This window comes from Yaniella soli, assembly GCF_054782375.1.
Genome location: NZ_BAAGSP010000021.1, coordinates 1 through 57,671 on the forward strand (window position 1 = coordinate 1; position 57,671 = coordinate 57,671).

The 57,671-nt window shown below is 54.3% G+C and carries 50 protein-coding genes, 1 tRNA gene and 2 pseudogenes (1 of these 53 running past the window's edge); 12 read left to right on the plus strand and 41 right to left on the minus strand.

Annotation, left to right across the window (positions count from 1 at the left end; all coding sequences use genetic code 11):
* Positions 1-91 precede the first annotated feature (91 nt).
* From ACYVJT_RS10990 to ltrA, 3 genes and pseudogenes are all read right to left on the minus strand, one after another.
* Positions 92-373: pseudogene (locus ACYVJT_RS10990) on the minus strand (transposase); the annotation flags it as partial.
* 56 nt (positions 374-429) lie between these two features.
* Positions 430-1,347: pseudogene (gene istA, locus ACYVJT_RS10995) on the minus strand (IS21 family transposase); the annotation flags it as partial.
* Positions 1,348-1,452: 105 nt separating this feature from the next.
* Positions 1,453-2,775 (minus strand): group II intron reverse transcriptase/maturase, encoded by a 1,323-nt coding sequence (ltrA, locus tag ACYVJT_RS11000; RefSeq protein WP_343957770.1) that lies wholly within the window; start codon positions 2,773-2,775, stop codon positions 1,453-1,455.
* 1,034 nt (positions 2,776-3,809) lie between these two features.
* Here ltrA and ACYVJT_RS11005 point away from each other — a divergent pair.
* Positions 3,810-5,042: an IS110 family RNA-guided transposase gene (locus ACYVJT_RS11005; RefSeq protein WP_343957772.1), complete on the plus strand. Its 1,233-nt coding sequence runs from the start codon at positions 3,810-3,812 to the stop codon at positions 5,040-5,042.
* 108 nt (positions 5,043-5,150) lie between these two features.
* On the opposite strand, the gene ACYVJT_RS11010 is transcribed toward ACYVJT_RS11005, so the two are convergent.
* From ACYVJT_RS11010 to ACYVJT_RS11035, 6 genes are all read right to left on the minus strand, one after another.
* Entirely contained in the window at positions 5,151-5,438 is a 288-nt protein-coding gene (locus ACYVJT_RS11010) for a hypothetical protein (protein ID WP_343957774.1), read from the minus strand.
* Positions 5,435-5,701 carry a hypothetical protein gene (locus ACYVJT_RS11015; protein ID WP_343957776.1) on the minus strand — a complete coding sequence of 89 codons (267 nt, stop codon included), beginning with the start codon at positions 5,699-5,701 and terminating at the stop codon, positions 5,435-5,437. The genes ACYVJT_RS11010 and ACYVJT_RS11015 overlap by 4 nt, the downstream gene beginning before the upstream one ends.
* Positions 5,702-5,703: 2 nt before the next feature.
* On the minus strand, positions 5,704-5,928 hold the full coding sequence (locus ACYVJT_RS11020; protein WP_343957778.1) for a hypothetical protein: 225 nt from the start codon (positions 5,926-5,928) through the stop codon (positions 5,704-5,706).
* 122 nt (positions 5,929-6,050) lie between these two features.
* Entirely contained in the window at positions 6,051-6,527 is a 477-nt protein-coding gene (locus tag ACYVJT_RS11025; protein ID WP_343957780.1) for a hypothetical protein, read from the minus strand.
* A gap of 59 nt (positions 6,528-6,586) precedes the next feature.
* Complete coding sequence (locus ACYVJT_RS11030; RefSeq protein ID WP_343957782.1) at positions 6,587-6,754, minus strand: hypothetical protein; 168 nt, start codon at positions 6,752-6,754, stop codon at positions 6,587-6,589.
* Positions 6,755-6,911: 157 nt separating this feature from the next.
* Positions 6,912-7,244 carry a hypothetical protein gene (locus tag ACYVJT_RS11035; protein ID WP_343957784.1) on the minus strand — a complete coding sequence of 111 codons (333 nt, stop codon included), beginning with the start codon at positions 7,242-7,244 and terminating at the stop codon, positions 6,912-6,914.
* A gap of 1,139 nt (positions 7,245-8,383) precedes the next feature.
* Between ACYVJT_RS11035 and ACYVJT_RS11040 the strand changes: the two genes are divergently transcribed.
* The 3 genes from ACYVJT_RS11040 (at position 8,384) to ACYVJT_RS11050 (ending at position 11,564) form a co-directional block, all read left to right on the plus strand.
* On the plus strand, positions 8,384-10,240 hold the full coding sequence (locus tag ACYVJT_RS11040) for an alpha/beta fold hydrolase (RefSeq protein ID WP_343957786.1): 1,857 nt from the start codon (positions 8,384-8,386) through the stop codon (positions 10,238-10,240).
* A 401-nt stretch (positions 10,241-10,641) separates the two neighbouring features.
* Positions 10,642-10,776: a hypothetical protein gene (locus ACYVJT_RS11045; protein WP_343957788.1), complete on the plus strand. Its 135-nt coding sequence runs from the start codon at positions 10,642-10,644 to the stop codon at positions 10,774-10,776.
* The gene (locus ACYVJT_RS11050) at positions 10,773-11,564 is read left to right on the plus strand and encodes a class I SAM-dependent methyltransferase (RefSeq protein WP_343957790.1); all 792 of its coding nucleotides are present in this window, start codon (positions 10,773-10,775) and stop codon (positions 11,562-11,564) included. Before ACYVJT_RS11045 ends, ACYVJT_RS11050 begins: the two co-directional genes overlap by 4 nt.
* Positions 11,565-12,480: 916 nt before the next feature.
* On the opposite strand, the gene ACYVJT_RS11055 is transcribed toward ACYVJT_RS11050, so the two are convergent.
* From ACYVJT_RS11055 to ACYVJT_RS11075, 5 genes are all read right to left on the minus strand, one after another.
* On the minus strand, positions 12,481-13,395 hold the full coding sequence (locus tag ACYVJT_RS11055) for a hypothetical protein (RefSeq protein WP_343957792.1): 915 nt from the start codon (positions 13,393-13,395) through the stop codon (positions 12,481-12,483).
* A gap of 189 nt (positions 13,396-13,584) precedes the next feature.
* Entirely contained in the window at positions 13,585-14,901 is a 1,317-nt protein-coding gene (locus ACYVJT_RS11060; protein ID WP_343957794.1) for a 3'-5' exonuclease, read from the minus strand.
* A 26-nt stretch (positions 14,902-14,927) separates the two neighbouring features.
* Positions 14,928-15,617: an 8-oxoguanine DNA glycosylase OGG fold protein gene (locus ACYVJT_RS11065; RefSeq protein ID WP_343957796.1), complete on the minus strand. Its 690-nt coding sequence runs from the start codon at positions 15,615-15,617 to the stop codon at positions 14,928-14,930.
* Between the two features lie 132 nt (positions 15,618-15,749).
* Positions 15,750-16,910, minus strand: a complete 1,161-nt coding sequence (locus ACYVJT_RS11070) for a hypothetical protein (protein WP_343957798.1) — start codon at positions 16,908-16,910, stop codon at positions 15,750-15,752.
* A 39-nt stretch (positions 16,911-16,949) separates the two neighbouring features.
* The gene (locus ACYVJT_RS11075) at positions 16,950-17,975 is read right to left on the minus strand and encodes a YqaJ viral recombinase family nuclease (protein WP_343957800.1); all 1,026 of its coding nucleotides are present in this window, start codon (positions 17,973-17,975) and stop codon (positions 16,950-16,952) included.
* Positions 17,976-18,055: 80 nt separating this feature from the next.
* Here ACYVJT_RS11075 and ACYVJT_RS11080 point away from each other — a divergent pair, with 80 nt between their 5' ends.
* Positions 18,056-18,754: a hypothetical protein gene (locus tag ACYVJT_RS11080; RefSeq protein ID WP_343957802.1), complete on the plus strand. Its 699-nt coding sequence runs from the start codon at positions 18,056-18,058 to the stop codon at positions 18,752-18,754.
* A 70-nt stretch (positions 18,755-18,824) separates the two neighbouring features.
* On the opposite strand, the gene ACYVJT_RS11085 is transcribed toward ACYVJT_RS11080, so the two are convergent.
* The 19 genes from ACYVJT_RS11085 to ACYVJT_RS11175 all read right to left on the minus strand — a co-directional run bounded on the left by ACYVJT_RS11085 (position 18,825) and on the right by ACYVJT_RS11175 (position 40,902).
* Positions 18,825-19,820 (minus strand): hypothetical protein, encoded by a 996-nt coding sequence (locus ACYVJT_RS11085; protein WP_343957804.1) that lies wholly within the window; start codon positions 19,818-19,820, stop codon positions 18,825-18,827.
* Positions 19,821-19,843: 23 nt separating this feature from the next.
* Positions 19,844-20,968, minus strand: coding sequence for a hypothetical protein (locus ACYVJT_RS11090; protein WP_343957806.1), 1,125 nt, complete (start codon positions 20,966-20,968; stop codon positions 19,844-19,846).
* Between the two features lie 58 nt (positions 20,969-21,026).
* The gene (locus ACYVJT_RS11095; protein WP_343957808.1) at positions 21,027-21,635 is read right to left on the minus strand and encodes a M48 metallopeptidase family protein; all 609 of its coding nucleotides are present in this window, start codon (positions 21,633-21,635) and stop codon (positions 21,027-21,029) included.
* 31 nt (positions 21,636-21,666) lie between these two features.
* Entirely contained in the window at positions 21,667-21,921 is a 255-nt protein-coding gene (locus tag ACYVJT_RS11100) for a terminase gpP N-terminus-related DNA-binding protein (protein ID WP_343957810.1), read from the minus strand.
* A gap of 68 nt (positions 21,922-21,989) precedes the next feature.
* The gene (locus ACYVJT_RS11105) at positions 21,990-22,775 is read right to left on the minus strand and encodes a hypothetical protein (RefSeq protein WP_343957812.1); all 786 of its coding nucleotides are present in this window, start codon (positions 22,773-22,775) and stop codon (positions 21,990-21,992) included.
* Positions 22,776-22,798: 23 nt separating this feature from the next.
* Positions 22,799-23,665, minus strand: coding sequence for a hypothetical protein (locus ACYVJT_RS11110; protein WP_343957814.1), 867 nt, complete (start codon positions 23,663-23,665; stop codon positions 22,799-22,801).
* A gap of 88 nt (positions 23,666-23,753) precedes the next feature.
* A complete protein-coding gene (locus ACYVJT_RS11115; RefSeq protein ID WP_343957816.1) occupies positions 23,754-24,938 on the minus strand; it encodes a hypothetical protein in 1,185 nt (394 codons plus the stop codon).
* A gap of 40 nt (positions 24,939-24,978) precedes the next feature.
* Positions 24,979-25,680, minus strand: a complete 702-nt coding sequence (locus ACYVJT_RS11120) for a class F sortase (RefSeq protein WP_343957818.1) — start codon at positions 25,678-25,680, stop codon at positions 24,979-24,981.
* Positions 25,681-25,771: 91 nt separating this feature from the next.
* The gene (locus tag ACYVJT_RS11125; RefSeq protein ID WP_343957820.1) at positions 25,772-28,174 is read right to left on the minus strand and encodes a hypothetical protein; all 2,403 of its coding nucleotides are present in this window, start codon (positions 28,172-28,174) and stop codon (positions 25,772-25,774) included.
* A 34-nt stretch (positions 28,175-28,208) separates the two neighbouring features.
* Positions 28,209-28,979 (minus strand): hypothetical protein, encoded by a 771-nt coding sequence (locus ACYVJT_RS11130; RefSeq protein WP_343957822.1) that lies wholly within the window; start codon positions 28,977-28,979, stop codon positions 28,209-28,211.
* Between the two features lie 110 nt (positions 28,980-29,089).
* Positions 29,090-30,799: a cell division protein FtsK gene (locus ACYVJT_RS11135; protein ID WP_343957824.1), complete on the minus strand. Its 1,710-nt coding sequence runs from the start codon at positions 30,797-30,799 to the stop codon at positions 29,090-29,092.
* Between the two features lie 68 nt (positions 30,800-30,867).
* Positions 30,868-32,067 (minus strand): tyrosine-type recombinase/integrase, encoded by a 1,200-nt coding sequence (locus ACYVJT_RS11140; RefSeq protein ID WP_367618752.1) that lies wholly within the window; start codon positions 32,065-32,067, stop codon positions 30,868-30,870.
* A 369-nt stretch (positions 32,068-32,436) separates the two neighbouring features.
* Positions 32,437-33,420, minus strand: a complete 984-nt coding sequence (locus ACYVJT_RS11145) for an FKBP-type peptidyl-prolyl cis-trans isomerase (protein WP_343957828.1) — start codon at positions 33,418-33,420, stop codon at positions 32,437-32,439.
* Positions 33,421-33,477: 57 nt separating this feature from the next.
* Positions 33,478-34,875 (minus strand): Pup--protein ligase, encoded by a 1,398-nt coding sequence (gene pafA / locus ACYVJT_RS11150; protein WP_343957873.1) that lies wholly within the window; start codon positions 34,873-34,875, stop codon positions 33,478-33,480.
* A 51-nt stretch (positions 34,876-34,926) separates the two neighbouring features.
* The gene (locus ACYVJT_RS11155; protein WP_343957830.1) at positions 34,927-35,133 is read right to left on the minus strand and encodes a ubiquitin-like protein Pup; all 207 of its coding nucleotides are present in this window, start codon (positions 35,131-35,133) and stop codon (positions 34,927-34,929) included.
* A 21-nt stretch (positions 35,134-35,154) separates the two neighbouring features.
* Positions 35,155-36,822, minus strand: a complete 1,668-nt coding sequence (gene dop, locus ACYVJT_RS11160) for a depupylase/deamidase Dop (protein WP_343957832.1) — start codon at positions 36,820-36,822, stop codon at positions 35,155-35,157.
* A gap of 4 nt (positions 36,823-36,826) precedes the next feature.
* On the minus strand, positions 36,827-38,539 hold the full coding sequence (gene arc, locus ACYVJT_RS11165; RefSeq protein ID WP_343957834.1) for a proteasome ATPase: 1,713 nt from the start codon (positions 38,537-38,539) through the stop codon (positions 36,827-36,829).
* Positions 38,540-38,612: 73 nt separating this feature from the next.
* A complete protein-coding gene (locus ACYVJT_RS11170) occupies positions 38,613-39,692 on the minus strand; it encodes a tRNA (adenine-N1)-methyltransferase (protein WP_343957836.1) in 1,080 nt (359 codons plus the stop codon).
* Positions 39,693-39,735: 43 nt separating this feature from the next.
* Positions 39,736-40,902 (minus strand): site-2 protease family protein, encoded by a 1,167-nt coding sequence (locus ACYVJT_RS11175; protein ID WP_343957838.1) that lies wholly within the window; start codon positions 40,900-40,902, stop codon positions 39,736-39,738.
* A gap of 185 nt (positions 40,903-41,087) precedes the next feature.
* Here ACYVJT_RS11175 and ACYVJT_RS11180 point away from each other — a divergent pair, with 185 nt between their 5' ends.
* Complete coding sequence (locus tag ACYVJT_RS11180; RefSeq protein WP_343957840.1) at positions 41,088-42,032, plus strand: PAC2 family protein; 945 nt, start codon at positions 41,088-41,090, stop codon at positions 42,030-42,032.
* A gap of 13 nt (positions 42,033-42,045) precedes the next feature.
* Here the strand turns inward: ACYVJT_RS11180 and mshC are convergent, their stop codons facing one another.
* Genes mshC through ACYVJT_RS11195 form a run of 3 tightly spaced genes read right to left on the minus strand, consistent with a single transcriptional unit; the run spans position 42,046 to position 44,567 of the window.
* Complete coding sequence (gene mshC / locus ACYVJT_RS11185; protein ID WP_343957843.1) at positions 42,046-43,320, minus strand: cysteine--1-D-myo-inosityl 2-amino-2-deoxy-alpha-D-glucopyranoside ligase; 1,275 nt, start codon at positions 43,318-43,320, stop codon at positions 42,046-42,048.
* A gap of 57 nt (positions 43,321-43,377) precedes the next feature.
* Positions 43,378-44,211, minus strand: a complete 834-nt coding sequence (locus tag ACYVJT_RS11190) for an undecaprenyl-diphosphate phosphatase (protein WP_343957845.1) — start codon at positions 44,209-44,211, stop codon at positions 43,378-43,380.
* Between the two features lie 59 nt (positions 44,212-44,270).
* Positions 44,271-44,567 carry a hypothetical protein gene (locus tag ACYVJT_RS11195; protein WP_343957848.1) on the minus strand — a complete coding sequence of 99 codons (297 nt, stop codon included), beginning with the start codon at positions 44,565-44,567 and terminating at the stop codon, positions 44,271-44,273.
* Positions 44,568-44,729: 162 nt separating this feature from the next.
* On the opposite strand from ACYVJT_RS11195, the gene ACYVJT_RS11200 reads away from it, so the two are divergent.
* Complete coding sequence (locus ACYVJT_RS11200; RefSeq protein ID WP_343957850.1) at positions 44,730-44,969, plus strand: DUF5703 family protein; 240 nt, start codon at positions 44,730-44,732, stop codon at positions 44,967-44,969.
* A 10-nt stretch (positions 44,970-44,979) separates the two neighbouring features.
* Here the strand turns inward: ACYVJT_RS11200 and ACYVJT_RS11205 are convergent, their stop codons facing one another.
* Both ACYVJT_RS11205 and ACYVJT_RS11210 read right to left on the minus strand, forming a co-directional pair.
* Entirely contained in the window at positions 44,980-46,152 is a 1,173-nt protein-coding gene (locus ACYVJT_RS11205; RefSeq protein WP_343957852.1) for an acyl-CoA dehydrogenase family protein, read from the minus strand.
* Positions 46,153-46,172: 20 nt separating this feature from the next.
* Positions 46,173-47,507 carry a M20/M25/M40 family metallo-hydrolase gene (locus ACYVJT_RS11210; protein WP_343957855.1) on the minus strand — a complete coding sequence of 445 codons (1,335 nt, stop codon included), beginning with the start codon at positions 47,505-47,507 and terminating at the stop codon, positions 46,173-46,175.
* 109 nt (positions 47,508-47,616) lie between these two features.
* Here ACYVJT_RS11210 and ACYVJT_RS11215 point away from each other — a divergent pair.
* Both ACYVJT_RS11215 and ACYVJT_RS11220 read left to right on the plus strand, forming a co-directional pair.
* Positions 47,617-47,702 (plus strand) — tRNA-Leu (locus tag ACYVJT_RS11215).
* A 96-nt stretch (positions 47,703-47,798) separates the two neighbouring features.
* The gene (locus ACYVJT_RS11220; RefSeq protein ID WP_343957857.1) at positions 47,799-49,025 is read left to right on the plus strand and encodes a glycosyltransferase; all 1,227 of its coding nucleotides are present in this window, start codon (positions 47,799-47,801) and stop codon (positions 49,023-49,025) included.
* A 67-nt stretch (positions 49,026-49,092) separates the two neighbouring features.
* Here ACYVJT_RS11220 and ACYVJT_RS11225 read toward each other — a convergent pair whose 3' ends face one another.
* From ACYVJT_RS11225 to ACYVJT_RS11235, 3 genes are read right to left on the minus strand one after another with little or no spacing between them, the layout of a single operon-like run.
* The gene (locus tag ACYVJT_RS11225; RefSeq protein ID WP_343957859.1) at positions 49,093-50,010 is read right to left on the minus strand and encodes a MaoC/PaaZ C-terminal domain-containing protein; all 918 of its coding nucleotides are present in this window, start codon (positions 50,008-50,010) and stop codon (positions 49,093-49,095) included.
* On the minus strand, positions 50,010-51,374 hold the full coding sequence (locus tag ACYVJT_RS11230) for a 3-oxoacyl-ACP reductase (protein WP_343957861.1): 1,365 nt from the start codon (positions 51,372-51,374) through the stop codon (positions 50,010-50,012). Before ACYVJT_RS11230 ends, ACYVJT_RS11225 begins: the two co-directional genes overlap by 1 nt.
* Before the next feature lie 40 nt (positions 51,375-51,414).
* Positions 51,415-52,734: an acetyl-CoA C-acetyltransferase gene (locus ACYVJT_RS11235; protein ID WP_343957864.1), complete on the minus strand. Its 1,320-nt coding sequence runs from the start codon at positions 52,732-52,734 to the stop codon at positions 51,415-51,417.
* 83 nt (positions 52,735-52,817) lie between these two features.
* On the opposite strand from ACYVJT_RS11235, the gene ACYVJT_RS11240 reads away from it, so the two are divergent.
* The 3 genes from ACYVJT_RS11240 to pepN form a co-directional block, all read left to right on the plus strand.
* Entirely contained in the window at positions 52,818-53,462 is a 645-nt protein-coding gene (locus tag ACYVJT_RS11240; RefSeq protein ID WP_343957866.1) for a TetR/AcrR family transcriptional regulator, read from the plus strand.
* Complete coding sequence (locus ACYVJT_RS11245; RefSeq protein WP_343957868.1) at positions 53,462-55,495, plus strand: acyl-CoA dehydrogenase family protein; 2,034 nt, start codon at positions 53,462-53,464, stop codon at positions 55,493-55,495. Before ACYVJT_RS11240 ends, ACYVJT_RS11245 begins: the two co-directional genes overlap by 1 nt.
* Positions 55,496-55,644: 149 nt before the next feature.
* Positions 55,645-57,671: the 5' portion of an aminopeptidase N gene (gene pepN, locus ACYVJT_RS11250; protein ID WP_343957871.1), read on the plus strand. 622 nt of this gene lie beyond the right edge of the window; 2,027 of the gene's 2,649 nt are visible here — the first part of the coding sequence; its start codon is at positions 55,645-55,647; its stop codon lies beyond the right edge, outside the window.

Sequence of the window (57,671 nt, forward strand, 5' to 3'; positions counted from 1 at the left end):
CCATGAACTCAACACCCGACCCCGCAAAGGCCTAGGCTACCGAACCCCACTCGAAGCCGAAGCCCACGGTGTTGCCTTGACGATTTGAATCCAAGGCTGCTTTTCCCAAAAATTCGTTATCTTTTTTCAGCTCAAAATTTTCTTGACGCAACCGCTGGAGCTCCGCACGATCCTCCTCGCTCAACGGGCCTGTCGATGCAGCAGGACCACGCCGGGTTTTCTCAAGCTTCACCCACTTGCCTAGCGTCTGCTCACCGACCTTGATCTCCCGGGCCACCGCAGCGATCGATCGGCCAGTATCAATCACCAGCCCTGCGGCCTCACGCTTATACTCATCGGTAAACGACCGACGCTGTTTCTTCTGCTCATTCATCACTGAACATCCTTCCAGCAAGACCGAAATCCCGCTACCGAAGATGTCCACTTTTCAAGGCTAACCCCAGCTAGATCTTCGGCAAACAGTTGGCTAATCGGCACGTGCTGGCGGTAATGCTCCTTGGCAGCTAGCTCATCGCAGCGGGCCAGCAGCATGGCATTCAAGGCTTTCAATGACGTGACATCAGGTTCGGGCACCATCAGGTTGCGGCGTAAGAACCCCACCGCATTTTCCACGCTGCCCTTTTCATGTCCTGAGGCCGGATTGCAATAACGCGAATGTGCTCGATAATGCAGTCTGAAGGCCGAAAACAGCTTGGTTTCCAGCACTTTATCCTGGACGCGTCTGCCAATGCCGGTGGCATTATCGAACACCATCATCGGTGGCACCGCCCCGATATGTTCGAAAATCGTGCGCAATCCGTCGCAGACGCACTCAGCGGTTTCACCACGATAGGCCTGGGCGTAACGCATATTAGAAAACGGGAAGGTCACGATTAACACATGCACCACGGTCATCACCCCGGCAAGGAACACTTGGGCCTGACCGAAGTCGACTTGCACGGTGCCGGCGGGCCATTCCAACTCGCTGTAACCATCAGCAGGTTGGCGATGCTCAGCTCGCCATTGTTTCACATAGCGTTGCACTGGTGAATACGAGCCCGGATAGTCATGCTCAGCGACCAGCCGGTCAAACACGCGCCGAGCGGTGTGGCGTTGTTTGTGCCAGCGTTTCTGGTCGTCGACCAACCACTGATCAATGATCGGGGTAAACCTAGCCACCACAGATCCACCGGGACGTTGTGCTAACGGTTGTGGTTTTGGAGAGAAATCCTGCTGGCTAAGGTATTTGGCCACTGAATCGCGGCTGATCGATAAGCGCTTGGCTATTTCACGTTGAGAAACTCCCAATCGATCGAGTTTTCTGATATCTTCTTGTATCGGTAGAGTCGGCCTGAGGCGCGGTGCCACGATTGCTCGTGATCCGTTCCCCCAGGCCGCTCTCCGAACCGGACGTGCAGCTTTCACCGCATCCGGCTCTCCACGGTCGTTGTCACTGGGATGGTTTCAGCTCGTTCAAAACGGGGCGGGGATTTTGTTGCCTCGATAGCGGTACCGACGAATCGGGACCTCGGCGAGATTGTATAACGTAATCCCGTCCGCGCTGATGGGATGCCACCGACCGGTATGGTCGGTGAGCCATCGACGAACGTCTTGCCATTTCCAACGGTGTTGCACACGTTGCCATCGCACAATGCGCCACCACATGACATGCTGCACGTGGCGGAACGTGTGTTTAGCAACCGCATGTTGGAAATAGTTTGACCAGCCACGGGTGATTCGGTTGAGCCGAATCACCGTATCCTTGAGACTTTGCTGTGACGTGGCACGGGTCAGATCCCTGATTTTCTGTTTCACCGAGGCAATCGCCCGAGGGGCGATAAAGGTGTAAACATGCCAGGTATCTTGGGTCCCTTGTTTCTTGGCCCATTGGATATGGAACCCTAAGAACTCAAAGCCCGTACTCATGTGCACGATCTGGGTCTTCGCCTCAGACAAGACGAGTCCCATCGGTGATAGCACCTCATGAATCTCCTCGCGCAGCTCAACCAGGTGGTCTTTGGATCCATTCGTGAGCACGACAAAATCATCGGCATAACGAATAATCCGCCAATTAGGTAGACCCTTCCACCGTCGACGCGTCCGGCGCATATTGGTGGACATTTTCCCACCAGTCTGCCAGGGTGCATGGAAGTACTCATCAAGTACCGATAACGCAACGTTAGCTAAAACTGGCGATAAGATGCCACCCTGCGGGGTACCGGTATAGGTTTCTTGGTGATCACCAAGTTCACTGAGAATCCCGGCTTTCAAAAACCCTTTGACCAGCCGCAGTACGCGCTTATCTTTGATTCGATCCCGAACCCGCCCCATCAGGGCGGTATGATCGATCCGGTCAAAACACGCTTCGATATCAGCATCCAGGACCCAACGATACCCTTGGGACCCAAACATCTGAATCTCAGCGATCGCGTCGTGAGCCCGCCGCTTGGGCCGAAACCCATAAGAGACCGGCAAAAAGTCGGCCTCAAAGATTGGTTCCAGCACTATCTTCACGGCTGCCTGAACCACCCGGTCCGCGATCGTGGGAATCCCTAACCGACGCAGCTTACCGCTACCGCCAGGTTTAGGGATCTTGCGTTCACGCACCGGTTGAGCACGAAACGTGCCCGTTTTCAACTGCTCTCGCAGGTCGTTCAGGAACCAGGAGACACCAATGTCTTCAGCGATCATCGTGGCCGTGAGACCATCTGATCCTGCTGATCGTGCACCCTGGTTCGTGACAACCCGTTGCCACGCCACATGCAGCGTAGTCGGGTCGTGCACGAGGTTAAACACATCATCAAACCGACGACTGGGATCAGCCGTGGCCCAGTGGTGAAGTTTCGTCTGAATCTGCGATACTCACAGCTCCGGCGACTCCCGAATCTGTGGAGGACTGGTATTCACCGGTCCGTCTTTCGTTATGACAGTACTCATATTTTCCTTCTCACTTCCGCTGCCGTTCTTCCCCACGTGACCGGCTTTCCCGGCCTCAAAGTACTACAACGGCTCCGCCCCATCCTGATCCGATCGACTGATAACGAGCCCAGCCAACCCGTGATCACTGGTGGTGATCCAGGCGGCAAGGATCAGGGTGGTTCCCGTGTTCACTTGTGATCGTTTGATGAAGGAGGCACCCGTCTCTGCTCCTGTGACCTCGCTGTGACTACCCCGTAGCGTTTTCATCACAGCCTCCCGCCCTGACCCATACCCACAGGACAAGAGTCAACCACGATATCCGTGGTTGTGCGCCACCTCCGGCCAATCCACCAGGTTGCGGCCGGCGACAGTTTGAGAAGCGTAAAACGACGGTTCCTCTCGTATGCCTTTTCATCTTGCTTGCACGACCCGCCCTATCTGGCAGTCCTAGCACGTCCGTGCTTTGTCAGAGCCGCTTGCCACCTGAACCAGCGTCTCCTGGATCAGGCTGCTCTCAGCTACAACGACCCTGCTACGACAAGGCCTTTGGTGAAGGTTTCGCACCTCCACTCGATCAACAAGCGCCTCACGGCGCACGCATGGGCACCGTCATGGACTTTCTAGTTCCTTCCACGCGCTGCTGGTTGTGAAAAGGCTGCAGCGCTTCAGGAACTTATATAACCGGACAGACGGTGCCCATCGCCGTATCTAACACGACACAACACACCACCCGTCACAAGGGTGATCAACATTTCTCCGCACCGTGAGACCACGGTGCTCAAGTGGCCGGATTCTTATCGCTGTTTTGGCAGGAAACCAGCCGCTGAACTGGCCGGATTTCTCTGCTCACCTGGCCTGCTTCTAGTTGATCACACACACCAAGGGATGCTAGCGACCAGGAGGGGTCTGACATGACGGCATTCAACCTTGACCAGTACGCGGTATGTATCGGGTTAGACGTTGGCAAATCAGCACATCATGCCACCGCGCTGACAACCGACGGTACCAAGGTTTTTGACAAGCCATTACCCAACACCGAGGCAAAATTACAACACATTATTACCGACCTGGTCCGTGAGTACGGGCCAGCATTACTGGTGGTGGATCAGCCGGCTACCATCGGTGCCCTGCCAGTAGCGGTGGCTCAAGCACTCGACCAGGTGGAGGTGGCGTATCTGCCAGGACTGACGATGCGCCGAGTCGCGGATCTGCATGCCGGCAACGCGAAAACCGATGCCCGAGATGCCTACATTATCGCGGAAACCGCGCGCACCATGCCCGCCACCCTGCGGGCAATTGCTGATTCCGATGAGCAGATTGCGGAGCTGGCCGTGTTGGCCGGTTTTGACGATGACCTGCTAGCCACCACCACGGCGACCCGAAACCAACTCCGCGGGCTGCTCACCCAGATGCACCCAGGTCTGGAACGGGTAGTGGGCCCTAAACTGCACCACACCGGGGTCCAGGATGTGTTGACCCGGTGGCCAACCCCGCACGCGTTGCACACTGCGGGTCGTGGTCATGTGCGCAAGCGCATAGCCAAGCATAATCCGCGGTTGGCGGCCAAACTGACCACCAGAATCTTTGATGCCTTACAGGCCCAAACCGTGGTGGTACCCGGCACGAGTGCTGCTGCCACAATCGTACCGATGCTGGCTGCCCAGTTGACCACACTGTATGCTCAGCGGGCCCAGGTGCTGGCCCAAGTGGAAGCGTTGGTCGATGACCACCCTCTTTCCCCGGTCCTGATGTCGATCCCCGGCGTTGCCACCAGGACCGCTAGCCGATTGCTGACTGAAGTCGTCGGCAAAGAGTTCAAGACCGCCGGCCACCTGGCCTCCTACGCCGGTATTGCACCCACCACGAGGCGATCTGGCACCTCTATTCGTGGGGAATTTGCCAACCGCGGCGGAAATAAGAGGCTGAAGTCTGCCCTCTTCAACAGCGCGTTCGCTTCGCTTTCTCATCACCCCTCCAGGGCCTATTACGATAAGAAACGCGCCGAACACAAAACCCATAAACAAGCCGTTATTGCCCTCGCTCGGCGACGCCTCGATACGCTGTATGCCATGCTACGCGATGGCACCTTCTACCAAGCCCCCACACCTCAAAAAACCGGCCACAATCTTGCCCAAGCCGCTTGACAAAAACGATAGAGGCACCCCCCGCCATTTGATGATCTGCGGGTGTTCAGCAGGGTTTGGGTAGGCCATTTCTATGCCCCTTCGGTGATGCGAATTTCGTGTTCACCTTCACCGTGTCCGGCGACTGAGAGACTGGATATTGGTGTCCCGGTGTCTCAGTTGAATCCATAGATCAAAGTGCAGGCAGATCATGTCGTAATCGGTGTGCAGATCGCAGCGATAGTTGATAGTTCCAGACGGTGTTTTGACTGGTCCAACACTGGTCACGATCTGACCCATGCGCCGGTGGAAGCGCGAACTATGCTCCATGACAGGGTGATAGGTGTCGATGACATCGCCGATGCGCACATCCTCAAATCGGACGGGCTTGCCGTGCAAGAGGCCGCGCGGGATCATGTTTGCTCCTGGTGCTGCGATGAGGTCTGGTCCACGGTCGCCACATATTTCAGCGCCTCGGCCCACCTCTGACCGGCACTGTCGGCTTCCACCATGATCGGATCGGAGTCGTCATAGCCGTGGTACGCGGCTTCAATGGTTCGGCCAATGCCGTCAAAGCTGACCTGGTATGCCGAATAAAACTCTTCTGCTTGCATGGTGGTGAACTCTCTACTTTGTGCCGAAATGCTGTCTACTTTGACTACGTCCGGCAGATCGGTCAATGTCAGCTTTCGATGTTTGGATACAGTGAACGCGGGTCGCTGGTGGGTTGGAGTCCCAGTGCTTCGGCGATGGCAGATAGCGGCCATTGTTGTGTTCTGGCTTGTGCTGCTGTATTTCCAACCTGCTGCTTCACTCTGTCTTCCACGGCTTTAGCAAGGCGTGCCGCGATCAGTTCGCCTGGCAAATCCCGGTACAGTTCATGTAGTGACTTGGCATGTTCAGCCATCAGTTCACCGATGCCGTGTGCAATGCTGTTGGCAGCATTTTCAACATGTCATTGAGCCGTGTCATCGTGCAGCCAGGCTCTGAGTGACTTGGGGTTGCGTCGGGCACGGAGACGATGACCAGTCATCGGCGGTTTGCTTCCATGCTTAGTTCGCGTTGCTGCTCGATGTCCTCGTCAAGTGCGGCGCGGCGTTCTTCGAGCTTTTTTAGTCTGGGAAACGAGAGAATCTGGTCGATCAGGTCGTGGATTTCGTCGGTGAGGTAGTCGTTATCCAGATCGACAACGAGCTGCTGGGTGATGACCATGTATCGAGTTTCATCGACGTCATCGGCAATGTTTTCCAGCGGCTCTAGCCCTTTGCGACCCTCGGCAAAGAGGTGTGCTGTGGTGACCTGGGTGACTGTCTCCATGACCATATTGTTGGCATCAATTTCATCGTGAAGACGCATGACGGCAGGTTTTGGCACGTGATCCATCTGTCCATGTTCTTGGACGTGGAATAGCGGCATCTGGGTGACGCTGTCTGCGCCTTTTTCTGTTGACTGGTGCAAGATGTCAATGGCCTGGCGTTCTTCTATATGTACAACGGGCACTGCCATGGGTTGCTCCTAAAAACTTGATCTACTGATGTGCTGTATCTACGGTGTCCGGACCCGACTTATGTTCGCTGGGCTTTGCGTTCATTCCAAGCCGCAACGACTTCGGAGCGCTTGGGTGGACGGCCCAGTTGTATTGCAAGGTTGTGGCGGATGGCTTCAAGTCCACTGCCTCGGGTGATCAGCGCGGAGACGGGGTATGGCATGATGCCACGATGATTTTGGCGCACGGCAACTTCGTTTTCGACCTGGGCAAGGGCGGCCTTTCCAGGGAGCCGATGTATTCGGCCTTTTCAGGGTGGTTCTGGCAGTCCATGACGATTTTGATCACCATTTTGCGGGGTGATGTTGTCGATTTCATCGGAGCGGATACCGCTGACATGACGGCTATTTGCCAGCCGAGCTTTGCGTGCCATCGCCAGGATCGTCGGTGAGGCCGAACTCTACAGAGCGGATTGTAGTCTCTGACGGCAGTCCAACATCAACCAGAAATGATGGGTCGGCTTGACTCTCATGGGTGCGAAAACGGTCTTGCGTCCACTGGAGAAGTGATAGCAGGTCATCGAGAAACTGTTGGCCAGCTAGCTCGTGAGGCTCTAAATATGGTTGGCTGAGGTCGAGGCTGAAATCTGCTTCGGAGTGGGTTTTGGCGGCATATCGTCCACCGGTGTCGCAATTGTTCTGCTGGGCTTGCTGGGCTACTGACAATGGTTGAGTCATGTCCTGCAAGTGTCAGGCGCGTATGTCACGAAATCGTGCTGGGTTTTGATAACGCGCTACAGATTGCCCAAGAAATAGCGGCCTTCTTTGCCATCGAAAGGTCTCCTAATGAGGAGCACCCGTGAATATCTGCTTATCAGTCACAACCCCTCAAGCCGATGGGACAGTCAGAGCGGCCAGTGTTGCGATAAGGCTGTTACCCATGATCATGAAACGCCCAGAGGTGACGAATCACTCGCGCTAGGATGGCTATTTGTCTGCGGTAATACCGGTGGTCCTGCCCGAACCAGAAACCGGAACCACCAGCATAATCAGCCTCGGTCAGTGAGAAGAGTTATTTATCGGTACGCTGGATCAAGCCGTCGCCAAGTGTTGCATTCCCAGAAAATCTCTTGAAGACCGCTTGTCGGCTTACCCCAAGGACAGCGCCTATGTCAGCCCATGTACGACCCTCCTGTCGTGCCTTCTGCACGGCAAGCGCAAGCCGCTCCCGACCCTGCGTCAATTCCAAGTGTGCTTGTGCGAGATAATCCATGAATCTAGCTAAATTGAAACTCCTACTTATGTCAACGACCTGATGACATGAGCATTCTAACTCGAACAGGACTGGTTGAAAAGACTCGCATACCCCGCCGAAGAGTAGCGGTTAAGACTTTTATTGCAAACCACACCCTCCGCAACTCATCAGTGTGACTTAGGTCGTGCAATTTTTATCACACTTTGCTACAGTCTTTAATTGCCTAACGAATAAGGCATTATTTAGATCAAAATCAAATAGGAGCACTACGTGTCTACGCTAACTACTTTCATAGATCAGATAAGTGACGACAATGCACCGTTCGACAGGATCTCAATTACCACAGACTCAAACATCCCTACACTCGTAACCCCTGTACCGGCATTCGCTGCAATAGGTTTCGGGATGTACACAGCATTAAATAACTGCTTTGGATGATGCAAATGTTATTAAACTCAGTCGAAATAATAGCAAAACATGCTCCACTAGATAAAGTTACCATCAGCTCTCCACAGTCAACAGCGATACTGGCTACACCTACACTTGCTTATGCGGGTTTTGCGGCTGGATGGCTAACGGGGGATATAGTACGCAGTCTCATTCAAGGCGGATAGTTACATATATGTGGATTCGGAAGGTCAAGCGTAAAAACCAGACCTTCTCTCCTCGTACCAATATCCGGCGAACCTTCTCGATCTCAGAGCGGTTCGCCGGATTTAGTATGGGTATGAGTAGTCTAGAAGCGCTGGTTGATCATGAAGAATTAGATGAAGGTGGCATACGTCGTGCCTCACCACTTCACAATGAAAATCCTCAAAAAACTCAGGTATCGCGCTTGTTATTTAAGGCGTTGGACCGAAAATGGGCGCTCGTAGGTCTTCACACCACACGGGTAGTAGCTGGCGGCTTTCTCGCGCTCACTCCTGACCGAGGGGATAGATTAGGCAACATTCTCCGCGGCACAGCGGCCGGTTTCCTAGCTACTTCGGAAGCTCTGTTTTCTCTCTATAACCGTTATGGTTCTGATGGCGCCGATCAGGCAGCGATGCAAGCACTAGCTCCGGCATCTCTTGGACGTCTGAGTCAGAACAGCTCTATTAAAGAAGCCGCAATTTGGTACACGGGAATGCAGGGTGTACTCTCCTACGCCGTCGCGGGGGTTGCCAAGCTACTGGGAAAGGAGTGGCGCCAAGGTATCGCTCTCGAAGGTGTCCTCAGGACTAATTCCTACGGACACCAGAAGCTGTGGACCTTCTTTAAGACCCACCCGCGACTCGCCAAGATTGCAAACTGGTTGACTATAGCTTGGGAGATTAGCTATCCTCTAGCTTTGCTACCCTATCCTTGGTTGACTCGAACCTACTCTATATCAGCTCTAATATTTCATGCGGCTAATGCACACTTCATGGGATTGGGGCGATTTGCCTGGGCTTTCGCGAGCCTTCATCCGGCTATAAACACGATAGCGGCTCCCACTGCTGACGGTAGTCGACAGTTCAGTTCAGAATTCCCAAAAAGCGCTCTACGCATGTTGCTTCTTGCGCTCTCCTCGATAGGAATTTCAGCTGTACTGCGGAACTTGCAAGTGCGGACGTTACCAAGTGGTTGGGATCATAAGGTATCGACTTCGGGAAACGCCCTAAGCTTCCTGTACAGAAGGGGAACAAGTGACCATTTACTCGTTATCGAAGCTGGCCTGGGTGCCCCGACTGAAACTTATCAATGGTTCTTTAGAAGCCTCTGCGAAGAATCTGATCATTCTATCCTGACTTACGAGCGAGCAGGCTATGGGGCAAGTATCCTCGCACGTAGAGATAAAACCAGCTGGAGCCTGAACGACGCGGTAAACGATCTCCGAGGTTTAGTCGCCGACTTTGCTGGAAACCAGCGAATTATCCTGATCGGCCACTCTTTAGGAGGAGAAATAGTTCGCCGACTGGCCAACCAGATACCGTCCCTCATTGATTATGTTGTTTTAATTGATAGTACCAACCTGAACGAGTTTATTGATGGATCACTTACCTCGAGTGATATTTCTAATCTTGAGGAAGTTTTCAAGAACCAACGAATCAAAACTCTCTTTGGTCTGGGGGCGCTTATGAACCCCACTCCCCCCTCTGGCAATCTACCCTTGGTCAATAGGAAACGAGCCGTATCGGCGGAGCGAAACCATAGACTGTGGACAGCTGCTCTGCGCGAATACCGGAGTCTTGTGAACGAAGTATCGAAGTATAGGGGAGATTTATTTGAGCATGACATTCCCAGGATGGTATTCGCAGCGGAGACAACTATGGAACTGGAATCAACTCGCGCTCTACAAGAGCAATTACCGAATAGCCCTAAAAAAGTCCTCGGAGATAGCTCCACTCATGTTATTACAGTGCCTGGAAGACATGACACGATGTTCACTACTCCAGAATACGGAATCACACTGGCGCAGAAAGTATTAACTAATCTCGAGTCGGAGGGATACAAATGATCAAAAGGAGTTGGCTTGAGCAGCTAGTAGTGTGCGGCCTAGCAGGTATGCTCTGCGCGACAGTACTGCAACAAATGCCGGGGCCAAATTATGCCCGGCTTCGAGTCAAAGATCCAGGAGCTTTTATCCCTATGTGGAGCTTTTTCGCCCCACGGCCTGCTATGCAGGACTATGAGCCGCTGCACAGATTTATCCGTTCAGACGGCTCCACTACAGCATGGGGAAAGTCCATCCGACATGGAAGTCGCAAATTAGTAACAAATCTTTGGGCACCTAAGAGACGACTTTCGAAAGCTGTTTTCGACATGTCAAGCGATCTATTGCCATTGCTAAATTCCAGAGATAGCAGGGCTGTCGAGAACTCACCAGCATACTCTTCGCTTGTAAAGTTCTACCTTCGTATGGCACGTGAAGATGAAAATCCAGATGTTGTGGGGGCGCAATTTCTTATAGTCCTCCACGATGGATTCGAAGAAGCCGCCGAACCAAAAATTCTCTTCACTTCAAAGGGACATTATCTTAAGGACGAAATTTGATTGAACAAGATTATGATTTACAGGCTAGTTTTTATGACGATATGATGCCTCGACTCACCTCAGAGAGTCCGGAAATTCAAGCTTATGCAGGTTTCTTGCAAGGTCGTAGCAAATTAGTGGAGTTCGGTTGCGGAACAGGTCGCATATCTTTCCCTCTAATTAAGAGACTCGCTGAGCAAAAGTCTCTAAGTCGTTTCGTAGGATTAGATATCTCTGCAGCCATGATTGATAAGGCCCTGGTCAAACTAGAACGACAAGGTGCTGAAACACAAGAAACAGTTTCAATATCGTTCGAAACCGGAGATGCCGGAGGTTCTTTGCCTCTGGTGCTTGACTCCTTTTTCGATGCTGCCATCGCTTTTTGTGGTTTGACGTCACTTTTGGGTAGAAAAAAACTGTTACCCTTCTTTCAGAATGTCTACCGTTCCTTAGTTCCGGGAGGCATCCTATTGGTAGATTCACTCGACCCGCGAACCACCGCCCTATCGGCACCTCTCGTGGACAAGACCTACACCAAGGTTTCAGAAACCTCAGGTCTGGCCTCATTTACCGAAGTTGTTGGCGATCAGTACAATGCCGAATTTGTGTGGATATCAGGAAGTATCGCGCGCCGCTTTACTGAGCGATCTCAGCTTATACCTCCAGAACTGCTTCGTGAGTGTGCTCTCATTGCAGGATTCCAACCTCAGGAAGAGCTTTCTACTACACTTAAACAACAGTTAGACCAAATAAACGGACCTCTTATGAATTTTGAAACTTTTACAAAAGCTTCGCAGAATCCTATATAAGAACAAAAGTGATTTATTGATAATACAGCGATCAAATAGGCAACATCATCTCCATAAGCAAGGAATTAGAGTACCGCGCATGAATTCTCGCCTGTCTGAGCTACAGCAAATCACTCCCAAGCAACGTCTTCAAGTCCTTACATTGATACTTTCGGCTGTACTGCTTAATTTAGTGTTGATTGGAATTATCGATAATTGGATTTTGCGAACTGTGGGGTCCATCGTTGTTGGGTCCGTTGTTGGCTGGGTCGCAGGCGCTATTTACACATATGTTAAGCGCAAGCGCAAGACCTAGTGCGTAGGGCAAGGTTGCCCTAATAACCACGAGGTGGTGAAGGTAATCCAGTCGACTACCTTGCATGTGGAATACCCCCGTACTCACCATGCGAAGACCGCGGGTTCACGCTTTACGGCGTAAATAATATCCCTGGTTTCCCCATTGTGTCAGCGTGCGCAGAACGAAGGCAGCAGGCCACGATTGATTTTTTATAACTACGTCCTGTTTGCCGTAAGCACTTCCTCTGAAGTAATTTCGTCGAATTCTATCGTCAAAAAAGCATGTGATACCCAACTTCAGCAGTATTTAAAAATTCACTTGCCGACAAAAAGGCCTCAGTTCCTATAGGCAAGCACCCCTTCGAGTGGTTGAGTTCCCCTCTCACGTGCTGGTGGTACTCGTCGTGCCCAGAACCATGACCAGTTATATCTCGGCAATCATTCCGGACCGTCATCAGCTACTTTGGTCCACATCATATTTAACACGCACAGCACGTTACGCACCTACGCTCATAACTCGCTCTGCGAAATTCAGTTGAGAAGGGGACAACAGAAATACACAGATATCCAAGACAATTGCAAGAAAGTCTTCTATTGGGCTGGTCTGTGTGATGCATCAAGGGATGGAATTTTTTCAATTTCAGATGGGATTTACGAAGGATGCATACCGGACACTCAGAGAATCTCCCTGGTCAGCTACTGCTATCTGAGTTTCACGAACAACCCCATCGCTTCCCGAATCGTTGTCAGGTATCTCGATGTGCACCGTGTGGTTGACCGTGGGGTCATCAGATGACTGGCTGATCAGTCGGGCATCCTCAACAAAGGTACCGTCATCAAGTCGCAGTGCAATGGTGACGCTCTCGTACTTCCCTTCGCGGGGTTCTTTGGTTAGAGCACTGACAAAGTCGTCATGGTCCACTGCATAGTGGCCATCAGAGCTGTCTCGAAGTTGAGTCGTGTCACCGTAGGTTGAAGCGATCTGCTCATCGACTGATCGAATTGCTTCATCGTTGCGATCCGGAATGTTTCCCGCATCGTGCTTCAGCTGTTCGTCAGAGAGTTTGACGTACTCATGGGCACCAAATAATCCCACTGCCGCCAGCATGATAGAGAGGATGAGGGTCGGCATCAGTTGGTAGCTGAGCTGGTATTTTGCGGGAACATAAGAGCCATGTTTCATGAGCGATCTTCTCCGTGCTTCAAATCCCTCTTGCCGAATCAGCCAAATAGCTTCGCCGACCGTAGATATTCTGGCTCCGCTCAGCAACCTTTTGTGGTTAGGGTCTAGTGTCAGGGCGTTGTCAAAAAGTTCCTGAGCGTGTTTGTCTGGCAGCTCTGTGCGATCCTCTTGGCGATCCAATGCTTTGAGCAACAGGCGGTCACTGCGTTGAATAGCTCTGTTTCTACGGATGATCCAACGCTGACTGAAATGTAGAAATGCCAGTGCTGTTGCTATCAATACCACGAAGGCGACCAGCCAACCCAACAATGTCGCCGAGCCAGTGCTGGGAACCTGTTGTGGCTCGATATAGAGTTCAGGGATTTCGATCATGTCCCAGCAGTGTCCGGCACCCCAAGATTCAGGGCAGCAAAATGCCCACACCAGCCGGCAGGTAACTCTTGTCTGTCGTAAGAAAAATGAAGGAAACGTCCAACAGGGTCATGGAGCCCTTGCCAAGTTTAGGGGCTTGACTGAACCGAGGGTGTGGGCCTTAGAGCGGTAGTGTCCGGGGTGTTTTTGCTACTGGTCCGTCTGACTGTTGTCCTGCTCCACCGCGCGATAGTGCTCGTGATCCCCCGACATGTACGCCGCCCGGTCGCCTTGCACCACCGTGTCGAAGGCTCTGCGCATCATCTGCACGTCAGCCATCGCGCGGTGCGCATCGTCGCCATAAGACCCGCCGGTCAGCTGCACCATGTCCTGCATTCGGTTTCCAGCGCTCTCGGGGGTTTTGACGAAGTAGGTCATGATGTCTTTGGTGTCCAAGGTGTCGCGCCACTTACCGGCATAGCCATTCAGTGAGTACGACAGCTGGGTGTGCTCGAAGTTCACCTTGTGGGCAACCATGACCGAGTTATCCATAACCTCCATCATCTGACGCTGCACTTTAGGGTCAGAGAATTTCGGCTTACCCTCGATCATCTCAGGTGTAATGTTGTGCACGTGCTGGGCGCCGGTGCCGGCCAAAGCTTTCAGGCTCTGGTCAGCGTCGAGTAAGAACGTATCGGACTCGACGTGTCCATCTGGATGCACCTTTTCATACCCGACCTCAATGATGTCGGAGTATTGGCCGGTATCAACCGTGCCGATGTCTTCCTTGGTGCGGCAGGCTGTCTCAAAGTCGATGAACACCAGCGGCTTATCTTTTCGGATGTTGGCTGTTGACCAGAGCTCTTGCATCGCTTCGTGGCGGTCCATGCTCCGTTGCTGCATCAAATCGTTGGCTCGGCGTTCGACTTCTTGAGTGTGCCGACCGGTGAAAACCGACAACATGCGCTTGGCTTTGTAGAAATGATAGTCATCGTTCATTGATGGATTCGGCCTGTGAACATACTCTTCGCCGCTGTCAGCGTTTTGACGTGCTTTCCACTGCTCGAATTGCTCGGCTTCGCGCTGGTAGTGGCTGTAACTGGTCAGCGGCATTTTGGAACGGTCAACGCCGTGCGCTTCGGCGTGACGAGCATGGGCGACATCGGTCAAAGATAGTTGATAAAACGCGGCCTTGCGGTCCAGATGCGCCTGGTACATCGCATCATCAGCTGGAAACGCACGATAGGAGCCGCGACCGTTGCGACGCTTGTTGTCGTTATATGTGTCCCAGAACCTTTTCTCTGAAGCCATGAGTCTCTGAATATTGGTGGTATTAGCATCATGCAGCTGTTGGAATGCTTCGATCTCGATGTCGTCGCGGTGCACGAAGGTCTCCACCCCGCCACCACCTGCCTCTGATTGCAGGATGATGTCGTCAGCTTCGGAGTGCTGCTTGTGGTCGTACTGTCCGCCGGCACGCCGGTTATTCTGCTGGCGTTGCTGCGCTGAGGTCATAGGTCTGGTCATATGGTGACAGTGTCCGGGATGTGTTTTTATTCCGCACCATCGTCCCGGATCAGTCGAAAGATGCGTTCTTCAACATCCACAGCCGTGAGATCATATGGACTCCCCCACGTGGTGACGATTTGGACATAGCGCTTATAGGGCTTGGTTCTGCCATATTTCAGCTTCTCCCCCACCTCATCTTTGAACCAGTCAATAACCTTCTCATCCAAAACAGGCGCCGCACCATCTTCACCCTGTGGACCCGTTGCGGTGACGTAGTACAGCCATTTAGTGAAAAACGATGCACCTAACTTCCGCATCTTGCCCTCGTTATTCAAATAGTAAAATCCAGCTTCGTTGCCCTGTTCTCGGGAAACAGTGCACGACTGCCGTATCTTGGTTGCGACATCGTCTGACAGAGTGCCGCTAGTCGTGAAGTCGTCGGTGAGCACCCGTAGCGTGCGATGCGGACCATAATTGACAAGACCGTGGCCCCAGATCATCACAGTAATGAACGCGCCCACAATGTTGTCATCTTCCAGGTCGCGAACAGCCTGACGAATGATGGCGCGGTCAACATAGTCGGGCAACGAATTGATCGCCTCAGCAGCACCGTCGATGTTCTGCATTTTCTCCAGCCATTTGTCACGGTTGAATCGGAACGCACGCTGTGGCGCAAAGGGTTGCTCCATCAGCTCAACGAGCTCTGCTGGCGGTGGCGGGATGGGCTGTGACATGACGCTCCTTGTGTGGCGATGCTGTTGTTCAGAGCTTAGCCAACACTGGGGACACCAGTAGTAAAGCTACGAAAAGCAAAAAAAAAGGATGCCAGGACATTGCTCCCCCGACACCCCGATAGCGAAACTCGGCTAGTTTTCCTCAGCCAATTGGTTGACCAAGTCTTCGTCACCAAAGAAGTCGATCAGCTGCTGGCGCTGTTGCGTGATCGTTTTGTGCTCGTATGCTGCTCGGCGATAGTCCGGGTCGGACATGTCGGCAACTTCGAATTCGTATCCGAGCTCTTCTGTCCATTCATCCAGATCGTACCGTTCATAGGAGTTTTCGACCCAGTTGATATCTGACAAGTTCCGGGCCATCACCTGGGCACCGTAGATATTGGAATCAGCTAAACGGCCTTTGGTGTGACCAGTGGCGAAGTGTCGCTCGTTGCCTGCATCATCTGTGCGGTAGAAGTGCACGATGGAGGTGTTGGCGTGCGGGTCGAAGTTCGGCCCGTCGGTGTCCTCAAATGGATTGTCAGCGCCATATTCCACAAACGTGCTGACACCCTTGGCGTGCATGGCATTGGCCACTGCGATCTCGCCATCCTCAAACTCTCCAGGTCCAAGCCCCGGCAGCATCCCGACCTCAGTTTCGCCGGGAGGGTGGACACAGTTCAGTGGGGAGTTCGGGTCGTCATATTCGGTTACCAAACTGTCAACACTTGCCGGCGGGATGACGTGTACGAAGTCGTAATCGCCGCCAAAGTAGTCATACTTATTCAGCTCGGGCTGATACCGGCCATCTTGATCGTCGTCGAAGAAGCTTTCGGGTTTGGCATAGGCAGAATACGCACTGTCACCCTCATATTCCTCTTCGTAACCGACCAGAAGGTCTTGATCGGATACTTTCGCCCAGCTTTGACCATCCTTGTCTGACATCCACAGTTCTGGTGTCAGTCCAGCATCGTCATGCACCGCATCGTAACCGTCCATATCGGTGTCATAAAACGCATGAAGATCGACGGCATCGAACCGGTCGTTGAGGGCCACTAGGTCGTAGGGGTCGTTAGTCTGCCATCCGTAGTGGGCAACTTCGCGCAACGTCGGAATGTCGTTGTTCATGAAGTCCTGGTGCCACTGGTCGTCGTGACCATCGGTGAAGATTTCCAGACGGCGACGTTGCTCGTTCGAGTCATCGGCGATGCCAAGGGAGACGTCTGACTCGGAGTGGGATTTGGTGGTGTATTTACCATCACTGGTGCGGTTGTGCTGTTGCGCGGACTGAGCTGAAGTCAAAGGTTTCGTCATGCACTGTTAGTGTCCGGTGCCCAGCACATTCCGGTGAGCCTATCGCAACACCCGCGCCCGGTACCGTGTGTACAGTTTCTCGTTGGTTTTCTTCAACCGTTGTGTGTCAACCGACTTTTTCTGCTTGTGGTATTTTTCAAACAGCTTTGGATGGTCCTCGCGGAAGCGCGTCTCGGCGAACGTGCCGTTTTGCTTATTGGTGGCGATGATGACACCGTTTTCGTCCACCAGGATGTCAGCACTTTCCATGAATCTGCGGATTCTTGACTCGTGATGCTTGCTGAGTTCTTTGGCCTTGGATTCTGCTGCCTTTGCTTCACGGTATTTCACGAGGTCTTGGACTACCTGTTTGTCTGCCACGGCCTTCTTGCCCACATTGGCCCGAGAGTAGACCTGCTTGATCTTACCTAGGCGCTCTGGTTTTGGTGGGACGTTTTCTAGGACGTGGTAGTGCCAGAAGTCGTCTATTTCAGCGATAAGGTCTTCGATATCGTCTTCGTTTCGTTCGATGAAGACAATATGCAGTTGGCCGCCGACATCTGCGACAATCCAGGCATGAGACCTACCGGTAACTGCCATGGCGTGCTGAACCTGCCAGTACGATTCCGATGACACCCGGCCTTCCTCTTCGGACCAGTCATCTTTGAGGTGGTGCGAGTGGACTTTAGATTCAAAGACACCACCATCGGATGTCAGGGAGTCCACGTTGACGCGCATGTATGGGCGGTCATTGTTTTGCAACATGCCTTGCAGCTGGGTCTTGATCCCCATTTCTCGGGTGAACTCTGAGCGCAAGAAATCCTCCATATAGTGGCCGCGCCGGGTCAGGTAGTTCCCCTCGAAGGCCGGGGCTAACCCCTTCTTATCCTCGTAGAGGTCTAGCAGCTCTTTGTAGCGGTTCTCCCCCATGATGACCGATGCATCCGATCCACCGATCCCCTTGCCGCGCTGGGCCTTCCAATCCTCATCTGAGGCGTCGTAGGGCAGGACCTGGGTCGCTTCGGGGAAGCTGTAGTCGGGCTTCTCGTCGGAGACTTCGTCTGAAAAAATCTTTACTTCGCTCATATTATTACCGTGTCCGGCACGGCAGTTCACAACCCCGCTAATTGGGGTGGCAGTGTCGGCGCTTAGGTATCCTGAGTCACATGAAGAACTCAACGAGAACCGTTCAGGGCGACTTCTCCCAGATACGCTTTGACAGGAACGCCGGAGGACCGGAACCGCGAAAAAACTACCAGCACTGGTACATTTCTGATGACGCTGAGGAATGGGGAGCATGGTGCAAAACGTGCCATCGATTCCTAAAGATCACGCCAGTTACGGCAGGTTATAAGTCGGCAATGCATTTTGGGTGCGAGGTGCATTACCGGTCTGAGATCGATGAAGACGTGGCAATCCGAGCATCGGCAGTTCCACTGATTCACGAATCCCGGGCAATGTTCGACCACACATGGTGGCACAGCAGCACTTATAGTGAAGACGAAATCGATGCGTCCCTGATCCAGCATGTCGGCTCCAAAAACGCAGCATTGCATCGTGCTATGACCAAATGGCGACCTCGCCTTCCGAACTACATCTACAAGGTGGAGTTGAACCGCAACGCTGCTGTGGAGCCAGTCATATGGGTTGAAGGTCACAATCAGGAAATCATGTATGCGCTGGAGAAGTACCCATCACGCGCCGACATTACCCGGTATATTAACGGCAAAGAAGCCCCTGGGGATATGTCGCTTTTCGTCAACAGTAAGACGGTGAGGCATGTGAAACTCATCGGCACCATCCAAATGCATGTTGGAGAAGATGGCCGTCCAGCAGTGCAGCTGCTTGATGAACCACTGGTATGAGTGGTGTCCCTAATAAAATACCACCCGGCAGACTCGTAGGGGCCTGCTGCCAGGTGGTATTTCTCGTATTCTACAGGCCCTCGAAGTAGAGTTTGTTCCCTTCTCGGGTGGCACCATCTTCAAGGCTGGGGATTTCATCATTTGCCGATGTGCTCAGGCGTCTAGCCATGACGCTTTTTTCAATATCCACCGATGACACCCGGTCAGTGTAACCAACCCCATGACTTGCCGCGGTCATGTAGGCGTCGTGGCCACCGATACCTTCCGACCAGGCTTCAAGGTCGCCAGCATTTTCATCGTAGAATTTGCTAGCCATTGCTTTGAGCTTGGCCATCGACTCGTCGTCCACCTCGAAGCCGTCATGCTGATCTTCACCGGTTTCCATAAAATACTCTTCATCGGCGGTCATCTGAGCATCTTGCACCGCAGACGATACGAAGTCATCAACAAAACCCTGTTTGGCTCGTTCGTCAACAGTTTCAGGATTCGGCAGCTTGGTGGCATCATGCTCAGCCAGCTTCTCCCGGATGATCGCTGAAACATCTTCTGACCCAAAAGTGCCGGGGTCTAGTTCATTGGCGAACTTCACACCATCTGATTCTTCCCACAGTTTTTCGGCAGCATCCTCTTCAGTGGTGGGACCGTCTAGGTCAGCATGGAAATCTAAGGCGAACGTATCGTCTGGGCCTGGGTCAAGCTGAACATTTTTGTACCGTTCGTTGACGACACCCATGATGACATCGGAGCGGTCATTGAGGTATTCGGTGATTTGGTCATCAGAGTAGATTTTGCGGAACTTCTCAATTTCGTCTGGCAAGCAGTGATCAAAGTTCTCATAAATGGTGCCCTCGACAAAATAACCGTCTGAGTTCACGATGCACGCGCGGTCAAACGCATCACTTGGCGGCGTGATGTCATGCGAGTCGCCGTCTTGAACTTCGATAGCCTCTGGAGGGGTGGGCAGTTCCACACCGGCCTCGGAGTGGTGTTGGTGGCCGAACTTTCCATCGGTTTTACGGGCATTTTCTAGACGGCCTCTGGCATCTGAACTCATATTGTGTGTCATGCACAGGTAGTGTCCGGTGAGCTTCAGAGATCGCTGTCATTCACCCAATCACCGGGTGTGGACTGTGTGTCGAAGTGCTGCCATTGGCCTTGAAGTTCGTTGTACCTCGGCGAGAGGTTACCCGACGGCCAGCCCTTGGACCGCTGATAGTGGTCGATGTTTCGCTCTAGTTCGGCAATATGCTGTCGATCCTGGTTATCGGTGCGTTCAAAAATCTCTGGCGTGTTCTTTTGCAATGATGCGATATCGAGACGGGCCTGGTGTGCCGACTTCACAAGGTTGTCAGCGTCGCGCTCCATGTCCTCGCGTTCGTCATCCAGATAGATCAGCGGGTAATACTTATCGGAGTTGTCAGTCCAGTAGGTGCGAATTTCCTTGTGAAGTCCACGGACCATGATCTCGCCGGTCTTTTGCTCGAAACGGTCAAGGTAGGACTGGTGAATCTGCTGATCCGTCTGACCCTCTCGGGCCATCCGGTGTAGACGATCCATGTCCTCGCGTTGAGCGATGCGGCGCTTGATGTTCTTGATGTCTCGGGCCAAATCGTAGTGCCTCTTCTCAGCGAATTGGACTTGCCAATAGGTAGCTGGAAGGAATGACCAAACAGGCTGTGTGCCTTCCTCTATCTCCCGGAGTTGGTTGACCAGGGCGATAGCCTGTAGCGCCTCGTGTGCCGTGGTGTAGAGCTTCACGGCCTGTGGGTCGTCTGATCGCAGCGTGCCGCCGATGTTGGTGTGCCGATCATCAGAGCAATAGGAGTCCTGGCAGCACAAGCATTCTTCGACATGTGTTACTTCTACCGCGCCGTCATCAGTCAGCTCCACTTCCCATCCTTCGGATTGCATATCGCCGATGAAAGGCTGCGAAGACAGGTGAAAGAATGTTCCGAGTCCATCAAGCGCATTATCAAGATTTCTTCTAAACGAGGTGAGCACTGCCTGGTGGTTGCCACCGTAACGCTCCATGGAAGGTTTGATGGGTGTAAACGTGTGGTCAAAAGCTGCGGCGAAGTCGTCGGTCGGCAAATCGGCTTTCGCTACGATCTGCTCGGCGATAGGCGGCATCTTATGGGGCAAGCTATCTACCGCTTGCTGACCGGTCATCATCGAATACTTTCCAGTGGGCTGGGACGCTGTCTTGTTGGTCATACTTCAACCGTGTCCGGCACCACTGATTGCTCAGCAGTGCCGGATTCCTTACCGTGTCCTAGCCGTGTGTTGGGGACTCCTTGCCAATCTGATGCTGGGCGAAGCTGACTCCGTCCAAGAATGCATCCGCCTCTTTCATCCTTGGGTAGCGATGTGTGAAGTCTTGGAAGTCTTTGCCGTGACCGGGGTATTTTAGGTGCGCCAGTTCGTGTACCAGCACGCCGTCGATGACCCACTGTGGCATCCCGCGAAGCATAGTAGAGATACGAATTCTTTTGGTCGATGGAGTGCATGAACCCCACCGTGTGGTTTGGTTGTCCGACCAGACGACCGACGATGGCTCAACCTGGTCACCAAGCCAGACTTTTGCCAGATGCAGGGCGCGGTCCATGAGGTCTTGGTCACTTGGGGCTTTATCACCGTGGTGTTGTCGGTTTTTTATCTTAGACATGAGTCCACGTGCCGAACGAATGATGTGTTCGTCACTGATAAATTCTGGCACGGACAGCTGAATCATGTCGTCGAGCATTGTTGCTGAGATGGTCTTTGCGCGTCGCGTGGAGGCAACGAGACGGATTTCTTCACCGTCAATCTCTACGATTGATGCGGTGCGTCCACCTGAGAGAGTCTGTATGTTTTTCCGTGTGAGAGTCTTTGTGTTCGTCATACATCCACCGTGTCCGGCACGAGGTGCAGGGTCATTCCCGCGGCCTGTCTCCGGTCTGTTCAAGCCATGATGCGACCCCGGCGTGATTGGTTTCCAATGCTTCGCCGATTGCTCTTAAGGACCACCCGGCAGCATACATGTTCCGTGCAACTTCGATCGTCATCGTCTCGATGGCTGATTGCATCTGGACGATGACGGCAGACTGGCCCAGCAGCGCTTCGATGCCATCACTTTCTGGTGGTCCGGGCTGAAAAACACCATCCACCGCGTATAGTGCATCAATCATGAATTGCCTCGGGTTAGCCTGTTCTTTCCAGGACTCAACCCACGATCTGCGTCGCGCCACATGATCTCCTAAGCAGCGATTTCAAACGGTAGTGGCACCTCGATCATGGTGCGTTTCGTCCATCGGCCCGAACCACCGGCCTCTAAATAGACCAACTGGGCGTTCTCGGTGATGGATGCAGTGGGTTCAAAGCCCTCGATCTCGTCGTACTGTTGATCGAAGCTGTACCACTTGCGCGCTCCCCAGCTCTGGCCGCCGTCGGAGGTCTCAACACAGCCCAGCAGGGTGCCATCGCCGTCGAGAATGTCGTGACGGTACACGGTACGTTCGACCATGGTGTGGTGGCGCTGCACATCGTCATCATAAACGTCGATCCACACTTGATATAGCTCGGTCAGATCGTATGGGGATTCTTGGCCGAGATCATTGGTCAGGCACCCGGTGACTTCGGGGCCGCCAAAAACGGGTTTGCGTGCGGTGACCTGGTAGGTGACGTTAGGCGCTGAGGGGTCTGGGATGACCAGCGTGCCGGTTGCAGTGATAGTCGGCGTGATGGTGCCCTCGTGACCGGTCAGAGCGATGGATTGGCGCTTTTCGCTGACCTTGTCGCCGTCGCGGTCGATGTGGCCAATGCCGAGAAATTCCCAGTCGTAGCCGTCATAGACGTAGCCCTCAATCATCGTGTATTCCACGATGTCATGAGAGTTTTCGGCTGTAGTCCACTGTTCAAGGTGCACATATTGGCCGGGTAGGAAATTGTCTTCGATCTCATCTGCGAGGTCGTCGTAGGTGAAGAGCTTGCGTCCAGTGTTTGGAAGTGTCGGAAAATTCTGAGGCAATGCGAAAGTAGTCATGCACTGTCAGTGTCCGGCGAAGCTTAGGATAAATGCAGACTTTTGACTCGTTTATAGAGGGTGCCAGCGACCTCGAAGAATCGGTGCAGGTCAGCGGTCAGTTGTTCATCGAGACCCAAGTGTTGAGCGATTTCTTTCACGTCAATGCCGGTGCTGTAAGCGACCTTTGCTGCATCGAATTCTGCCGGTGCAATCACCGGTTCGGGATCAATGATCATGATCTTGCCGTCCAGATGCATGACGTTTCGCATATCAAGGTCGCCGTGGCAGATACGCATTGGTCGCTGAGTCTGGTTGATCTTGATAGCTAGTAACGACATCTCTCCAACAGCACTGGTGTCCCCCAGCTGTGTGGCCCGTCGAACGGCCTCGATGATCTCTACTTCCAGTCGATCTGTGAGAGAAATGAACTGTGGAGCCACCGGTAAGTGGGTGAAACTCATGTTGCCGGCAAGCTGAACTATTTCCGCTACTTCTTCCAGCATGGGACTCTCTGAGGTGTGCAGATACCGCCCGTCAATGCGTTGCATAGCAATCGCACAGTGTATAGCCTCTCCGCTGGAACCTGAACCTACCGACAGACTGTGCACCTGTGGTCCAACCCCTGCCTCGGAGTACGCAGCGATAGCGCAGACGGTGTTGAGACCGTCCACCAGCGGTGATTTCACGATGACGTTTCCATCCTGTGCCGAGGCGACCACGGAGCGCCCAGCGTCTTGCACCCATCCGTCTAAGAGTAGGTTGCTGGATTCCGACAGTATGTGGATTGCTTGCTGTGAGCTGTTGAGTAAATGGTCCGCGTAGTCGCCGAAACGTTCACGGACCTTCCACAACAGTGAAGCGTTCAAAGTGTCAGCAACCATCAGATGTGCTGGCTCGTGAAAGGACAAAATGCTCCTGGTGCGATAGTCATAAAAATGGAAAGCGTCCCCGCGCCGATCAGCAAACAGTACGGGGGCACTTTCCTTCTTGCCGGTCTTAGGCGTCCGCGGTGGTTTCTAGGGTGTCTTCGTCAATGGCTGCCAGTTTCTTGCGTCGCATGAAGAAGTAGGCGATCCCAGCTCCGATCAACGCGATGCCACCAATTCCAGCGACCCATCCCCATGGTCCGCCGTCTGTTGGGTTACCGGAGTCGATTGCGACTTCTTCAACACCATCTTCGTCCTCGTCATCCTCGTCAACCGTAGGGGTTTCGGTCGGAGTAGGTGTCTTGGACTGGGTCTCGGTTGGAGTCGGCTCTGGGGTTTCCGATGGTGGAGGTGTTTCCTTTGGGGGGTCAGTTGGCTCTGGCTCTGTCGGAGTTGGCTCAGGAGTTGGCTCTGGCTCAGGAGTTTGAGTCGGAGGAGCCGTCTTCGTTGCGGCAGCTTCGGTGGTCTGATTGATCAAACCGGCCAGATCGTAGCCGTGGTGTCCGACGCCTGGCAGGACTTCGAGCACTGCGCTGTTGTATCCGGCGCTCTGATAGGTTGCTGAGCCTTCTTCGGCGGCACCAAGGGCCGACCATTCAGGAGGGTTAGTTTGACCGGGTCCGTCATCGGAGCCGGCGTACCAGGTCATCGGAATATGCGAATTGGCTGCTGATGGGACGGTGGACGAGCCAGAGCCACCACCGGCGATCAGGATGGCGCCACCATCAGTCATCCAGTCGGAGCGGTCCTGGGTCATCAGATCAAAGCTAATCAGCTCTGCACCACCCGAGTAGCCAGCCAACCAGGTGTGATCGGTGTCGAGGTTGCCTTTGGACTGCATGGCAGTGGCGAAGTCATCGACCCACTGAGCGTTTGCAGTGCCGTTTTCCCACCAGGTCCAACCGTTGGCGCTGGAGGCTGGGGATGGGGTCTTGGCTGCAAACAGAACCAGGTTCTTATCGTTGGCGTTTTGGGCCACGCTTTGCAACACTTCACCCTGCGGCTTCATGATCTGGGAATATTGTGGGTCTTCGGAGAAGTAGTCGCCGTCAAAGTAGTACAGTGCCCCAACGTCTTGCGACCAGTCGATGTCGTCTGCGTAGACGTGATACCACGACGAGTTACCGTTGGAGTCAGTGAACGACTGCTTCGTCGCTGTTTCAATGGGGTCCGCGGCCTGGGCTGGCATTGCCACACCAGTTGTGATGAGCAGTCCGGCAGCTACTGTGGCGGCTGCTTTGGTGATACGTTGCATAATTCCTTCGTTAAATGTCGGTTCGGGCAGACGGTTCAATTCAGACAGTGTCCGGCGGTAGATCAATCGAGACGCTGTCGCCTGAGATCGTTGCGACACCCAGCATTTCGGCCTCGACGACCAAGTTGTTTTCATAAAATGGCTGATCGGAGTTCTCACCGATAACCTCCCCGGAGCACGTGACGAAAAACGCGGTGGCTTCACCATCGAGCCGGAAGATTTCTGAGGGCAGACCCTGGCGCTCATAGAGGTCAATGGCTTGGGTTTGATAGACCACGAATTCACCCTGAGACTTCACGACCACCGGGGTGCCCTTGTCGATCATGTGCAGAGCTGAGAATGGGGCATTTTCACCATGGCCATAATCCACATGCGATGCGATGACACTGGCACCCTCGGGCGATCCAATGTCTGCGGTCTGGTCATAGAAAGTAGAGTGGGGCGGGTCTGGGAGGTCGAGCCATCCGTTGGTGTGACCGGTGGTGATCATGGGTGAGACTAAATCCAGGTCTGGCACTGCCACACCGCTGTCAACGTCTGCTAACTGCTGCTGAGCTGCTAAGACAGCTTCTTCAGGTGTGTGACCGGTGTTGGTGTCTATGTCAGTGGCGTCAAAGAACACCTCTGGTTCCGGCGCTGGCTCTGGCTGACTGTTGCTGATCCCCCACCAGACCAGTCCGGCTCCGGCCAGCATGATGAGCACGAAGAAGATACTGGGGAAGATTGATCGCTTCTTTTCCAATGGAACCCTTGAAGTGATGTGATTCGTGCCGGGCCATCAGCAGCTGTATGACCCGGCGCGAATCGTGGTTGCACTATCGGTGAGCTATCGCTTAGCTTTCAAGACCGGTAGCGTTTTTACGGCGGTAGGCGAGGTATCCACCGAGACCGACCAAGGCGATGCCTGCACCAGCTCCAAGTGCCCAAGCGGTGTTGTCACCGGGGTTACCGGAATCAATGCTGACTTTTTCAACCTGATCTGGAGTGGTTGGCTCCACCGGTGGGTCCTCTGGGATGACTGGCTCAGCTGGGTCCTCTGGGACTGGTTCACCTGGCTCGTCTGGGTGAGGCACGTAGGTGGACTCGGATGGAATTCCGAATTCAGAAACATATGGCTCCACGCGATCCGAACCGTCGAAGCTGGTCACAATGGTGTAGTAGCCGACTTCTTCAAATTCCTTAAAATCAGCGGAGAGGATTTCACCGTTGACCGCTGGAATTGTGACGACATCATGCACTGGAGCGTCTTCTGGGATGTCCTCGGAGCGTTCTGGCATGGTCTCGAATGGTCCATACATGGTCAGCTCTGCTTCACCAGTGTCCGATGCGTCCAAGTTCGCACCGTCTTCGGTGATTGGCAGGATATAGCTACCATCAGCCTGTGGCTGGTTTTCTGGTGGTGCCATCAGGAACGTTTCACCGCGGTCAACTGCGTGGTCCCATGGAAGGCCAGCGAACCAGACTGTGTCATGCACGGTACCACCTTCATGAGATGAGCGGTCGGAGATGTCGGACGATGAGATGATTTCCCATGGCACGACGGTGGTTTCGTCTTCTTGCCATGTTGGGCTTTCATCTTCTTCATCGCCCCATGGATCGGTTTCATCAGTTTCTTCGATGGTCTCGACCCAGAAGTAGTAACCGCGGTCTTCCACAGTGAGCGGTTCGGTCTGGAATTCGCCATTACCTTCGATCACTGTGGAGACGGTGCCGACAACCGGTGCGTCTTCTGGTAGCTCTGTACCCTGCTCTTCACGGTGATCAAACGGACCGTAAAGGGTTGAGTCCACGGTGAGTTCTTTGCCCTCTTTGTTCCCCGAGATCATCAACGTGTCATAGATTTCAGCTTCGGGTTCTGCACGCTGCTGAGAGGTCATCGTTTTGACTTCTGGTGACCATGGGACCAGCGAGGTTTCCTCGGTGATGCCGTAGTCGGAAGTCCATGGCTCCATAGTTTCGGTGCCTTCGATGGTCTCGACCCACACGTAGTAGCCGGACTCTTCGATGGTGATGGTCGGCGTATCGTAGGTGCCGGAGCCGGTGACAACGGTTTCTACCGAGCCGACAGGCTCAGCGGTTTCCGGGATGGACTCTTGACGCTCTGGGCGATCATCACCGGCGTAGTACAGGGTGGAGGTGACAGTGACATCTTCATCATCTGGAACGCCGTCAACGGTGATCTTGTCGAAGAGCTCCGTGCCTGGCTCAGCGCGCTGCTCGGAAGTCTCGGTGGTCACCGATGGAATGTGCTTGACCTGCATGTCGGGGATGGCACCATCAATGGAGACTGGGGCCTGGTGGGTGACACGGTCTTGCAACACGTCACCGTAGCTGTCTTCACCGAACTCGACTTTGGTAACCGTATTGTTTGGCAGCGAATCGTTGGTCTCAACCGTTGCACCAATCATCCCGGCACCAGTGACCTCGACCTCTGGCTCATCACCTGGGGCGAGTGTCTTGGTGGTGGAACCGTCGGAGAATTGAAGAGTTCCGGTCAGTTCTACAGTGAGCTCGATTTCATTGCCCACGGTATTCACGCCGCTGCCCAGCGAGGTGCCGTCAGCCATCACGTTGAGGTTGGTGAGCTTACCAGTCGAACCAGGCGTGACACTTTCGCCGCCGAAATCGAACTCCGGCTGAATCGTGTAGTCGCCGGTGTACTGCTGGGCGTCGGTAATCCAGCTAGTAGCGGTATCCAAGATGGTGTTGAACGTGCCGTCGTTGTTGTTCGCCTTTTCGTAAGCCCAGGCGTTACCGTCACGACCATCTGCCTCATTGTGGTCAAATAGCTCGTGCATGGCTAGTGCAATTTCAGGGTGATTGGAGCCATTGGCGGCGTGCTTAGCAACGATGATATTGGCAACCTGAGCTTCGGTACCGGTGATATTGGAGGTGCCAGCTGGTGGAGGCAGCTCGGTGTTCTGTCCGTTAGCTTCTTGGGACCACTGAATGCACCAGGTGTAACCATTGGGTGCTTCGCTTCCTCCGGTATAGCCATGAGTTCCCACGGCTCCGACATAGGTTCTGTCGCCTTCATCTTCGCCGTCATCAATGTATGCACTGTAGACCTGGGTTGTTTGGCCATACTGCGGCCCCCAGTAGACATCCTGAGTATTTGAGGAGGCCTGTGCGCCGGGGACGACGAGAAGTGCCCCGCCGACTACTGCTGCTGTCAGCCCGAAAGCTGCCAGTTTTTTGCCACCGCGTTTTACCGGTGAGCAGGAGAGTTCTTTCACTATGTTTTCCTTCTGCTAAGGGTTTGCTGATTTGCTAGTTGGAAGACTGGAGTGCACGGCGAGTGGCCGCGATGTCTTGATACGTTTGAGTCGGAGTGAGCACGCTGAGCAGCGCAATCATCAGATCGATGGCTGCTGGAGGGTTCTGAGCATTGATGTTTGCGCTGGAGCCAGCATCAGTGCCCAACCATCCGCGCTTGCCCAGGATTTTCTGTGAGGATTTCAGTGGTCCATGTCCGTAGGCGAAGATACCGATGTGCTGGCTGTTGATGCTCAGGAGTTTGTGACGAAGACGATCAAGGTGTGGCTCTTCTTTTGGCTGGATCATCGTGAGAATCCAGTTTCGGAAGTCAGCGTCCAACGTGTTGAAGTCGGCCACTGCGACATCTTTGTCAAAGTCGATGGTCTCGCTGCGACCGTCATCAGCTAGGACCTTCTTGAAGTCTCGAACGCCTGCCAGTGGACGGGCTTCGATGCCCATGCCGATGACGACGCGGCGACCGTCCGTATCTTCGGGGCGACGTTTGATAGTTGTGGTGACTACCACGAAGTCTTTTGGCGTGACCGACATGATGTCGTGCATCAAAGACATGGCCAGGCCACCAGAGCCAGTCAGTGTCAGGACTGGCACAACCTCGTCACCTTGGATTTGGTAAGCGTCAACATACGTTGGCTCTTGGGAGCCGACTGGAGATGGGACACTTGCGATAGCCAGTCGTCCGGCCATGGTGCGGTCAGCGTTGACCATCACCTGGTTTTTCAGCAGATCAAAAGCTGCTGAGTTGGCTGGGGCTGTTGTCGTCATAGAACTCACTTTTCTTACGTTGTGAAGGGCCACCGTGAGCGACCATTCCGGTAGTAGTGTCCGGGGCTTGGACACACTTGGCCTCTGCACAGTGTCCGGCAGGATTTTTGTCAGTCTCCCAGCAGCGCATCGTGCTGTACCTGTGCTCGTGAACCTGCTGCCGAGTTGAATGTCGGAGCAGGTTCGACAAGGTGCTTCATGTTGTCCGGCACAGGGTCGGTGGGGCTTGACAGGTCGATGTCTGCATCACCGAACACGTCAAAGATTTGGGCTTGCGATGGGCGGATGTCAGCGTTTTGCTTAATGCCCATACTGATCAGCCACTCGCGGTACTCGTCAGTGGATCGGTAGTAGCCTTTGAACACTGCTGGGTTGGACCCTTGGGGTTCGATGGAGCCTGTACCTCGGGCAGCTGTCGGGTCTTCACGAATGTTTGATGGCACCCGAGGAACACCCTCTGGGTCGTTGAAGATCAGCCGGCGGTTGCCCTCAGTTGGGTTTGCTCCCAGCAGGACTTTGTGACCGAGGTTGCTTCGTAGTTTTGGTCGCAAACCGGTATCGGATGAGGCCACTTGGGTGGATAGTGCCAGGAATATTCCGGCAAAGCGCATTTCGGCGGCGATGTCGTTGATGCCCTTTTGCAGAATTTCTTTGGCCATATTCTCCATCTCCGCATCTTCTTTCATGTCAAGCAGCACTTGCGGAGAATCTTTATTCGTCTTGGGCACCGGCTCTAGTGAGAACAGCACGGTGACTTCATCAATGACCACTAGCAAAGGCATGACCCGCTCGTAGGGTGGTAACTGTGTCCAGTTTTGGACCTGGTTACGCGCGATGATGGCTGATCGGCGTGACTTTTCTTTTTCGATCATCTTGGTGACCGTGGCTGATTCGTAACTGTTTTCACAGCCCCATCCCCCAGGCATAACGAAGTCTTTGCACCATAAAAAGTCCACCGCCTTATCAGGGGTGTCGATGATGGCAAGTTGTGCTCCGCGTGCCAGAAATTGAGCAATGTAAGAGTTGACGACCGTGGATTTACCGGCCTGGGCGATACCACCGATTTGGACGTGTTGGTGAGCTGAGATGTCGATGATCTGCTCGGTATGCTTCTTGCCGGGCTCGGGCAATGCGATGCCGATAGGAATGTGGAAGTGATCTTTTTTCTCAGGGTTGAACGGTTCGACTTTGGACGGCAACGGCGTGGAATACACCGCTTCAAAGGTCGGCAGTTTTGCCGGGATAATGGAACCAGTTCGTGCCCGAGTATCCGTTTCAAAGTACCAACCAGGCTGACCGATAATCGTCTCGGTCACCTCGGTGAGCGCCTTGTCGTGTGCTGATGGTCGGTAGGTTGCCGGCACGGTGAAATCAAAGCCACCTTTCGACCGTGAAGTCACCTGAATGTCCCACGCTTCGCAACGCAACGCGGTGGACAAGGCGTCTCGTGCAAGTACGATACTTTCGTCGAGTTTTGACAAGATGGCACGACGACGGTGCGGCTCGAAAGTGGTCATGACATAGCCTGGGTAAGCATCGGCAAAGGCAAGCGCACGCTTCTTGCCATCCCGCTCGGTGGTGCCGGTTGGTAACGGCACTTCAATAGATGCCTTACCGGTGTGCGAGGCGATGGCGGATCGGTTTTCGCGGCGCAACACAACTTTGCCGGTCGCGGGTTCAAAGTTTTCCATTTCAAACCCGTCACCGTGCTCTGCTGCGACCGCTTTGACGACCTTGTCGATGTGGCGCTGATTTTCAGAATCGAATGCGTGGCCTACATTGACGGTAATTCGGTCGATGCCGATAGCGATGACGCTCACCTCTGCTGATGCTCTGGCTGACGAAAGCCTTCTGACTTATGTACTCACCTGTGCATCATGCAGGGCTTTTATTCTTCAGTCTTCCCGAACCGTTCTAAAGAGTTGGCATGATCGATGACCGGTGACTGCTCTTGATCCCAATAGTGACGACGGGTGACCTCTGGAGTGGAATGTCCGCCTTGTTTGGAAGCAGATTCGATGCCGTGTGTTTCGGCGATCTGAGACAGGACCGTTTTTCGAGAAGTGTGGAATTTCAGTCGTTGCGGGACATCAATGCCCAAGTCTTTTCTGGCACGTTCAAATGCTCGCTCTGCTGTCCCATAAAGACTTCTCACATGGAATGGATTGCCGGCGTTATTGAAAAATACAAGACCGGTGGCGTTTTGAGGCATCCGTCGTTTCAGAATCTCTATGCCGAATTGAGGCAGGGTGAGTTTCTTGGTTTTGCCACCTTTAGGCGACCCGATCACATTGGTCTTCTTGTCTCTGGTGAGCACAGCCAGTTGGATATGAACCCATCCTTGTGTTTCGGGTCCCTCTGGTAGGTGCACGTCTTCCCACGTCATTCCTAGCACCTCTGAGATGCGGCACCCTGTGGCCAGCGACATGTCGTAAATGTCGAGGATGCATTGGTTTGAGTTCGGAACATTTTCCATCCAGTGTCGAAGTGCGGTGCGGATGTTTTCGATTTGTTCGTCACTCCATGACACAGGCTTGGGAGCTCTGTAGCCGACTTGCGGGATGCTTCGTGCAACGTTATGTCGAACGATCCCATTCTGGATAGCAAAGTCAAAGAACTTGACGAGTAAACTGCGACATTCGTGGGCGGTTCCAAGCAGACCGCCATCAGGTTTGACTATGTTTTGCAATGCTTGGTGAAGTGAACCCGCGGTGCATTCTTCTAAAGTCATATCGCCACATTGCGGACTCAGATGGTTCCTGTACCGGCTTTCCAAATCTCGAATAGTTCGAGGCAATGGCCGGCGTGGTGAGTGATCGTTACGCACAGAGTCAAAGTATCGCTGAGCTAAAGCGTCAAAGGTTACAACGGTAGACGCTTCTTCTCGGGTGATAATTTTTTCGGATAAATTGTGCCATTTAGTTTTCAGCGCGCTCGTTGCAGCTGCTTTAGTCGTGGCACGAGCTGTCAGATTACGCCGTTCACCCCAGGAGTCTCGATACAGGCATCTTGCGACCCATTTTTTCGGCCCCTCCTGTCGGTGACCGATTTCCCCACGTTCCCCAATGCGAAGTCGTTGCCTGGCCATATGCCCCGGTTGCTCCTATAAGATCAAAATACAGCTGATTTGCAATAGAAGAGTGTCCGGGGATTTTTGGACGAGGGGCAGAGGAAATGTTGAACCAAAAGTGTTCGTAAAGTGTTCATGTGCTTTTTCGACATTTTGGTTCGTGTAGAACAGGGCCAAAGATAACCCATGAATTTCAGACAAATCATCAGATCGGCTAACTAGTAAGACCGCACCAGCAAGCCGATCTGATGGACATCTTCACCTGAATGACTGAAGTGAAATTCGCGCTTCACTTCACCTATGTTCAGCGAATATTCTGCGAGAAAACCCGGTCATAAAGTTCGCGTTTACCAAATGACATGGGTCTCCTTGGGAGGATGTACGGGGTTATTCACTTGCTTCGGGGGTGTCTGCTGGCATGGGGTCAGCCGAGTGCAGGATATCAATGACGAACACGAGGGTTTCATCTGCGAGTTCGTGATCTTCATCTTCACCGTAGGCCAATTCAGGTGGGATCGACATAATGACTTGAGAACCAACCTGTTGCCCCTCCAGGCCGTCTCGCCAACCGGCAATGAGATCCTGGAGTTCAAACTGTGCTGGAGCGCCGGTATTATCTTCGCCCCAAGAGGAATCGAACTCTTGTCCATCGGACCACGAAATGCCGCGGTAGTGAATCGTGACATACGAGCCGGATTGTACTTCTGGTCCGTCACCTTGTTTCAAGACATCAACCGTGAGGTCTTCCGGTGGGTCGCCTTCCGGTGTTTCGATGGACGGCGCGTGGGTCTCTTCATCCAGCGTCACCGCAGGTAAGGTCTCGTTCAGCTCTGCGGAATCGACTGGTTCACCGCTCGCATGTGTTTCCACCAAATCCTCAACAGCAATAATATTCAGATATGCGGGTGTCCCCTGCCCCAAGGTGTCAGCAGGCAGGTAGAACGCCATATCCGAGCCCATGGGAGCACCTACCAGCGCGTCGTGAGCTTGCGGGTTCTGTGACGCAAATTCTTCGGTGAGTTGGAGCGTTGAACCGCCCAAATCGAAGTCGTGGCTGAGCACTTCTTCCGACTCAGTATCCACGTTGGCGGTGAGAATCTGGAGTAGGTCACCTTCTTCGATGGGTTCACCGTCACCTTCAGAGATAATCCATGCGGTGGGCTGGTCCAGCTCCAGTTCGCCGTCGATTTCGGCTTCTTGCGTGTCACCAGAGATGTCGTAGGAAATATCGACGTCTGGATTGTCTACCGGCTCCGAACCGTTTTGTGTATCGTCACCGTCATCAGATCCGCACGCTGTCAGTGCCAGAGCGGCGGTGAGAAGAATGCCCGCAGCGGTGGCGAGTTTGGGGCGGCGTTGTTGAGGTGACATGTACTTCCTTGTGTTGTTGTGGTGGTTCGGTACCAGTTTATCGACAGTTGCCAAAAGCTAGCGGTCAGCCCCTGTGACTTTAGCAAAGAGCTCATCGACGATTGAAACATCTGTGGCAAACGCGTCTCGTACATAGAGGGTCTGCATCGGGTGGTCGTTGAGCTTCATGTGAGTCCAGTCCATCGAATAATCCAGTCCCAGGGCTCGAGCCGCCTCGATGAAGCGGTGCCGTAGCAGCGCACGTGTAGTACGTGGTGGATTGTCGTGAGCGGCTTGGACTTGAGCATCCGTGAGGATACGGGCGGCCGCACCTCGTTTCTGTAAGAGATGGAACAGACCGCGTTGCGGATGGATATCGTGATAGGACATATCCAACTGCACAAGTCGATGCGAATCCCACGTCAGATTGTTCTTGGCCGAGTAGGCACTGAAGAACTTGTGCTTTATTGCCCAGTCGATTTCGGTATCAATGCCGGAATAGTTTTGACTTGAGATTGCCTGCAGTGTTCGCGCCCACAGGTCCATCATCTGATTGACATAGTCGTGATGTGACCCGTTCCTGGCGAGGAATTCTGTGGCTTGGGCATAGTAGAACTCTTGGATTTCCAAGGCCGTCATCCTTCGGCCATCGGCGAGCTCTAATGGTGTGTTGCCCGTGAGGTCGTGAGAGGTTTGACGGATCGCCCGTACCGGATGCGCTAATTGGAGGCTGGTCAGGGGCTTGCCGGATTCAATGAGCCGCAACAGCAGCTCGGTGGCACCGAATCGCAGTAATTGGGTGGTCTGCGACATGTTGGAGTCCCCCACAATGACGTGCAGACGTCGGTACTTTGACGAATCGGCATGTGGCTCATCGCGGGTATTGATCATGGGCCGTGCCCGGGTGGAGGACGAGGAGACGGCCTCGTGCATGTAGTCGGCCCGTTGGGAGAACGCGAAGTGAGGTGCCGCACCGGTGGGGAGCTCATTGTAGAGCGGAAGCGCCGTGGGATCTTGGATGACGACGCCGTTTCCGGCAATGAGCTGACGGGTCACGAGAAACGGCAGAAGGGCTTCGGTGAGACGCCGGTATTGGGTGGTGCGTTCGATCATATAGTTCTCATGGCTGCCGTATGAGTTGCCTTGAGAATCAGCATTATTGCGATAGAGGTAAACCTGGCCGTCAAACCCGTCGTCGGCCATAGCCTGCTGGGCTTGCGTGACCAGCTGGTGCATGATCCCGTCACCGGCGGCATCGGAAGCGATCAGCTCATCGACTCGGGTGGTTTCAGCTGTGGCATATTCGGGGTGCGAGCCAACATCTAAGTACAGTCGCGAGCCATTGGGGATGAAGACATTGGAGGAGTTACCCCAGGCGACGACCGGTTTGAACATGTACCGTGCCACCTCATCGGGCGCCAGTGGGCGTTTCGTCGGGTGCACGGTGTGCAGTCCATATTCGGTTTCAACCCCCATGATTCGGGTATCCACAGCGTAACTCCTATCGGACGTGACTGACGCCTGCTTCTACTGTCCACCCTTTTGGACGAACCCTTTGACGAATTCTTCTGCGTTGACTTCTAACACATCATCAATATCGTCAAGGAGTGAATCGAGATCTGAAGTCTGCGATGCTGTTGAATCTGGCGCTGCCGTACCGTCCGGTAGCGGATCGGGGATGTAATTGTCTTCTTCACGGTGTTGGCGTGACTGGCGGTGTTGTTCTTGTGCCATGGTCGACTCCTTTGGACGGCGCTAGTTGCGGCCGGTGACTCTATACGGTTGCAACTGTTCTAATAGTTTGGTTATTTCAGCGCGATTGGTCGCTGAATCTTCGAGGGTGAGCTGTGGTTTTCCAGCCTCCAGTATCCCACCGAGATCGTTGGCTGCTGCAGCTAACGGTTCTAATAAATGAAACCGTTGTACGGGTCCGGTACGAAATGGGCGCACGAGGACTGATTCCCAGGATACTCCTGCCAGGTGTGCACCGTAGCGATCGATAAGTCGTCCCCGGGTCCAGGCTCTGGTGGTGGTTGGTGGCATGGACATCGCATGCTGGATCTGTTCATCAGCCACAACGGTGCGTATCGCGCCACGGGCCACAAGTGTGTAATAGAGCCCCTTGTGCTGGCGCAAATCAGCCCACTGTAAGTCCAGCATGGCTAATCGTGCGTTGTCCCAGTCGAGGCCGTGCCGAGTGCGCATGCCGTTGAGGAGTTGATACTTCGCGACCCAATCGAGTCGGTCGGCTAATTGTGCCGGATCGTATTCGAGTAGGTCGAGTACTTCGGCCCAAGCGTTGACCACGTCGACGGTTTGCTGATCGTCGATACCGTAACGGTCGATATATTGCTGTGCAGCGTGCTGATAGATTCGTTGAATTTCGATCGCTGTCAGCCAGCCGCGGCCGTTGACCAAGACTGCAGTCTTCAATGTGGGGTCACGAGAAATATCTTGCAGCGCTTGAACTGGTTCGGCTAATTCCACCATGGGCAGTTCACCCAGCTCGATCATTGACAAGACCAAGGAGGTCATCCCCACGCGCAGCCACGTAGAATATTGGGACAGATTGGCATCTCCGATAATCACATGCAGTCGCCGATATGCATCGGGCGTAGCATGCGGTTCATCGCGCGTGTTGACGATGGGGCGGCGGATGGTCGTTTCCAAGCCAACGTTTTCTTCAAAGAAGTCGGCACGTTGTGAAATTTGAAAACCGGCCTGTTGATTGAGACTTCCGATCCCCACGCGGCCGGCACCGGTGATAATCTGTCGGCTGGTAAAGAATCCGAGGATGTGTTCGGTGAGTTCCTCAAAATCCAACTGGCGCGCGACCAAATAGTTTTCGTGCGCACCGTAGGAAACCGATTTGGAATCGGTGTTATTTTTATACAACAAAATCTCAGCGGCACCATCGGACGCCGCAATATGGTCGGCTGCTTGCTGAGCAATTCTGTCGCCGGCTTGGTCCCAAATGACGGCATCGATTGGGTTGGTGGTCTCCGGAGACGAATATTCTGGGTGAGCGTGATCGACATAGAACCGTGCACCATTGGGCAATATCAAATTCACCAACATCTGAATTTCTTGACCGTCGGCGTTCAACACGGCTTGATCGGTCAACTGCGAAAGGTGTGCGGTGGATCGTGGCATTTGCCAACCGCGCGCATCGGTTAATGGCGATTCTTCGTTGTAGTCCCACTCCGTACTGGCAACATTGGTGCCTTCGTGCGTGAGTTTATGAGCGTACGCATTGACGATTTCCAATGACATGGCTGAATGCGACGCCTCGCGGTGCGCCGGGGCATGGATACCAAATTCCGTTTCTAACCCGACCACGCGATGGACGCCGTAGCCTACGGTCGGCCGATCGGCTGGGAACTTTGCAGCCAGGGCGGCTGGAATCAACGAGACGTGCGTCATCGTGTTACCCCTGCCCCTTCTGTAGGACTCGCAAGGCCACGGCTTGTGCTCCGCGGTGGCCAGCCAGTCTTAACCACTGCTGCGGTGCTGCCGTATCCGGCAGATCTAGCTGCTGAGCCTGCTCTTCATGAATAGCTCTCAACAGGTGACTGGATTTCACACCTTTGGCACTGTGCACATCGTGGGCATGCGCCTCGAGATAGTCTTTGATTGCCAAGCGTTTGGTGCGATCCACAATATTGGAGATGGTGGCACCGGAGACGAAGTCGGCAAAATACAGCACATTGGTGGTGCCGTCTTGGTAGGTGACTTCCACGAATTGGTTCTGTTCACCGCGAGAATAGAGCGCTTCGACGGCCTGGTCGATCATGTGGTCGATCGCAGCTTGTGCCCGTCCGTGTTCGACGATTTCATCTGGATGAATCGGTACCTGAGTATCCAGATAGATCTTGAGAATTTCTTTGGCCCCCGCGGCGTTCGGACGGTCCACCCGGATTTTTACATCGAGACGACCAGGACGCAAAATGGCCGGATCAATCATGTCCTCGCGGTTGGAGGCACCAATGACGATGACATTCTGTAGTGACTCCACACCATCAATTTCGGCTAGCAATTGGGGCACGATTGTGGTCTCGACATCCGAGGAGGTCCCCGAGCCACGAGTGCGGAACAACGATTCCATCTCGTCGAAAAAGATTACCACCGGATACCCATCAGAGGCCATCTCCCTGGCGCGAGAAAAGATCGTACGGATGTGGCGTTCTGTTTCTCCGACATATTTATTGAGCAGTTCCGGCCCTTTAATATTCAAAAAATATGAGTGGTCCACTCCGTCGGCACGGCCGGTCAGTGACTGGGCTACCGCTTTGGCTATGAGTGTTTTGCCGGTGCCCGGGGGCCCGTAGAGCAGGATGCCCTTTGGTGCCTCGAGATGGTGTTCCTGGTACAACTGCGGATACAAAAATGGCAGTTCAACTGAATCACGGATTTGTTCAATCTGTTCACCAAGGCCGCCGATATCGTCAAAGGTCGCATCCGGTATTTCTTCCAACATCACATCTTGGACGTCCGAAACATCCAACATTTGCGTTGCGTAACCGGAACGATAATCGACCAGTACCGCATCACCAACGCGGATTCGTAAATCGTGGAGTTCTGCTGCTCGTTTCACGACGTGTTCATCATCCGAGCGGCCAACAATGAGAAGACGCTCGGCGTCCAGGAGTTCTTTGACACGGCCGGTTTCGCCGGTGGGATTGGTGCCTAATACGCCGATAATGGACAAGCCCTCATCCAGCAGTACCTCGCTACCAGCTGTCACAGTTTCGGCCTTGAGCATCGGTGAAATATGCGTGCGCATTTTTCGCCCCGAATACAGAATATCTGCGCTCGGTCGTGCCACGGCGGGCAGTTCGAGATCCGGGTTGTGTTCGCGAGCGGTATGCACGCCGAGCACGGTGGCAAAACTAAAGGGCGGCTGGGCATTATCGGCAATAGAGTCTTTAAGATCCGCAATTTCTTCGCGGGTCAGATTGAGGATATCTACCATGCGCCGGTTGTTGCGCGAAGCAGTCTCGAGGTCGGCTCGCAGCTTGCGATTATCTTCCACTAAGGTGGCTAGCCGACGCCGTGTCGAGTCATACTTATGCTGCAAATCTCGGTGGGTTTCGGCAGACACCGATTCTTGTGGTGTGCCGATCGGCGCATTCTCAGACAAGCTAGCCTTACCTCCAAGCGTTTAGGTCGTGATGGTCAATAGTCTACGTGGCTTCGCAGTTTCCGTCTTGGGTTCAGGTGAAGTTCTGATCGTCTGGTTGCGAATTTTTAGCCGTCCGCTCAGTCTCCAGTGATTCCACAGCCCGCTGGGCCTGAGCCTTGGACTGACGAACCGCCTTTTTTGCGCGTTTCGTGGTGGGTTCGCGGTGGCCGAGTTTTTCAGGTTGCCAGTGTGTTTCGTCGTTCGGGGTCCAGATATCCATGTCTTCTTGAGCAAACGTCTTGATCCGCCGACGGAGTTCTAGCCCTTCTTGGCCCAGGGCAAGGCGGCGAGTCATGAGGAGAAATCCGGTGTGGCCGACCATGCGATGCTGCGGACGTACCGCCAGACCGTCCAAATGCCAACCGCGTACCATCGTCTCGGAGGCTTCTGCGGCAGTGAAGCGTCCATCGTCACGGATTGCCTCATGAATACGGGACAGTTGGGTGGCGGTTGCCACGTAGTTTAGCCATACTCCTCCGGGGGCAAGCAGTTCTGCGACCGTGTCGATGGCCTCCCACGGGGCCAACATATCGAAAATAATCCGATCGATACTGCCTGGCTCATGTGCCCGTTTGGCCTCGTCTTGGACATCGCCCAACGTGATGCTGAACGCAGGATGTCGTGCACCAAAGAACGTTGTCACATTTGCTTCGGCAATCTCCGCGAAATCGGCCCGCCGTTCATACGAATAGACGTTGCCCTGCTCCCCCACTGCTCGTAGCAACGAAATAGACAGGCCGCCTGACCCCACGCCGGCCTCAACGACTCTGGCGCCCGGGAAAATGTCGGCCATATGGATAATCTGACCGGTATCTTTTGGATAAATGACCGTGGCGCCACGTGGCATGGACAAGACATAATCCGAGATGAGTGGCCTGAGGACCTGGTATTCAAATCCGTGCGTATTTTCTACCACGACGCCTTCGGGACCACCGATCAGCGCATCATGGTGCAGCACCCCGTGCTGAGTGTGGAAGGATTCACCGGTCAGCAGCGTGATGGTGTGGAGTTTGCCTCGCTCATCGGTAAGTTGTACACGTTCGCCGCTCCGCAGGGGGCCTCGACGACTGAGCGCTCCGATAGGTGGGTTTTGGTCACCAGAAGTGGTCATTCAGCAGTCCTTTCGAAACTGATCAGGCAATACAGCTTTGGTTTTAGGCGTGGAGCCGGCCAGCGAGCGTTTCTGGATTGACGATACCGATGATTTTGTGTGGGCTGTGAGTGGTGTCCACCACGGCAACCAGTTCATCGGGAAACTCCATGAATGTGGTGAACAAGGCTTCGATCGCCTCGGATGCACCGATCTGTGCACGACGGTTCACGGCCTGCGAGACCGCATTGACGGGCAGATGCCACGAGCTGCGTGGCACCGTCGACAACGCGCTGTGGTCAACGAGCCCCACCAGGATCTCGTCCTCGGAGGTCTCAGCATGCTCAAGTACGGCGATCGGCAGCTGTTGGTATTCGTCTCCAGGCCCTGCATTAGATAACAGCGGTACCAGCTCAGAGATGCTCGCATCCGCCATAATGGTGTGTACCGGCGTCATCAGATCAATGATGCGCATGCGTTCAGCGACTAATTGCATGTTTGCTGCTTTGATCGCACCGCTGGCAGCCTGCCACAGCATAAACCCGATCATCACGATGATGAGTACGGCAAAGATGGAGACTTCGCCAGTCTGCAGTAACGGCACGAAGAACCCCACCAGGAATAACAACAAGACGATGATGCGTCCGGACCATCCAGCGGCACGCATGCCACGCGCTCGTGACCCGGTCGCAGCCCAGGTGGCCGATTCGACGATGCGGCCACCATCGAGCGGATGGCCAGGCAGGAGATTAAAGACCCCGATCAACAGATTGGCCCACACCGTGACCGTCAACAGCACTTGTGTTGTTCCCGCGGGTTCCAACAACATTTGGAGCAACAGCCAGGCAATACCGGCGATCAGCAGGTTGGATATCGGGCCGACGAGGGCGACGGTCAGGGACCGCAGTGGGGTTTGAGCTATTCCCGTGGAAGAGTGCTCATAGACGGTCGCACCGCCCCAAAAATTCAGGGTGACGTCATTGACCTTCCAACGAAACGACACCGCGGCCAGCGCGTGGGCAATCTCATGGATCAGGACGGTGCCGAACATGATAAGAACAAAAAATGCTGAGACCGCCCAGGTCCACCCGGTGGACGCGTCCGGCAGTGCCTGGGCGAATGTTGGTCGAAACAGCACGATAATGAGTGCGGCAAAAAACCACCAGGACCAGCTGATATAAATCGGCACGCCGGCTACCGAGGCAAGCTGTAAGCCTTTTCTGGAGGTCATATGAGGTGAAACCATCCTTGGTATTGCTGAGGCAGGTGTGCATTAAACTTTGCCATACTTTAAACATGGGCTGGACCGGCAATAGCTGTCAGTCTAACCGGGCCTGAGCGAACATGGGTGTCACGGGGTTGATCTGTTGGCTAAGCTGGACCCTACACAGTTTTTGATCGTAGTGAATGGATTGTATGTCTGAATTTTCTGGTGTCGATCAGAGCTTCCTCGGTTGGTTGACGACTCACACTCCGACGTTGTCTGGGCGGACGGCTCGCCCACCCCGCATCATGGTGGCGGCGTTTGAAGGGTGGTCCGATGCTGGCGATGTTGCCACGGATGCGCTCGAAGAGATCGCGCGTCAAACGAACGCGGAACTCATCAGTGAGTTGAACCAGGATGATTTCTACGATTATCAGGTGACTCGGCCGGTTGTGACACGCAATGATGATGGCACCGGCCAGATCGCCTGGCCTCGCACCCGGGTGTTGCATTCGGTTGCTGGTCACACGCATCCGGATCAGCCGGAACTCTACCTCGTGCTGGGGACCGAACCGAGTTTGCGCTGGCGGTATTTCGTCAAGGAGATTATGGAGTACGCCGAGGAGTGGGACGTGGACGCCATTGTCGTCTCGGGAGCACTCTTAGCCGATGTACCGCACTCTCGACCGCTGACACCATCAAAATCTTCTGCGTCGCAGCAGCTACGTGATGCGCTCGAAGGATTCGCGAAACCGACCTACGAGGGGCCCACGGGAATTACCGGGGTGCTGACTGATGAATCGATGGCTCGTGGCTGGCCCACGATTTCAACCTGGGTGACGGTCCCCCACTACGTGGCGCAGGCGCCCTCGCCGAAAGCTCTGCTGGCGTTACTCAAAGAATTCGAAGAGCTGTTGGGTCTGCGTCTGGATCTCAAATCGCTCGCGGATGATGCGGCCGCCTGGGAGCGTGGCGTTGACGAATTGGCCGGAGAAGATCCGGATGTGGCGGCATATATTCAGCAGCTGGAAGAAGCCCGAGATACCGAAAAGCTCCCGGAAGCATCCGGTGAACAGATTGCCAAAGAATTTGAGCGGTATTTGAAACGCCGGGATGAGGGCGGCGGTTCCGCCACCCAAGGTGGCGGAACTCGCTAGCGCTTGGCGTACCTCAGTAGAGTTTGATGCCCAACAGGGCATCCAGGATGACGGCGACGTTGATGGCAGCTAACGATGTATCTCGAGGTGTCGCCGCCGCGTGAACGCGCTCGGCCCACCGGTCCACAGCTCGCAGTGCGTTTGGCGCATCGAGATCATCCGAAAGCGCCGCAAAAATCTCGGCGGATAACGCATCGGCATCGCCTGCTTGTTCGAAGGCAAGCGCGGACTTCCATGCCTCAAGACGCGTCGTTGTAGCAGTGAGTGCGTCCTCGGTGTACGACCAGTCACTACGGTAGTGGTTGTCCAGTAAGAGTGTGCGAATGGCTACGGGAGACTTTCCACGGGCTACCAAATTCGATACCAGCTCGAGATTACCCAGCGATTTGGACATTTTCACACCGTTTAGCCCAACCATGCCCGAGTGCACCATGTGCTGTGCCATGGGCTGCCCGGTGACCGATGTAGCGTGTGCGGCAGAGAACTCGTGGTGTGGGAAGCGCAGATCTGAGCCGCCTCCCTGCACGGTAAAGGGCGCCGGCAGCGTGTGATGGGCTATTGCTGAACACTCCACGTGCCACCCGGGTCTCCCCTCGCCTAGCACCTCGTCAGACCAGTATGGTTCGCCCTCACGGCGGGCAGACCAAATGAGCGGATCAAGAGGGTTCCGCTTGCCGGCCCGGTTTGGGTCTCCCCCACGTTCCGGAAAGTATTCGAGCATCTCATCGGTAGTATGGGCACCGATCGACCCCAGACGCCATGGAGTTTGTTTTTCTGCAGCTTCGATGGAGAAGTAGATATCGCCATCCGGGTGGGTCTCATCACCGGGCACTTCGTAGGCGACGCCGGCGGTGACCATGTCACGCACCAGGGTTCGAATCCAGTCGACCGTTTCTGACACGCCAAGATAATGTGATGGCGCTAAGACGTTGAGGTGTTGCATATCGGAGCGGAAGAGGTCGGTTTGTTCCTGCCCGAGTTCTCGATAGTCAATGTCGAGCTCGTTGGCCCGTTCGAAAAGCGGGTCATCCACATCGGTGACATTTTGTGTGTAGGTCACCCGATAACCGGCAGCAATCCAGTACCGATAGAGCAGATCGAAAGCGACGTAGGTATTGGCATGGCCAAGATGGGTCGCGTCATATGGTGTGATGCCACAGACATACATGGTGGCATGGTGGTCTTCCACTGTGACCCGCTGTTTCTGTTGTGCAGCAGTATCAAAGAGGTAGAGGTTATCTTCGTGTACCGGTAGAGCAACCGGGAACGGAGTGATCCAAGATTTCATGAAAACTGAGGTGTTCCTTACGAATGATGATCCGATGACAGGAGGGTGGGTCTAGGACTAGGCGTTAATTAGTCCTAGACCCAGCAGAATATATAACGCGACACCGAGCAGGATGCGATACCAGGCGAACACATTGAAGGAGTTGTTGGAAATAAAACGCATGAGCCAGGCAATGACTGCGTACCCGACGATGAATGCCACACCGGTAGCGAGAAAAGTCTCTGCCATGCCGTAGGTAGCAGCGGGATCGGGTTCTGTGAGGGATTGAGCGAGCTTATAGAAACCCGATGCGAACACTGCCGGGACCGCTAACAGAAAGGCATACCGTGCCGCGGCTTGGCGCGTGTATCCCAGGGCTAGACCCATGGTGATGGTGCCCCCTGAGCGCGATACCCCGGGAATGAGTGCGAGTGCTTGAGCCAAACCGTAGAGAATGCCATCTCGCCACGTGAGTTGCCTAATGGGTTTGAATTGTTTGCCCCAGGTGTCGGCCATAGCCAGTAGTACACCGAATACGATGAGCATGGTGGCCACGATCCATGAGGAGCGGAACGTGGTATCGATATAGTCTTCGAAGAGTAGCCCGAGTACCCCGATGGGGATCGACCCGATAATAATCAGCCAACCCATACGAACATCTGGGTCGGAGTGTTTTACTTTGCCGACTAACGCTTTGCACCATTTGGAGATGATGCGCGTAATATCGCTCCAGAAATAGAGGAGCACCGCCAGTTCGGTACCGATTTGGGTGATCGCGGTAAACGCGGCACCAGGGTCTACTGCACCGGGAAGGAACTCACCGACGACACGTAAGTGTGCCGAGGACGAGACCGGCAAAAATTCGGTTAGGCCTTGGACCAGGCCAAGGATGATAGCTTCAATCCAGTTCACCTGGTCAACCCTACGACACTAGTCAAAATTTTTTTTGAGACTACGCCGCTTCGACACCTTTAGTCTTCGTCACGGTCGTCTTCGTCGTCCAGATCGAGTTCGTCGTACTCTGTTTCGCCATCAAAATCATCGAAGTCGTCGTCTTCTTCATCATCGTCTTCGAAGATATCTAAGGGAGTAACCTCTCCGGTCGCGTCGTAGAGGGCATCTTCATAGCCTTCGAAGGCATCGGCAAGGGCGTAGTAGGCGTGCTCCAAGGCGGGGTCATCGTCACCGCGTTTATTCGTTGCGGCAGCAAGATGTTCTTGGAGAGTTGAAATAAGTGCCTCTAGCGAAACGCGTGGATCGGTGCTCATGATGTCTAGGCTATCTTGGATTGTCGGGTCTGACTACACTTTACTCATTTGTGTGCTTGGCCTGCTGCGAAAAGCTCAAAATGATGCATTCCGATTTACGGTTCCGCTGACTACAGTAGGTGTAATTGTCATACGGGTGGAAGACCACTAGGAGGCTCACGAGTGCGAGAGACACCGATCATTAGCAGTGTTGATTCTCTGACCCGCAAAAACTCATGGGAATACCTGGTGATCACCGTGGCGCCGAATGAATCCCTAGCACACGCCCGCCGACGCCTCGTCGAGCACGCTGAATACGGACACTGGGAGCTGCAACGGTCACTGTTGTACAGGGGCGGGACTCGACGTTTTTGGTTGCGGCGTAAGGCCATGAAGGTCGAATCCACCTTGGTGACGATCTGAGCTACCAGCGTTAGTCCACGGACCCAAGCCCGAACGTGGCGAATGTGGTGTGTGCTGATTCGTCATCGGACGGGTGATAAAATCCGGCCATCACATCGCGGTAAAGTCGCGCGATTTCTTGGCTCCGATGGAATCCTGCGCCACCAGAAGCTTCAAAGGCATAATCGACTTGAGCTTTGGCAGTTCTGATGGCAGTGATTTTATTTGCGACCAGGCGGGGAAACCATTCATTGTCGTATTCGGTGAGATTGGTGATCGCTTCTGCTAAACCCGAGAGCTGTTGATCCTGTGTCATCTGTCGTAGCACGGCTTCACCGTGTTTGTATCGCAGAATCGGGTCTTGCGACAGGGGTGCATCGTGCACCTTCGACCTTCTGGTGTGGAGTTTTTCTGCCGCAATTTCTACGGCGCGATCCCCCATACCGGCGTATACCGCTGAGATGAGTGTGAGGAATGACGCAAAGATGCCAAACGTCAACAGATCCTGGTTTGGGCCGGTTGGGATACGTCGAATAACACGATCTGCAGGCACCACGGCACCGTTGAGATGCGTCACGAAGGAATGTGTTGCTCGCATACCGAGCATGTCCCAATGTGATCCATCGGCTTCGGTATTGCCTTCGGCACGGTCTAACACTGCATAGATGAGTTCCGAGCCGTCTGGTGTCTTGCCGAATATTCCCAGCCGCGTCCAAGCTGGGGACAGCGTGGTGAAGATCTTTGTGCCGGTAAATTTTACCGAACCATCCCTTTGGACTTCTGCAGTGGTACTGGAATCGAATAGCACCGCGTCATTGGCCGCCTCCGAGATGCCGAATGCATACGTTTCACCTGCCGCGGCCTCTTGGAGGATGAAATCCAGGTCGTGGTGACCAGTCGCGTTGAAAATGGCGGCGACGCCAGACCAAATAAGGTGCATGTTGACCGCCAATGCGGTGGCTGGTGCATGTGCGGCGAGTTGCTTTTGAGCGTCGACCACCGCTGCGAAGTTCCACCCCAGTCCCCCGTCAGCAACCGATGCGAACGCGGCGAAATATCCGGCCTCTTTCAACACTTCGAGGTCTGTGTCGGGAAAGGCATTGTGTTCGTCATAATAGCTGGCGCGTTCACGGATGCCAGAGAGCACCTCGTGAGTCAGTACCGCATCGATCTGCGGTTGGTATTTCGAATACGGCAATCCCATAGGACTCCTTACAAAATCTTTCAGTGAGTAGGTTCCAAAATGTGTAGCAATGCGCGCACGCCGAAGTCCAGTGCATCAATGGGCATGCGCTCATCGATGCCATGGAAAAGTTTGGGAAACGCCAAGTCTGCCGGTAATTGCAGGGGGATGAAGCCGTAACCGGCGATGCCAAGTTCGGACAGTGCGTTGTTATCCGTGCCGCCGGACATCATAAACGGCAACACGACCGCTTCTGGGTCTTCCTGGGCGATGGCGTTGATCATTGCATCCACGAGCTGACCGGTAAACGGTGCTTCAATTGCCTGACGGGCATGTTCGTACTCAACGTCGACGTCTGCTCCGGCAAGCTGGCTAATCGTATCTAACAGGTTTTGGTCTTGACCTGGCAGCGGTCGAGCATCAACGGTTGCTTCGGCTTTACCGGGTATCACATTGTGTTTGTACCCTGAAGTCAACCCTGTGGGATTAGATGAGTTCCTAAGTGTGGATGCGACGAAGGTGACCGCAGAACCAATGGCCTCGAGTTGTGGGGTCGGATTCGTCTCGTCAAAATCCACCCCCATCAGCCGAGAGACTTCTTCCATCAGATGACGGGTCGTCTCGGTGTAGTGCAAAGGCCATTCATGGTGACCGATTGCTGACATGGCATCGGCCATTTTCGTGACCGCATTGTCAACATGCTCTGCGGAGCCGTGCCCCGGGGCGCCTCGCGCCGTGAGATTCAACCACGCGATACCTTTTTCTGCAGTTTGGAGAAAGTAGGCGCGCTTGCCGGCCACCGTGGCAGTGAATCCGCCGACTTCTGAGATCGCTTCGGTCGCGCCGGAAAACAGGTCGGGTCGGTTGGCAGTCAACCATCCGGAGCCATAGACTCCCCCGGCTTCTTCATCGCCAAAAAATGCCAGGATGATATCGCGACGAGGTTGCTGACCGTTGGCATAGAGGTGTTCCAACGCGGTGAGCATGATCGCATCCATGCCTTTCATATCCGCTACGCCACGCCCGTAGATCACATCGTCGATGACGTCTGCAGCAAACGGGTCGACAGACCACTCGGAAGCGTCGGCAGGTACGACATCAATGTGGCCGTGGAGCACCAGTGCTGGAGCTTGTGTATCCCAGCCCCTCATTCTGCCGACGACCGAGGTGCGGCCCGGCTCGGATTCCACAATTTCTGGATGCATGTCCATCGCGTCCATGAGCCGCGCACAATACGCGGCAGCCTCTGGCTCACCACGAGAATCATTGCCACCGTAATTGGTGGTATCAATACGTATAAGATCGCGAGTAATTTCTGCGACCCGATCTCGGAATGTGCCCGGCGCAATCGGGGCGCTCTCAATGTGTTCAGCCATATCGTCAGCCTATCGAACACGACATGGGACGACCATGGTGCATGTGCCTTAGAAAATGTGTTATGCTTATCGCTGTTGCCTTCTCCGTTAGTTCGGAGATACACCACCAGCGCGGGTGGCGGAATTGGTAGACGCGCAGCGTTGAGGTCGCTGTGAGCTTTATCGCTCGTGGGGGTTCAAGTCCCCCTCCGCGCACGGTTAGCAAAGTGATCGGGACGTAGGGTATCGCCTAGTCTCGATCATTTTGTTTAATATAGACGGACGTTATTTTCGGTACCAGTCGAGGACAACTTGGGCGAACAACTCACCATCGTCATGGTCTCCATGCACACCTCGCCGTTGGCGCAGCCTGGACAAGGTGACGCCGGCGGTATGAACGTCTATGTTCGAAACCTCAGCGATGCGCTGATTGCCGCCGGCCATCAAGTGCTGAGCTTCACACGAAAAACCTCGGCTGGGGACACTACTGTGGTGGTAGACGAGACGACGGGTTCGCAAGTGGTGTACCTACCAGCCGGTGACCCTGACTTGCCGAAAGAAGCACTGCGTGAAGTCACCACACCGTTTGCTGATGCGTTGGTCGCTTCCGTGAGACAGCACGCCCGGCATCGCGTCATCTTGCATTCTCACTACTGGTTATCCGGGCTGGTCGCACTGGAAGCATCTCCCCGGCTGGAAGCCCCCGTAGTCCATACGATGCATACACTCGGTGCGACGAAGAATAGTTCCGCGCCAGGAACTGAACCCAACCACCGCGTAGAACACGAAGCGTTCCTTGCGACTCGAGCCGATGTTCTCACCGCCAACACCGTTGTCGAAAAAGCCGAAATCGTGCATTATTCTGGCGCCCCGGAAGATCGCGTTCAGGTAGTGCATCCAGGGGTAGACCACGAGGTGTTTCAACCGGAAGGCTCCACCACATGGCCGGGCCGGGAGCCAGAGGCGGGACCGAAAATACTTTTTGCAGGCCGTCTTCAGTCGTATAAAGGACCACACGTCATCGTAGACGCCCTAGCTGTGCTTCGGGAGCGCGGATTCGACTGGTTGCCAGTCGTGCACTTCACCGGGGCAGTCTCGGGCAGCGGTGACTACGATGTGTCGGCGCGGGCCCACACGCTGGGTGTTGCACAGTACTGTTCGTTTTCACCTCCGGTCACTCCCCCGGCCCTAGCAAGCTATATGCGTGCCTCCGAGGTTGTGGTGATGCCGTCGGTGTCTGAGTCTTTTGGTTTAGTCGCGGTCGAAGCACAAGCTTGTGGCACGCCGGTCGTCGCGCACAATAGCGGTGGACTCGCGACGGCTGTCGCTGATGGCGTCAGTGGTCAACTCATCGACTCCTTGGATGCCGCACATTGGGCTGATGTACTCGCGACAGTAGTAGAGCAGCCGCAACGCTGGAAGGCTTACGGTGAGGCAGCGACTCGACATGCAGCCCAGTTTTCTTGGTCTGTCATGGCCGAGCGCATGGTAGACGTATATGCGACTGTTGCGACGACCAGCGCGACAAAGTGCTTCTAGTCATAGCAAAACGGTCGTTGCGGCCTCAAAACAGGCGCCGCAACGACCGTTGCATGGGTATTGCCAGTTAGTGCAAGCGGATTTCTGCTAGGAAATGTAGTTTTTCTTGTCTGGCATTCCACCCGGTCACCAATTGCTTGTCGCCTTCTTGGCGATAGTTGATGGCGACCTTCGACGGTAACCGCATTGGTGAGGCGAATTCGATCGCCCACGTATATCGGGCTGTTGTTTCGCGTCCCGCCAGCATCTTGCCGGCAGCATACATTCCATGTGCGATTGCTCCGGGCATCCCCAATGCTTTCGCCGTGAGGTTGGACAGGTGAATTGGGTTGCGATCCCCCGACACCGCACCGTAGCGTCGACCGATATCTTTCGGTAGCTGCCACTCCCCCGTCAGTGGTGGCGGCTGGAACGCTTGGCGTTCTGGACGTGGGGGTTTGTCTGTGCCTGGCAGCGTCACGGACTTGGATAAATACAGCGCCATGGACTGCCACAGCAGCTTATCGGTGGACGGATCAAAAATTTGTGCCCAAATCTCTACTGTCGTGCCTGCGTGATGCGGCGCCAAGTTCTGCCCCCACGTGGCAATCTTGACCGGCTGATCAATTGGCACATCAGACATATGCCACACCTTGTGCTGCAAGTGCACCATGCCCAATAACGGAATGGGAAATCGCGATTCTGCCATCATGGCGGTAGATAAACCGAATGCTGTGATATGAGCTGTCAGCGACGGCGCCGAGTTATGTCCTACGACGCCCGATGCTCCCAACAAGGTGTTGTATTCATCCACGAGTTGCCGCGGAATGACTGCTGTGGTCTCCCAACGAGTGCCGGGTAAACTCACGGTCCTGGATTTCTTGGGACGAATTACTCCCGCGGCGACTTTGGCGTAAGAGGAGGAAAGTGAAGGCACTTCACCGATGTGGATGACTCGCAGGTCTTCCGGTTTCGGATTGGAGTCGACAATATTTGGTTCCAACATTATTTCCCTACCATTGATTGGCCACAGACTCTCAACGTCGTACCGTTTATCCCGGCGGAAGCGTCGGTATGGAAGAAGGCGATGGCTTCAGCCACGTCGACCGGGCGGCCCCCTTGCTGTAAGGAGTTCATGCGTCGAGCGACTTCTCGAGTGGCCGTGGGCATTGCATCAGTCATGGCAGTTTCGATGAAGCCTGGTGCGACGGCGTTAATGGAGCCACCAGTTTCAGCCAGCGTTGTCGCAAGTGCTTCGGACATGCCAATGACCCCTGCTTTGGCTGCGCCGTAATTTGTTTGGCCGCGATTGCCTGCAATGCCAGACGTGGATGCGAGGGAGGTGATGCGGAAATTGTCGGCAAGGACGCCTTCACCGCGTGCTGCCACGAGCTGCTGGTTGATCCGCAGCGGGGCCGCGATGTTGACGGCCACCAACGCGTCCCATTTGCTATCGTCCATATTGGCCAAGAGTTTGTCGCGCGTGATGCCCGCGTTATGCACGATGCCATCCAGCCGACCAAACCGTTGCGCTGCCTTCTGCAGTAATTGATGACCGGCGTCTTGTGCGGTGATATCCATTTGCACTGCGATACCGCCCACAGTGTTCATGACGCTGGTGAGTGCTTCACCTGCCGAAGGCATATCGATACCCATTACCGTGGCTCCGTCACGAGCTAAGGTTTCACTAATGGCAGCCCCAATACCGCGTGCAGCGCCGGTGACCACAATGACTTTCTCATCAAGTGGTGCATCTTGATCCTCAGGCGTGATGCCGGCAGCAGTAGAGACATTGAGGAACTGCCCGGCCACATAGGCGGAACGACCCGATAGGAAGAAACGGAGCGCGGCGTATGCAGAGGGGGCGGTCATGTCAACGTCTTCGGCCAGCACAATGCCATTGGTCGTTGCACCGCGCCGCATCTCTTTGGCCAACGATCGAGTGAAGCCTTCCACGCCGTGCCGTGCGGCCACAACATTCGGGTCTGTGGCAACCGACGGGCCCTGAGGGTCGCGGAAAATGGTGATGACTCGCCCGTTTGTCCCCAGACCGCGAAGTGCATCGCCAACTACTAAAACGTGTGCCGAGAGGTCATTTGGATGTTGTATCTCGTCGAACGCCACGATGATGGCTGAAAACTTTTGTTTCAAGCCAGCGTCACGACGAACATCGTAATCTTCTGCCCACAGCTGTTGTGCCACAGCATCCGCAGCTTCAGAGTCCCCCACGATGAGGATGGGGCCTGTGACCAATCGATCGCCTTTTTGATGACGTCGCAGTGGGACTGGTTGTGGCAGCCCAAGAGTTTTGGCAACTTGTTTGCCGAGGGGCCGGTTGACGAACCGGGTGTAGCCGTCTGTTTGTGACATAGAGTCCATTCGTCCTTTCAGATTGATCCCAATTCGTCGTTTAGCGTCCACGCATCAGCGCAACGGCGCCTTGGCCACCCGCGGCACAAACGGAAATAAGTCCCAGTGAGCCGGTGCCTTTTTCATTGAGCATTTTGGCGAGGGAAGCCACGATGCGTGGTCCGGTTGCAGCAAATGGGTGGCCTGCCGCCAGTGACGACCCTTTGACGTTGAGCTTCGATCGATCGATCTCGCCCAGCGCACCGTCGCGACCCAGGACGTTCTTGTTGTAATCTTCATCAGCCAGGGCCTTGATGGTGGCGCCCACAGTGCCCGCAAAGGCCTCATGAATTTCAAAGAAATCGATGTCACCGAGTTCAAGGTCATGACGGTCGAGAATGCGAGGAATGGCATAGGTTGGGGCCATCAGTAACCCGTCGTTGCCGTTGACAAAATCGACAGCTGCCACTTCAAAGTCCATGAATTCTGCCAAAATCGGCAGGTTGTGTTCTTGCGCCCATTCCTCCGATGAGAGCAGTGCTGCAGCTGCCCCGTCGGTCATCGGGGTCGAATTGCCAGCGGTCATTGTGGCCTCGTCACCCAATTGCTTGCCGAATGAAACACGGAGCTTGGCCAGAGACTCTAGTGTGGAACCGGGACGCATATTGTTATCCCGGTCAAGTCCTCGGAATGGGGTCATCAGGTCGTTGAAGAACCCTTCTTCGTAGGCGGCGGCCATATTGTTATGCGAGTTCATCGCGATTTCGTCTTGTTCTGTACGGCTGACCCCCCACTGGTGGGTGGTCAGCGCTTGATGTTCACCCATAGACAGCCCGGTGCGAACTTCGCCGGCCTGCGGTGCCAGCGGTGCAAAGTGTTTTGGTCGAAGCTTCAGCGCAATTTTAATTTTGTCCTGAGTCGTGCGAGCCCGATTGAGCTGCATAAACAACTCCCGTGCTTCGGCGTTGAACGACAGCGGCGCGTCAGAAATTGTGTCGACGCCTCCCCCGATACCTGAATCAATTTGGCCCAGACGAATCTTATTCGCCACACCTCCGACGGTTTCAATACCGGTCGCACAGGCGGTTTGGACGTCGTGTGCCGGGGTGTGTGCTGCCAAGGAGGTGCCCAACACGGATTCGCGGGTCAGGTTAAAGTCTGCTGAGTGCTTCATCACTGCGCCGGCCACGACTTCACCAAGCTGTGCACCTTGGAGTCCGTACCTCGCGATCAGCCCTTCGAGCGTTGACGTCAACATGTCTTGGTTGGATGCTCCCGCATATGCTCCGTGAGCACGTGCAAAAGGAATTCTGTTTCCGCCGAGTACTACTGCCGGGCGGAGGGACCCTCCGGCGATTGCCGCATTTGATGTAGAAGTCATGAAAGTCTCTTTCGCAATGTCTTGGTTACTGGTCAGTGTATTTACGACGCCTTAGTTTACCTGATACTCTCAGTATCGTGAAGATGTCTGAAACACCAATTCCCGACGGGCGCAATACACGCTGGGCTGCGCACCGTCGTAAACGTCGAAACGATCTCATTCGATCAGCACGTGCTGCAGTCCACATTATTGGGCCCGACGTGTCGATGGAAGAAATCGCCTCTCATGCCGGGACGTCAAAGTCCGTGTTTTATCGCTATTTTGAGGATAAAAAGGGTCTCCAACAGGCAGTGGCCCAAGCATCCATAGACTTTATGGAGTCAGAACTCAAAAAAGCCGGTAAGGCAGCTCCGAGCGCGCAAGACGGATTGTTCACGATGGTGCTGGCATATTTACGGTTAGCGAACTCTTCCGTCAACGTATACAACTTTTCAACGGCTATCCCCACCGGCATGGCGATCTTTCGCGAAAATATGGCGCGCTTTCTGCAACGCAGCGTCGAGCACGTCCTGCCGCAGTATAAAAGCGAACAAGGTGGCTCGAATCGAGCCTATTACTGGGCAATTGCTGCTGTCGGATTCGTGCGAGCTGCCGGTGAAGAGTGGATAACCACCCAAAGAAACCCAAACCGTCTCAGCGCAGAAGAACTCGCCCAGAGCATCTCCGATTGGCTGCTTATGGGCCTCGACTCATCTGGTATCACCATTCACAAGACACAGGAGCACTAATGTCGTCACAACATAAGGACCTTCGACTCGACCAGGATACACTCCAAGAACTCCTCCTTGGTCCATGGGCAGAAGACCGCCGTCAGATTCGCAAGATAATGGAAGAGCCAGTCTTTCATCACCAGTTCAACCTCACCAAAGAAGAACAGCGCGACCTGACGCTGAAACAACTTCATGAATTGGCCGACCGTAAGCTCATCGGTAAGGCCTACCCCACCGAGTTCGGCGGCAAAGAAAACCCTGGCGCCAATGTTGCGGGTTTTGCGGAGATGTTCCATGCTAACCCTTCCATGCAAATTAAAGGCGGGGTGCAGTGGGGACTATTCGGTTCCGCAATTCTGACGCTGGGAAATGAAGAACAGCATAGAAAATGGTTGCCGGGCGTGCTGAATTTGGAACTACCAGGTGTCTACGCGATGACGGAAATCGGTCACGGCTCCGACGTCGGCAACATCGACACGACGGCCACGTACATTCCAGAAAATGACGAATTCGAAATCCACACCCCGTTCAAGGCCGCTTGGAAGGAATTCCTTGGCAATGCTGCCGTACATGGCAAAGCCGCCGTCGTGTTCGCTCAGTTGATCACCCAGAACGTCAATTATGGGGTGCATGCATTTTTTGTGCCGCTGCGTGATGACGACGGCAACTTCTTGCCGGGCGTCGGCGGCGAAGACGATGGGTTCAAAGGTGGCCTCAACGGGGTCGATAATGGTCGTCTGCACTTCACTCAAGTCCGTATCCCGCGGACCAACCTCCTGAACAAACTTGGTGACGTTGACGACACTGGAAAATACTCCACCTCGATCCCATCCTCAGGGCGTCGATTTTTCACTATGCTTGGCGCATTGGTTCAGGGTCGTGTGTCATTGGCCACCACCGCTGCCAATGCCTCTGCCTTGGCTCTGACCGGTGCCGTCAGCTATGGAAATCAGCGTCGTCAGTTCAACGCCGCCTCCGATATCGAAGAACAAGTATTGTTGGACTACGGTTTGCACCAGCGACGACTCATTGACCGACTAGCACGCACATACGCCGATATTTTCGTGACCAACGATCTCTTGGAAAAATTTCACGAAGTGTTTTCCGGTGCAGATGATACCGATGAAAACAGGCAGGAACTCGAGACCTTAGCTGCTGGTATTAAAGCGGTCACCACCTGGAATGCTATGGATACCTATCAAGAAGCTCGTGAGGCCACAGGCGGTGCGGGTTATATTGCATCCAAGAACCGTTTCAACGCGCTGCGCGATGACCTCGACATTTACACCACTTTTGAAGGCGACAACAACGTCTTGTTGCAGCTAGTTGGACGCCGTTTGTTGGGTGATTACTCCAAAGAGTTGTCGAACCCCTCCTTCAAGGTGCTCACACGCTACGTGGCTGAACGGGCCGAGAACACGCTCTACCAACGCTCGGGACTGCGTCGGGTGGTTCAGCAAGTCAGCGACGTCGGCTCAGATCGGCGCTCCGCCGCCTGGCTTAAAGACACAGACGTACAACGAAGTCTGTTCACTGATCGTGTGCGCACGCAGGTCGCCGAGGTTGCCGAAGCATTGCGTCCAGTCGCGAAGAAGTCGCAAGTAGAACAGGCCCGCGTCTTCAACGAAAATCAATACGATCTCATCAAAGCTTCGAAGTCGCATGCACAGTTGTTGCAGTGGGAAGCCTTTACCGAGGCACTAGAAGGCATCAAGGATGACGAGACCAAGAAGATCATGACTTGGACGCGTGATCTCTTCGCGCTTTCGACGATTGAAGACGATTTGGGTTGGTTCATCGAATACGGCAAGATCTCTCAGCAGCGTGCTCGTATTTTGCGTCAGTACACAAACCGGTTGGCGGCACGGTTGCGTCCGCATGCTCAGGATCTGGTGGATTCCTTCGGTTACAACCAACACCACTTACGGATGGATATCACCTCTGGTGTGGAACAGGAACGTCAAGACGAAGCGATGGAGTACTATCGCCGACTTCGTGCATCCGGTGACTTGCCGGTCCCTGAAAAAGTATACCGCGCACGTCAAAAATAACTCTGTGCCGATATAGCCCTCACAACATGCCGTCGTTATAGCTGTAGCGGCGGCATGTTTGTGTCGGAACAACGTGTTCGTGAGTCGATGGTGCACAAGCGGCTGTTACATAGTGCGGTGAGAACGCTACTGGTGATTGAATGAGAGCCATGTCGAATACCGCCCTCCTTGATGATGCCCGTCTGACACGCGACGAGGCTTACGCTCGTGCCGAGCTGGTCGAGATTGCCAGTTATCATATTGAACTTGATCTGCGCGATGCCATGGACCTGAACCAAAGCACCTATCCGGTGACCACCACGCTGCGTTTCACAGCCGATACAGAGGGCTCGGCTACCTTCCTAAATTATTTGGGCGACTCGGTCACATCGGTCAACGTAAATGGCGACATCCTCGACATTGACGAGGTGGTGGGTAGCGCCCGCATCCTGGTGCCGAATCTTCAGCAGGAGAACGTCGTCACTATAGAATCTCACAGTCAGTATTCGCATTCTGGCGAAGGACTTCACCGCTTTGTCGATCCGGTTGACGGACAGGTCTACTTATACTCCCAGTTTGAGCCCGCCGATGCGCGTCGCGTCTATCCCAACATGGAGCAACCCGACCTTAAGGCGGTCTTCCGCACCACTATGATCGGGCCAGACACTTGGGTGCTGGCCTCTAACGGGGAGGAAATCGAACGTACACAGGTTGCAGATAATACGGTCAGAGTCAGTTTTGCCCCAACGCAACCCATCTCAACGTATCTCACCACGTTCTTAGCCGGACCGTATGCGACCTTTGAAGAGACCTGGGCCGGTCACGAGTCGACCTGCGCCGAAGCGATCGAGCTGCGTATCTTTGCTCGGCAGTCCTTAATAGACCACGTTGATGCCGAAGAGTTGTTCGACCATACCCGACGCGGTCTGACGTGGTTTCATGAGCAATTCCAACTGCCGTATCCATGGGGCAAATATGACCAAGCCTTTGTGCCCGAGTACAATCTTGGCGCCATGGAAAACCCCGGTTTAGTGACCTTCAACGAAGCATATATTTTCACTTCCCGAGCCACCATTGCTCAACACACGGGCCGAGCCACCACCATCATGCACGAGATGACGCACATGTGGTTTGGCAACCTCGTGACCATGAAATGGTGGGATGATTTGTGGCTCAAAGAGGCGTTTGCCGACTTCTTTGGTTCCAAGGCAGTGGCTGATGCGACCGAGTTGCCGGGAGCATGGCAGTCGTTTGCGCATCAACGCAAAGCGTGGGCGTATGTACAAGACTCATATCCGACGACTCATCCCATCGTCGCAGACATCGTCGACCTCGAGGCGGCGCGTCAGAACTTTGATGGCATCACCTACGCCAAAGGTGCAGCGGTCATCAAGCAACTGTTTCACTATGTTGGTGAAGATGCGTTCCTTGAAGCCTGCCGAAACTACTTTCAACGCTTTGGCTACTCCACGGCCCAGTTAAGGGATTTCTTAGGCACGCTCGAAGAATCGTCAGGCAGTGATATGCAAGCGTGGTCGCGGGCCTGGCTGCAAACTTCCGGTCCGGCTACCCTCTCTGCCACAGTCAGCACCGATGGTACGGTAACTGTGCACCAAGACGCTACGGATCGACTTACCGGTCAGACGGTACTGCGGCCCCACAAACTATATGTTTCCGTCTTCACGCTCAATGCAGTCAACGAATTGGAAAACTCTAGTCGGTCTGACGTCATCATCCCAGCAGGCAAATCCACTGCCCACATTGCTGATCTCAGGGTTCCGCTCGAACAGACCTACGTGATTGTAGTAAATGACCACGACCAGACGTATGCTCAGGTCGCGTTTGACGAGTCATCGTTGGACGCAGTGACCAACTATCCAATCCGTGACCCCGAATCAACCGCGGTCGCCACCGTGTGGTCGTCTCTATGGACCATGGTGCGACAAGCCGAAATGCCAGCCGCAGACTTTGTTCGAGCCGTGGCGAAACTGGGCGATAGCCTTGTCGATGTCTCCATGCATGCGCGTGTTTTGGAACAAGCCGTGATGGCACTCAAGGCGTATGCTCCTGCATCGCAACGGAAGCGTCTTACCAAAGAACTCGGCACGGCCTTGATGGATGCGCTCGTGGTGCTCGAGGCGGGTTCCGATCGGCAGCGCTCGGCGGCACGAGCTCTTGCACAGTTGGCAGAAGGCAC

Coding starts and splice junctions, on each gene's coding strand:
- ACYVJT_RS11175 (WP_343957838.1), bottom strand. CDS start 40,902: ATGACCTCCAGAAAAGGCTTACAGCTTGCCTCGGTAGCCGGCGTGCCG.
- ACYVJT_RS11225 (WP_343957859.1), bottom strand. CDS start 50,010: ATGTTGGAACCAAATATTGTCGACTCCAATCCGAAACCGGAAGACCTG.
- pafA (WP_343957873.1), bottom strand. CDS start 34,875: ATGGGGGTTGAAACCGAATATGGACTGCACACCGTGCACCCGACGAAA.
- ACYVJT_RS11180 (WP_343957840.1), top strand. CDS start 41,088: ATGTCTGAATTTTCTGGTGTCGATCAGAGCTTCCTCGGTTGGTTGACG.
- ACYVJT_RS11230 (WP_343957861.1), bottom strand. CDS start 51,374: ATGTCACAAACAGACGGCTACACCCGGTTCGTCAACCGGCCCCTCGGC.
- ACYVJT_RS11075 (WP_343957800.1), bottom strand. CDS start 17,975: ATGAGCGAAGTAAAGATTTTTTCAGACGAAGTCTCCGACGAGAAGCCC.
- ACYVJT_RS11205 (WP_343957852.1), bottom strand. CDS start 46,152: ATGGGATTGCCGTATTCGAAATACCAACCGCAGATCGATGCGGTACTG.
- ACYVJT_RS11035 (WP_343957784.1), bottom strand. CDS start 7,244: ATGACTCAACCATTGTCAGTAGCCCAGCAAGCCCAGCAGAACAATTGC.
- ACYVJT_RS11010 (WP_343957774.1), bottom strand. CDS start 5,438: ATGATCCCGCGCGGCCTCTTGCACGGCAAGCCCGTCCGATTTGAGGAT.
- ACYVJT_RS11085 (WP_343957804.1), bottom strand. CDS start 19,820: ATGACACACAATATGAGTTCAGATGCCAGAGGCCGTCTAGAAAATGCC.
- ACYVJT_RS11115 (WP_343957816.1), bottom strand. CDS start 24,938: ATGCAACGTATCACCAAAGCAGCCGCCACAGTAGCTGCCGGACTGCTC.
- ACYVJT_RS11005 (WP_343957772.1), top strand. CDS start 3,810: ATGACGGCATTCAACCTTGACCAGTACGCGGTATGTATCGGGTTAGAC.
- ACYVJT_RS11195 (WP_343957848.1), bottom strand. CDS start 44,567: ATGAGCACCGATCCACGCGTTTCGCTAGAGGCACTTATTTCAACTCTC.
- ACYVJT_RS11025 (WP_343957780.1), bottom strand. CDS start 6,527: ATGGCAGTGCCCGTTGTACATATAGAAGAACGCCAGGCCATTGACATC.
- ACYVJT_RS11060 (WP_343957794.1), bottom strand. CDS start 14,901: ATGACCAGACCTATGACCTCAGCGCAGCAACGCCAGCAGAATAACCGG.
- ACYVJT_RS11170 (WP_343957836.1), bottom strand. CDS start 39,692: ATGACCACTTCTGGTGACCAAAACCCACCTATCGGAGCGCTCAGTCGT.
- ACYVJT_RS11245 (WP_343957868.1), top strand. CDS start 53,462: ATGTCGTCACAACATAAGGACCTTCGACTCGACCAGGATACACTCCAA.
- ACYVJT_RS11095 (WP_343957808.1), bottom strand. CDS start 21,635: ATGACGAACACAAAGACTCTCACACGGAAAAACATACAGACTCTCTCA.
- ACYVJT_RS11080 (WP_343957802.1), top strand. CDS start 18,056: ATGAAGAACTCAACGAGAACCGTTCAGGGCGACTTCTCCCAGATACGC.
- ACYVJT_RS11045 (WP_343957788.1), top strand. CDS start 10,642: ATGGCACGTGAAGATGAAAATCCAGATGTTGTGGGGGCGCAATTTCTT.
- ACYVJT_RS11090 (WP_343957806.1), bottom strand. CDS start 20,968: ATGACCAACAAGACAGCGTCCCAGCCCACTGGAAAGTATTCGATGATG.
- ACYVJT_RS11210 (WP_343957855.1), bottom strand. CDS start 47,507: ATGGCTGAACACATTGAGAGCGCCCCGATTGCGCCGGGCACATTCCGA.
- ACYVJT_RS11140 (WP_367618752.1), bottom strand. CDS start 32,067: ATGGCCAGGCAACGACTTCGCATTGGGGAACGTGGGGAAATCGGTCAC.
- ACYVJT_RS11130 (WP_343957822.1), bottom strand. CDS start 28,979: ATGACGACAACAGCCCCAGCCAACTCAGCAGCTTTTGATCTGCTGAAA.
- mshC (WP_343957843.1), bottom strand. CDS start 43,320: ATGAAATCTTGGATCACTCCGTTCCCGGTTGCTCTACCGGTACACGAA.
- ACYVJT_RS11065 (WP_343957796.1), bottom strand. CDS start 15,617: ATGTCACAGCCCATCCCGCCACCGCCAGCAGAGCTCGTTGAGCTGATG.
- ACYVJT_RS11235 (WP_343957864.1), bottom strand. CDS start 52,734: ATGACTTCTACATCAAATGCGGCAATCGCCGGAGGGTCCCTCCGCCCG.
- ACYVJT_RS11070 (WP_343957798.1), bottom strand. CDS start 16,910: ATGACGAAACCTTTGACTTCAGCTCAGTCCGCGCAACAGCACAACCGC.
- ACYVJT_RS11040 (WP_343957786.1), top strand. CDS start 8,384: ATGTGGATTCGGAAGGTCAAGCGTAAAAACCAGACCTTCTCTCCTCGT.
- ACYVJT_RS11145 (WP_343957828.1), bottom strand. CDS start 33,420: ATGTCACCTCAACAACGCCGCCCCAAACTCGCCACCGCTGCGGGCATT.
- ACYVJT_RS11055 (WP_343957792.1), bottom strand. CDS start 13,395: ATGATCGAAATCCCTGAACTCTATATCGAGCCACAACAGGTTCCCAGC.
- ACYVJT_RS11240 (WP_343957866.1), top strand. CDS start 52,818: ATGTCTGAAACACCAATTCCCGACGGGCGCAATACACGCTGGGCTGCG.
- ACYVJT_RS11020 (WP_343957778.1), bottom strand. CDS start 5,928: ATGGCTGAACATGCCAAGTCACTACATGAACTGTACCGGGATTTGCCA.
- ACYVJT_RS11105 (WP_343957812.1), bottom strand. CDS start 22,775: ATGACTACTTTCGCATTGCCTCAGAATTTTCCGACACTTCCAAACACT.
- ACYVJT_RS11100 (WP_343957810.1), bottom strand. CDS start 21,921: ATGATTGATGCACTATACGCGGTGGATGGTGTTTTTCAGCCCGGACCA.
- dop (WP_343957832.1), bottom strand. CDS start 36,822: ATGACGCACGTCTCGTTGATTCCAGCCGCCCTGGCTGCAAAGTTCCCA.
- ACYVJT_RS11155 (WP_343957830.1), bottom strand. CDS start 35,133: ATGGCACAAGAACAACACCGCCAGTCACGCCAACACCGTGAAGAAGAC.